Below are 57,671 nucleotides of genomic sequence, written 5' to 3' on the forward strand. Positions count from 1 at the left end.
GACCATAGAGCATTGGAACCACCTGATCCCATCCCGAACTCAGCAGTGAAACGATGCATCGCCGATGGTAGTGTGGGGTTTCCCCATGTGAGAGTAGGTCATCGTCAAGATTAAATTCCGAAACCCCAATTGCGAAAGCAGTTGGGGTTTTGTTTGTCCTTGAAAAAAGCATCCTGAGACTGGTGCGGAAGTTGACCGTCAACCACGTTAGAGTAGGTCCATGGTGGCCATGGAATCAGCCATGCGGTAGCCCATCGCTTTGTAACCCGCCTGGCGCTTATCCCACATTCTCAGCAGCGCGACATTTCCCCCGTCAACGAAGTCAATCACTCGCACGTCGGCCTTATCGGCATGCGATCGATGCAACCGCCCCGCATATTGCTGAAGGATTCCCTTCCATGAGATGGGCATTGCCAGTACCAGTGTGTCCAGCGGCGGGTGATCGAAACCTTCACCTACTAGTTTTCCTGTTGCCAACAGCACCCGTGGAGCATCAGGGGGAAGGGACTCAAATTTTTCTACCCTCGCTGTACGCCAACTCAATCTCCGAAACGATTTTGGCTGTCCGCTCAGAGTTGTCGGCTAGATGCCGAAAAACGTCCTGAATCCCAAAGCCGTCGGGGACCACTATTGGTTTTGACAGCAATCGAGGCACGACAGATAGGTCATGGGGCGCACTCGCTGGTCGAGCAGCAGAATGTCGGATCGGTCCGCACTGCATGAAAATAATGGGCTGCTGCCCATCTCGGCGCACTGGGGTTGCGGTGAGTCCCAGTACGTACCGCGCGGTCGCGCTCCTCAGTAGTCCCTCGAATGACACGGTTGATAGGTGATGACACTCATCAACGATGATCTGGCCGTAGTTTTTTACCTGATCGCAGATCTCGCCTTTTCGCGATAGCGACTGCATTACGGCAATGTCGATGATGCCGGTAAGCTTCGCTTCCCCCCCCAAGGGTACCAACGACACCATTCTCGACTCCCAGGAGCGCCTGCAAGCGCTCTTGCCACTGCCTTAACAGTTCCGTCCGATGCACAAGCACCAACGTGTTAATGCCACGAGCGGCAATCAACGCAGCAGCACTCACCGTTTTACCGAAAGCTGTCGGTGCGCAGAGGATGCCGGTGTCATGACTTAGCATTGCGCTGACAGCAGCCTCTTGGTCAGAACGCAGGGTCCCGAGAAAACTCACGTCGATGGGGTCGCCCACGAAGCGGTCGTCTTTAAAAATAGGGGTAACCCCGTTTTCCTCTAAAAGCTCCAGCGCAGCATCCAAACAGCCACGCGGTAACGCAATATGTTTGGGGGAGTTCTGGGCACAGCCGATAATCCTTGGCTTGTTCCACACTGACATGCGCATGGCCTGAGCTTTGTAGAACTCAGGATTTTGAAAAGCAGCGAGCCGGACAAGCTGGTTTGCCAATGGCTGTGGCAATTCCGACTTTTCAAAGTAAATTAAGTTGGCCAGCGTGATGTTGACAGCAGCAGGTAGCGGGCATGTCAATTTGCGTGATCTCGATTCACGATCTTTCCAGGGTTCTGCATCACCTTCGTCATCGACGTAGGCGACCCCTAGAGGGTCTCGATTACCCATCGCCTGGACAATAACGGGCTGGATATCTTCTGGACTCATGCGCTGAATCGATGCCAGGAAGGCCCATTGATCAGGATGAGGCTCAAGCGTGTCGTCTACAAAAACGCTGTTGTTTTGGGCCCTGGCCCGCTTTTGCAAAGGGAGCGCGATGAGATTTCCAAAGCCGCCTTTGGGCATATAGTCCTGGTTTGGAAACAGTCGATCATAGGAGCTGAGCGCCAACTGGCGGGTGCGCTCACAGGCATGACTGATGATTGCGGCACCGGGACGTTCAGCCCATGGCATGACTGCACAAAAGCTTTGAGTCATCACGCCATTCGGCCTCATCGAAGTCGACAGCCAAAAAATAACAGGTGTCATCAGGAAGCATGGGGTAGATACCAATAACCACTTCACCTGCTAGATGGCGATAGATCACCTCATCGATCAGTGGAAGAAACTGACGGTTGCCGCAGTCGCCACATTTGATTCGGGGGTTCTCACAAACGTCAGGCCTCCATTCGTTTGCGCAAGCGGGTGCGTATCCTGATTTGCCTGCCTTGCTTTCCCAGCGGATGGGGTAAACGTCCGTTCTGCCACGAAACAAGCTTCGGAATAGGGCAAGCTTTCCTTCAGTATCGAGTTGCTGTGATTGCTCTGTTTGGACAATCGCAATCTTGACCGGCTCAGCAGGCGGGCGCCAATCGATGCCATGAGCATCCAGCAAGGCAACCAATCTTGCATTCTCAGCCCTTAGCTGCGCCGCCAGACTAGTGTCTATCACCGCCTTCAGCCTCTGCGTCTCAGGTGAAGCCTGTAGCCTCGAGCTCCAACCCTCAGTCCATCAGTAAAACATAGAGGTTATCAAACAACAGGGGTCCCCCCTGCCTTCATTCATTGAATATCTTTCAGATAATCCTTGAGCGCAACGAGCGGCGCATCTAGCTGCCTCATCGCCTGAATCCCGGCAAACTCACCCGCCAACCTCCGCAACTCCCGCCCCAACGGCCTATCCACACCCCCAACAGCCTCCAACGCCAACCCCACACACTCACCCACCTTCACCTGAATCCCCTCAACATCCCCCCGCCGCACCAGCAACTCAAACACATCCCGCTGGTAATCCCCCATCACCAGATCATCCCGCAAAATCGGGCTTTGACCTTCCGATTCATAAGCCAGTTTGAGGGAGAAGAGGGCGACGGTTTCCAGGTGCAATTCCATGGGGGAATCCTTGTGAAATGTTCTTCCGGCGAGGAGGGCAGAAGAGAGGCAAGATCAAAAGATCTCAGCCTTCGGCAGCTCCTACAGGTTGGTGCGTTGTTCGCGGGGTGTCAGGGGTGGCTTTTCTTTGGGCGAAAAAAAAGGCCTTGCTAAGCAAGACCTTTCTTAATTTTGGTGCCCCGAGGGAGACTCGAACTCCCACTCCTTTCGAAAACGGATTTTGAATCCGCCGCGTCTACCAATTCCGCCATCAGGGCTCAATGGCGGCGAAGTATAGAGATGAGATAACCGCTGGTCAATCAGGTACATGGAGAATTTTTGATAATTCCGCTAGACTTCCCGGCCCTGCTAGACGAACCCCATCATGCGCGTTGCTGACTTTACTTTCGAGCTCCCTGATTCGCTGATTGCCCGCCATCCTTTGGCCGAGCGTCGCAATAGTCGTCTGTTGACCCTGGATGGGGTCAGCGGCGCCCTGGCACACCGTCAATTCACTGATTTGCTGGAGCATTTGCGCCCTGGCGATTTGATGGTGTTCAACAATACCCGGGTGATTCCGGCGCGGCTGTTTGGCCAGAAGGCTTCCGGCGGCAAGCTGGAAATCCTGGTGGAGCGGGTGCTCGACAGTCATCGCGTGCTGGCCCATGTGCGTTCCAGCAAGTCGCCCAAGCCTGGGTCAAAGATTTTCATCGACGGCGGTGGCGAGGCCGAGATGCTGGCGCGGCACGATGCGTTGTTCGAGCTGGGGTTCACTGAGGAGGTGTTGCCGCTGCTCGACCGTGTCGGGCACATGCCGTTGCCTCCTTATATTGACCGCCCGGATGAAGGCGCCGACCGCGAGCGTTACCAGACCGTCTACGCCGAGCGTTTGGGCGCGGTGGCGGCGCCGACGGCGGGGCTGCATTTTGATCAGGTGCTGATGGAGGCGATTGCCGCCAAGGGCGTCGAGACGGCGTTCGTGACCTTGCACGTTGGCGCGGGTACGTTCCAGCCGGTGCGGGTCGAGAAGATCGAAGACCACAACATGCACAGCGAATGGCTGGAAGTCGGCCAGGACGTGGTGGATGCCGTTGCCGCCTGCCGCGCGCGCGGTGGTCGTGTGGTGGCCGTGGGGACCACCAGCGTGCGCTCGCTGGAAAGTGCGGCGCGCGATGGCGTGCTCAAGCCGTTCAGCGGCGATACAGACATTTTCATTTACCCTGGCCGGCCGTTTCATGTGGTCGATGCCCTGGTCACCAATTTCCATTTGCCCGAATCCACGCTGTTGATGCTGGTTTCGGCGTTTGCCGGTTATCCGGAAACCATGGCTGCCTACAAAGCCGCGGTCGACAACGGTTACCGCTTTTTCAGCTACGGTGATGCGATGTTCATCACCCGTAATCCCGCTCCAAGCGGCCCAGAGGAAACAGTATGAGTCGCACCTGTCGTATGTCTTTCGAGCTGCTGGCCACTGATGGCAAGGCTCGTCGCGGTCGTTTGACCTTCCCGCGCGGTACCGTCGAGACCCCGGCCTTCATGCCGGTGGGCACCTACGGCACGGTCAAGGGCATGCTGCCACGGGATATCGAGGCGACTGGCGCTGAAATCATTCTGGGCAACACCTTCCACCTGTGGCTGCGCCCGGGCATGGAAGTGATCAAGAAGCACGGCGATCTGCACGATTTCATGCAGTGGAAAGGCCCGATTCTGACCGACTCCGGCGGTTTCCAGGTGTTCAGCCTGGGCGCCATGCGCAAGATCAAGGAGGAGGGCGTGACCTTCGCCTCGCCGGTCGACGGCGCCAAGGTGTTCATGGGCCCGGAAGAGTCGATGCAGGTTCAGCGTGACCTGGGCTCCGACATTGTGATGATTTTCGACGAATGCACGCCGTACCCAGCGGATGAAGACGTCGCGCGTATTTCCATGGAATTGTCCCTGCGTTGGGCCAAGCGTTCGAAAGAAGCCCATGGCGACAACACCGCGGCGCTGTTCGGTATCGTTCAGGGCGGCATGCACCAGGACCTGCGCATGCGCTCCCTGGAAGGCCTGGACAAGATCGGCTTCGACGGCCTGGCCATCGGCGGCCTGTCGGTGGGCGAGCCCAAGCATGAGATGATCAAGGTGCTGGATTACCTGCCGGGCATGATGCCGGCTGACAAACCTCGTTACCTTATGGGCGTTGGCAAACCGGAAGACTTGGTTGAGGGTGTGCGCCGCGGTGTGGACATGTTCGATTGCGTGATGCCAACCCGTAATGCCCGCAATGGGCATCTGTTCATCGATACCGGCGTGCTGAAGATCCGAAACGCGTTCCATCGCCATGATGATTCGCCGCTCGATCCGACCTGCGATTGCTATACCTGCCAGAACTTCTCCCGCGCTTATCTGCATCACCTGGACAAGTGCGGCGAAATGCTGGGAAGCATGCTCAATACCATCCATAACTTGCGTCATTATCAAGTGCTTATGGCTGGTTTGCGCGAGGCTATTCAACAGGGTACATTGGCCGCCTTTGTCGATGCCTTCTACGCCAAACGCGGGTTACCTGTTCCGCCTTTGGACTGAGTTTCCTGACCCCAAGATTCAACATTTGCAACTGGAGTGCTAAATGAGCTTTTTTATCTCTAATGCCATGGCAGACGCTGCAGCCCCTGCGGCAGCCCCTATGGGCGGCGGTTTCGAGTGGATTTTCCTGGTCGGCTTCCTGGTCATCTTCTACCTGATGATCTGGCGTCCACAGGCCAAGCGCGCCAAAGAGCAGAAAAACCTGCTGAGCAGCCTGCAGAAAGGTGACGAAGTTGTGACCACCGGCGGCATCGCCGGCAAGATCACTAAAGTGGCCGACGATTTCGTCGTTCTGGAAGTTTCCGACACCGTCGAAATGAAATTCCAGAAAGGCGCCATCGCCGCGACGCTGCCAAAAGGCACGCTCAAAGCGATCTAAGTTTCAACTTCATTTTCAATCGACGGGGCGCGCAAGGCGCCCCGCGTCATAAACGGGCGGCGTGATGCTGAACAAATATCCTCTGTGGAAATACATTCTGATCCTGGCGGTGCTGGCGGTCGGTCTGATTTATTCCGCTCCCAATCTTTATCCTGATGACCCGGCCATTCAGGTCAGCGGTGCAAGCACTGCACTGCAGGTCAATCAGGCTGATCTGGATCGCGTGAGCGCTGCGCTCAAGGAATCCGGGATCAACGTCAAGGCTGCCACGCTGGCAGAGGGCGGCAAGGGTGGTCTGATTCGCCTGACCAAGGCTGAAGACCAGTTGCCGGCCAAGGACGTTGTACGCAAGGCGTTGGGTGATGACTACGTCGTTGCATTGAACCTGGCGCAAACCACCCCGCAATGGCTGCGCAACCTCGCTGCGCACCCGATGAAGCTGGGTCTGGACTTGTCCGGTGGTGTGCACTTCCTGCTGGAAGTGGACATGGACAAAGCCCTCGATGCACGCCTGAAAGTCTACGAAGGCGACGTCAAGAGCCTGCTGCGTAAAGAAAAGCTGCGCTATCGCAGCCTGCCGCAACTCAATGGTGCCATCCAGCTGGGCTTCGCTGATGAAGACAGCCGTGAACAGGCCCGTGTGCTGATCCGCAAGAACTTCAACGATTTCGACATTGTTCCGGCCGACCTCAATGGTCAACCGGTGCTGCGTCTGGCGATGACCCCGGCCAAGCTGGCGGAAATCCGCGAATACTCCATCAAGCAGAACTTGACCACGGTACGTAACCGCGTCAATGAGCTGGGTGTTGCCGAACCGATCGTCCAGCGCCAGGGCGCCAACCGCATCGTGGTTGAGCTGCCGGGCGTGCAGGACACCGCCGAAGCCAAGCGTATCCTCGGCAAGACGGCCAACCTCGAGTTCCGTCTGGCGGCAGAGCCTGGTGCTTCGAAAGCCACTTCCGAATCCTTCGAGTTCCGTGAAGGTGGCCGTCCTCCAGCGCTGATCGAACGCGGCCTGATCATCACCGGTGACCAGGTGACTGACGCCAAGGCCGGCTTCGACGAGCACGGCAGGCCAGAAGTGAATATCCGTCTGGATGGCCACGGCGGCGAGCTGATGAACCGTGCGACCCGTTCGAACGTCGGTCGCAGCATGGCGGTGATCTTCATCGAGCAGCGTCCGGTTACCACGTATACCAAGCAAGTGGTCAACGGCGTCGAAAAAGACGTTCCGGTTCAGAGCTTCAAGGAAGAGAAGAAGATCATCAGCCTGGCGACCATCCAGTCGCCGCTGGGTGCCCAGTTCCGTATTACCGGCCTGAACGGCCAGGGCGAGTCGTCCGAGCTGGCGCTGCTGCTGCGTGCCGGTGGTCTGGCTGCACCGATGTACTTCGCTGAAGAACGCACCATTGGTCCAAGCCTGGGTGCCGACAACATCACCAAGGGTATCGATGCGTCGCTGTGGGGCATGCTGTTCGTCTCGCTGTTCATCATGGCCATCTACCGCTTCTTCGGCCTCATCGCCACCGTTGCTCTGGCGGTGAACATGGTGATGCTGCTGGCGCTGATGTCGCTGCTGGGTGCAACGCTGACCCTGCCGGGCATCGCCGGTATCGTATTGACCATGGGTATGGCGGTCGACGCCAACGTGCTGATCTTCTCGCGGATCCGTGAAGAGATCGCTGCCGGTATGACCGTGCAGCGTGCAATCAACGAAGGCTTCGGCCGGGCATTCACCGCGATTCTCGACGCCAACCTGACCACCTTGCTGGTCGGCGGCATCCTCTTTGCCATGGGCACCGGCCCGGTCAAGGGCTTCGCAGTGACCATGTCCCTCGGGATCTTTACCTCGATGTTCACGGCCATCATGGTGACCCGCGCGATGGTCAACCTGATCTTCGGCGGTCGTGACTTCAAGAAGTTGTGGATTTAAGGGGCTGCCATGTTACGTACAATCAACTTCATGGGCGTTCGCAACTTCGCGTTCGGCGTCACATTGTTCCTTACTGCGCTGGCCTTGTTCAGCGTCGCCACCAAGGGCATGAACTGGGGTCTGGACTTCACCGGCGGTACGCTCATCGAGCTGACCTACGAGCGTCCGGCCGATGTCACCAAGGTGCGTGAGCAGCTGGCGACCGCGGGTTATCAAGAAGCCATCGTGCAGAACTTCGGTGCAACCACCGACCTGCTGGTGCGCATGCCGGGCGAAGACCCGCAACTGGGTCACCAGGTGGCCGAGGCCTTGCAGAAGGTCGGCGGCGAGAACCCGGCGTCGGTCAAGCGCGTCGAGTTCGTCGGCCCGCAGGTGGGTGAAGAGCTGCGCGACCAGGGCGGCCTCGGCATGCTGATGGCGCTGGGCGGCATCCTCATCTACCTGGCGTTCCGCTTTCAGTGGAAGTTTGCGGTCGGTGCGATCGTGTCCCTGATCCACGACGTGATCGTGACCATCGGTATCCTGTCGTTCTTCCAGATCACCTTCGACCTGACGGTGCTGGCGGCGGTACTGGCGATCATCGGTTACTCGCTCAACGACACCATCGTGGTATTCGACCGGGTTCGTGAGAACTTCCGTGTACTGCGCAAGGCCAGCCTGATCGAGAACATCAACATCTCGACCACGCAAACCCTGCTGCGGACCATGGCGACGTCGATCTCCACCTTGCTGGCGATCGCGGCCCTGCTGTTCTTCGGCGGCGACAACCTGTTCGGTTTCTCCATCGCCCTGTTCATCGGTGTTCTGGCGGGTACCTACTCGTCGATCTACATCGCGAACGTGGTGCTGATCTGGCTGAACCTGAGCACGGAAGACCTGATTCCTCCTGCCAATACCGAGAAGGAAGTCGACGACCGTCCTTGAAGGATAATTCTTCTGGCGGTGTAGTCCAAAAAAGGCGCGAGTTGAACTCGCGCCTTTTTTTGTGCTCCAAGGCTGGGAGAAGCGCGGACATGTTCCGCATGTGATGGTCCAGGAGGTTCATGTGAACAAGTCGATGCTGGTTGGTGCTGTACTGGGTGCTGTCGGTGTGACTGCCGGGGGCGCTGTGGCCACCTACAGCCTGGTTAAAAGCGGTCCTGAGTTCGCACAAGTACTCGCCGTTGAGCCGGTCAAGACACAAATCAAGACTCCACGTGAAGTGTGCAAGGATGTAACTGTCACCCGGCAGGCGCCGGTGAAAGATCAACATCAGATCGCCGGTACGGTGGTCGGTGCATTGGCAGGTGGTTTGCTGGGTAACCAGGTTGGTGGCGGCACCGGCAAGAAGATCGCCACGGTCGCGGGTGCTGTCGGTGGTGGTTATGCCGGCAACAAGGTGCAGGAAGGCATGCAGGAGCGTGATACCTACACCACGACCCAGACCCGCTGCAACACGGTCAACGACATCAGTGACAAGGTTGTAGGTTACGACGTGCGGTATTCGCTGGACGGCAAGGAAGGCAAGGTGCGCATGGATCGTGATCCAGGCAACCAGATTCCGGTGGATAAGGAAGGCAAGTTGATCCTGTCGGAGAATCAGCAGGGTCAGTGATCTGCTGAAGCTGGATAAAAAAGAAGCACCCTGCGGGGTGCTTTTTTTGTGCCCGGGATTTATGCGCCACCACTAATCCCCTGTGGGAGCGGGCTTGCTCGCGAATGCGGTCTAACATCAAACATTGGTGCTGGCTGACCCACCGCTTTCGCGAGCAAGCCCGCTCCCACATTGGGTTTGTGGTGTGTTGGGGATCGAATTCCAGGCATAAAAAAGCACCCCGAAGGGTGCTTTTTTCTGTCGCGGGAAGCTTAGCGCTTCAGCGAGGCCGGCAGGTGCGGCTGGATCGCCGTCAAAACCGCCTTGAAGCATTTGGTGTTGCCGGCAACGACGTGGCCTTTCTCGAGGAAGTCGTGACCGCCGGTGAAGTCGCTCACCAGGCCGCCTGCTTCCTGGATCAGCAGGGCGCCAGCGGCCATGTCCCACTCGGACAGGCCCGACTCCCAGAAGGCGTCGAAACGGCCGGCAGCCACGTAGGCCAGGTCCAGGCTCGCGGAACCGGCGCGGCGGATGCCGGCAGTCTGGCCAACCAGGGCGCGGAACATGCCCAGGTAGTTGTCGAGGTTGTCCATCTGCTCGTCACGGAACGGGAAGCCGGTACCCAGCAGGGCGCCGTCCAGGCTGGTGCGACCGCTGACGCGCAGGCGACGACCGTTCAGTTGAGCGCCGCGACCACGGCTGGCGGTGAATTCTTCCTGGCGAACCGGGTCCAGAACAACAGCGTGCTCCAGGCGACCGCGGTATTTGCAGGCAATGCTGACAGCGAAGTGAGGGATGCCGCGCAGGAAGTTGGTGGTGCCGTCCAGTGGATCGATGATCCACAGGTACTCTTCGCCTTCGATGCCGGTGCCGGCGTGCATGCCGGTCTCTTCACCCAGGATCGAGTGATTCGGGTACGCCTTGCGCAGGGCGTCGATGATTTTCTGTTCGGCGGCGCGATCCACCTCGGATACGTAATCCTTGGCGTCTTTTTCGTCGACCTTGATGGTATCCAGGCGCTCGATGGAGCGGAAGATCAATTCACTGGCGCTGCGGGCGGCGCGCAGCGCGATATTCAGCATGGGCTGCATGGATGTGTCACCTAAGGTTGTTAAAGAAAGCCGGGCATTCTATCAGAAAGTTTCTACAGGAGAAGGACGACGTTCGCTTTCATGGCTTAACGGTAGCTTCAGCTGTAAGATTCCGCTCCCGATTATCGTGTTCGAGAGCGCCTCCCTTGCTGCATAACATTCGTGTCGTCCTGGTCAATACCAGCCATCCGGGCAATATCGGCGGGGCTGCGCGTGCCATGAAGAACATGGGCTTGTCGCGGCTGGTGCTGGTCGAGCCTCGTCTGTTCCCGCATCACGAAGCCGACGCCCGTGCTTCCGGTGCCGGTGACATCCTTGAAAACGCGCAAGTCGTCGCCACCTTGGAAGATGCCCTGGTCGGCTGCAATCTGGTGCTGGGTACCAGTGCCCGCGACCGGCGCATTCCCTGGCCGCTGCTCGATCCCCGCGAATGCGGAACGAAGGTGGTCGAGGAAGCCGGTCAGGGCGCGGAAATCGCTCTGGTGTTCGGTCGTGAAGATTCCGGCCTGACCAACGAAGAGCTGCAGCGATGTCATTATCACGTGCACATCCCATCCGACCCTGAGTTCAGTTCGCTGAACCTTGGGGCGGCGGTGCAGGTGTTGAGCTATGAAGTGCGCATGTCCTGGCTGGCCGCCCAAGGTCAGCCAAGCAAGGTCGAGAAGGAAGAGGTGGCTTCGGTCAAAAGCGCTGAGCTGGCGACCATGGACGAACTGGAGCGATTCTATGAGCACCTGGAGCAAACCCTGGTGGCCATCGAATTCCTCGATCCGGAAAAACCGCGGCACTTGATGGCGCGCCTGCGCCGGTTGTACGGACGCAGCTCGGTCAGCCGGGCGGAAATGAATATTTTGCGTGGCATCCTCACGGAAACCCAGAAAGCGGCCCGTGGTGAGCTTCTAAAGCGGAAGGATTAATGATGTTTGAGCGTTTGCGTGAAGATATTCAGAGCGTATTCCATCGAGACCCGGCGGCGCGTAACGCTTTTGAAGTCCTGACCTGCTACCCCGGCATGCACGCCATCTGGATTCACCGTTTGTCGGCGATGCTGTGGCGCGCGGACCTGAAGTGGCTGGCGCGCCTGGTGTCGAACTTCGGTCGCTGGCTGACCGGGATCGAGATCCATCCGGGGGCCAAGGTCGGTCGACGTTTCTTCATCGACCATGGCATGGGCATCGTCATCGGTGAAACCGCGGAGATCGGCGACGACGTCACTATTTATCAGGGCGTGACCCTGGGTGGCACCAGCTGGAACAAGGGCAAGCGTCACCCGACCTTGGGTGACGGCGTCGTGGTCGGGGCGGGCGCGAAAGTGCTCGGCCCGTTCACTGTCGGTGCCGGTGCCAAGGTGGGTTCCAATGCTGTCGTGACCAAGGAAGTGCCGCCGGGTGCGACCGTGGTCGGGATTCCGGGGCGAATCATCGTCAAATCCGACGAAGAGCAGGATGCCAAGCGCAAGGCCATGGCCGAGAAGATCGGTTTTGATGCCTACGGCGTGACTGAAGACATGCCTGACCCGGTGGCTCGCGCCATCAATCAGTTGCTCGATCACCTGCAGGCGGTCGATGGTCGTCTGGAGGGGATGTGCGGGGCGTTGAAGGATCTGGGCAGTAATTACTGTGCGAAAGACCTGCCTGAGCTGCGCGAAGAAGATTTCGCCTGTGTGAAGGACAAGGATCAGAGTCAGGCCAGCTAGACCGCGTCGCTCCCTTCGCGAGCAAGCCCGCTTCCACAGGATGTTCATCGTCCCTGTGGGAGCGGGCTTGCTCGCGAAGAACGATGGCGCGCATTTACTGGTGATACACGCTCAGCCTTTGCTATGATGCGCCCGCTCTTTTGCGGGTAATCCTGACTAAAGTACTAGGTCTTATAGTTGACTTAAATACTCGGGAATTGCATACTCGCCTCATTCCGAACTCCGTGGTAATTGTCCATGCGACTGACTACAAAAGGCCGATACGCCGTGACCGCCATGCTTGACCTGGCGTTGCACGCGCAGCACGGGCCCGTGTCCCTGGCCGATATCTCCGAGCGCCAAGGCATCTCCCTGTCCTACCTCGAACAGCTTTTTGCCAAATTGCGCCGCAGCAATCTGGTGTCCAGCGTGCGTGGTCCGGGCGGTGGCTACCAATTGTCCCGCGACATGCAGGGCATCCAGGTCGCCCAGGTGATCGATGCGGTGAACGAATCGGTCGATGCCACCAAATGCCAGGGCCAAGGTGATTGCCATCAAGGTGACACTTGTCTGACCCACCACTTGTGGTGCGACCTGAGCCTGCAGATTCACGAATTTCTGAGCGGTATCAGCTTGGCTGACCTTGTAACTCGCCGTGAGGTGCAAGAAGTAGCCCAGCGTCAGGACCAGCGCCGTTGCAACAGCAAGGTGCCACGCCTGGACAAGATTGAAGCGTCCGCCGTCGAATGACAGCCAAAGAGCTAGCGGCACGCCAGCCAGCCTGATTTAGGAGATAGTCCATGAAATTGCCGATTTACCTTGATTACTCTGCGACCACCCCGGTTGATCCGCGTGTCGCGCAAAAGATGAGTGAATGCCTGCTGGTCGACGGAAACTTCGGTAACCCGGCGTCCCGTTCCCACGTGTTCGGCTGGAAAGCTGAAGAGTCCGTTGAAAACGCCCGTCGTCAGGTGGCCGACCTGGTCAACGCCGACCCGCGCGAAATCGTCTGGACCTCCGGTGCCACCGAATCCGACAACCTGGCAATCAAGGGTGCGGCACATTTCTACGCCACCAAAGGCAAGCACCTGATCACCACCAAGATCGAGCACAAGGCTGTCCTGGACACCATGCGCCAACTGGAGCGTGAAGGTTTCGAAGTGACCTACATCGAGCCTCGCACCGATGGTCTGGTAACGCCTGAGATGATCGAAGCCGAACTGCGCGACGACACCATCCTGGTGTCGGTCATGCACGTGAACAACGAAATCGGCACCATCAACGATATCGCAGCGATCGGCGAACTGCTCCGTTCCAAGGGCATCCTGTTCCACGTCGACGCCGCTCAGTCCACTGGCAAGGTCGAGATCGACCTGCAGAAGCTGAAAGTCGACATGATGTCGTTCTCCGCCCACAAGACCTACGGTCCTAAAGGCATCGGCGCCCTGTACGTCAGCCGCAAGCCGCGCGTACGTATCGAAGCGACCATGCACGGTGGCGGCCACGAGCGCGGCATGCGTTCCGGCACCCTGGCGACCCACCAGATCGTCGGCATGGGTGAAGCTTTCCGCGTAGCCAAGGAAGACATGGCTGCCGAAAACGCACGCATCAAGGCGTTGAGCGACCGTTTCTACAAGCAGGTCGAGCACCTGGAAGAGCTGTACGTCAACGGCAGCCTGACCGCCCGCGTTCCGCACAACCTGAACCTGAGCTTCAACTACGTTGAAGGCGAGTCGCTGATCATGGCGCTCAAGGATCTGGCGGTTTCGTCCGGTTCGGCCTGCACCTCGGCATCCCTTGAGCCTTCGTACGTACTGCGCGCCCTGGGCCGCAACGACGAACTGGCTCACAGCTCGATCCGCTTCACCTTCGGTCGTTTCACCACCGAAGAAGAAATCGACTACGCCGCGCAGAAAGTCTGCGAGGCCGTAACCAAGCTGCGCGCTCTGTCGCCGCTGTGGGACATGTACAAAGACGGCGTCGATATCTCGAAGATCGAGTGGGCGGCACACTAACTATAGAAGCCGCCGGATACAGGTCCTGTAGCGGCGCGGCGGTAAATGCAGCGCAACTACAGGGTCTCAAGAGCGGCCCTGATGAGTGAGGATTGAGAATCATGGCTTACAGCGAAAAGGTCATCGACCACTACGAAAACCCGCGCAACGTCGGCAAGATGGACGCGGAAGACCCTGATGTCGGCACCGGCATGGTCGGCGCTCCGGCGTGTGGCGACGTGATGCGCCTGCAGATCAAGGTCAACGACGCCGGCATCATCGAAGATGCCAAGTTCAAGACCTACGGCTGCGGTTCGGCTATCGCTTCCAGCTCCCTCGCCACCGAGTGGATGAAGGGCAAGACCCTGGACGAAGCGGAAACCATCAAGAACACCCAGCTGGCTGAAGAACTGGCCCTGCCGCCAGTGAAAATCCACTGCTCGGTACTCGCTGAAGACGCCATCAAGGCGGCTGTTCGCGACTACAAGCAGAAGAAAGGCTTGATCTAAGCATTTGGCGACGAGTAAGGAGTCAACGATGGCTATCAGCATGACAGAAGCGGCGGCCAAGCACGTGCGACGCTCCCTCGACGGGCGCGGCAAGGGTGAAGGGATTCGTCTGGGTGTTCGCACCACGGGCTGTTCCGGCCTTGCCTACGTGCTGGAGTTTGTCGACGAGGTGGTTGCTGAGGACCAGGTGTTCGAAAGTCACGGCGAAAAAGTGATTATCGACCCGAAAAGCCTGGCTTACCTGGACGGCACCGAGCTCGATTTCGTCAAGGAAGGGTTGAACGAAGGCTTCAAGTTCAACAACCCCAACGTGCGCGGTGAATGTGGCTGCGGCGAAAGCTTCAACATCTGAGGCTTGTCGTGGGTACTCCTTGTCATTTCGCTTTATTCGAGCTGCAACCGAGTTTCGATCTGGATCTCGATCAGCTGGCTACGCGCTACCGTGAGTTGGCGCGCGGCGTTCATCCGGACCGCTTTGCAGACGCTTCCGAGCGCGAGCAGCGGCTGGCGCTGGAGCAATCCGCGAGCCTCAACGAGGCCTATCAGACGCTCAAGAGTCCACCCAAGCGCGCGCGTTACCTGCTCGCCTTGAATGGTGGCGAGCTGCCGCTGGAGGTCACGGTGCATGATCCGGAGTTTCTTCTGCAGCAGATGGAGCTGCGTGAAGAGCTCGAAGACCTGCAGGACAGCGCGGACCTCAATGGCGTTGCCGTCTTCAAGCGTCGCCTGAAGGCTGCCCAGGATGAACTGAACCAAAGCTTCGCAGCTTGCTGGAACGATGCCGCGCAACGTGAACGGGCCGAACGCCTGATGCGGCGCATGCAGTTCCTCGACAAGCTCACCTACGAAGTGCGCCAGTTAGAAGAGCGCCTCGACGACTAACCCAGTGCCGCTCCGGTCGCACGCCTGATATACAGATAAGTCCTGATAACGATGGCCCTACTGCAGATCGCCGAACCCGGCCAAAGTCCTCAACCGCACCAGCGTCGTCTGGCTGTGGGGATCGACTTGGGCACTACCAATTCGCTGGTCGCTGCATTGCGCAGTGGACTTTCCGAGCCTCTGGCTGACGTGCAAGGGCGGGTCATCCTGCCGTCTGCCGTACGCTATCACGCTGATCGGGTCGAGGTTGGCGAATCCGCCAAGCTGGCTGCCGCCACCGATCCCTTGAACACCGTGCTGTCGGTCAAGCGCTTGATGGGTCGTGGCCTGTCCGACGTCAAGCAGTTGGGCGAGCAACTGCCCTACCGCTTTGTCGGCGGCGAGTCGCACATGCCGTTCATCGACACGATCCAGGGCCCGAAAAGCCCGGTCGAAGTGTCCGCCGATATCCTCAAGGTCCTGCGCCAGCGTGCCGAGGAGACCCTGGGTGGTGAGCTGGTGGGTGCGGTGATCACCGTTCCGGCCTATTTCGATGACGCTCAACGTCAAGCCACCAAGGATGCGGCCAAGCTGGCCGGCCTGAATGTGCTGCGTTTGCTCAATGAGCCGACTGCTGCCGCTGTGGCTTATGGCCTGGACCAGCATGCCGAAGGCCTGGTCGCCATTTACGACCTGGGCGGCGGTACCTTCGATATTTCGATTCTGCGCCTGACCGGCGGTGTCTTCGAAGTCCTGGCCACCGGCGGCGACAGCGCCCTGGGCGGCGATGACTTCGACCACGCGATCGCGGGCTGGATCATCGAGAGCGCCGGTCTGTCCGCCGACCTCGATCCCGGTGCGCAGCGCAACCTGCTGCAAACCGCCTGTGCGGCCAAGGAAGCCCTGACCAATGCGCCTGCCGTTGAAGTGGCCTATGGCGACTGGAAGGCCGAGCTGACCCGTGAAGCCTTCAATGCGCTGATCGAGCCGATGGTCGCGCGCAGCCTCAAAGCCTGCCGTCGTGCGGTGCGTGATTCCGGTATCGAGTTGGAAGACGTGCACGCCGTGGTCATGGTCGGTGGTTCGACTCGCGTACCTCGCGTTCGCGAAGCTGTCGCTGAAGCCTTCGGTCGCCAGCCCCTGACTGAAATCGACCCGGATCAAGTGGTCGCCATCGGTGCTGCGATCCAGGCTGATACCCTGGCCGGTAACAAGCGCGATGGTGGCGAACTGCTGCTGCTCGACGTGATTCCGTTGTCCCTGGGCCTGGAAACCATGGGCGGCCTGATGGAGAAGGTGATTCCGCGCAACACCACCATCCCCGTCGCTCGCGCCCAGGACTTCACCACCTATAAAGACGGCCAGTCGGCCATGGCGATCCACGTGTTGCAGGGCGAGCGCGAGCTGATCAGCGACTGCCGCTCCCTGGCGCGCTTCGAACTGCGCGGTATCCCGGCAATGGTGGCGGGTGCGGCGAAGATTCGCGTGACCTTCCAGGTCGATGCCGACGGTCTGCTCAGTGTTTCTGCTCGCGAACTGGGTTCGGGCGTCGAAGCCAGCATTCAGGTCAAGCCGTCCTACGGCCTGACCGATGGCGAAATCGCCAAAATGCTCAAGGACTCGTTCCAGCACGCCAATGACGACAAGGTTGCCCGTGTGCTGCGCGAGCAACAGGTCGACGCCCAGCGCCTGATCGAAGCCGTGCAGGCCGCTCTGGAGGCCGATGGCGAGCGCTTGCTCGACGCCGAGGAGCGCCTGGTCATCGATGCGCAGGTGCAGGAACTGACCGAACTGATGAAAGGTACCGATGGTTACGCCATCGAGCAGCAGACCAAGCGTCTGTCGCAAGTGACCGACGCCTTTGCTGCCCGCCGCCTGGACTCGACGGTGAAAGCCGCGCTGGCGGGGCGCAACCTGAATGAGATTGAGGAATAACGATGCCGCAGGTCATTTTTCTGCCACACGAGAAGTTTTGCCCCGAAGGCATGGTTGTTGAGGCTGAGACGGGGGTTTCCATCCTCGAACTGGCCCATGAGCACCACATCGAGATGGAAAGCGCCTGTGGCGGCGTCTGCGCCTGCACTACCTGCCACTGCATCATCCGCGAGGGTTTCGACTCGCTGGAAGAGGCCGACGAGCTGGAAGAGGACTACCTTGATAAGGCCTGGGGCCTTGAGCGCGAGTCCCGCCTGGGCTGCCAGGCCAAGGTCGGTACCGAAGACCTGACGGTCGAAATTCCGAAGTACTCGCTCAACCACGCCGCCGAAGCGCCGCACTGATTCAAGGAATTGTCATGAAACTCAAGTGGACTGATGTGCTGGAGATCGCGATCCAGCTGGCCGAAAGCAAGCCCGACGTGGACCCTATGTCGGTCAACTTCGTCGATCTGCGCAAATGGGTAATGGAATTACCCGATTTCGACGACATGCCTGAGCATTGTGGCGAAAAGATCCTGGAGGCCATTCAGGCCCACTGGATCGAAGAACGCGACTGAGCCACGCCGCAGGTTAGGCAATACCCAAGAACCCGCGTATAATTCGCGGGTTTAATTTTTCGTAAATTACCGTTTCTGGAGTTACACCATGGCTGTTCAACGTACTTTCTCCATCATCAAGCCTGACGCCGTTGCTAAAAACGTGATCGGCGAGATCACCACTCGTTTCGAAAAAGCCGGCCTGCGCGTTGTAGCTTCGAAACTGAAGCAACTGTCCAAAGCCGAAGCCGAAGGCTTCTACGCTGAGCACAGCGCTCGTGGTTTCTTCAACGACCTGGTTGCTTTCATGATCTCCGGTCCGGTTGTCGTTCAGGTTCTGGAAGGCGAAAACGCTATCGCTCTGAACCGTGAGCTGATGGGCGCTACCAACCCTAAAGAAGCTGCTGCCGGCACCATCCGTGCTGACTTCGCTGACTCCATCGACGCCAACGCCGTACACGGTTCGGACTCCGAAGCCGCTGCCGCTCGCGAAATCTCGTACTTCTTCGCAGCTACTGAAGTAACCACTCGCTAAGCATTGGCTTAAGAGTGAAGGTGAATCCATGACTACATCGACTGTAAAAACTAACCTGCTGGGTCTGACTCAACAGGAAATGGAAAAATTCTTCGACTCAATCGGGGAGAAGCGTTTCCGTGCCGGTCAGGTAATGAAATGGATTCACCACTTTGGTGTCGATGATTTCGATGCCATGACGAACGTCAGCAAGGCCTTGCGCGAAAAGCTCAAGGCTGTTGCTGAGGTCCGTGGTCCGGAAGTGGTCAGCGAGGACATCTCCAGCGACGGCACCCGCAAGTGGGTGGTGCGCGTGGCGTCCGGCAGCTGCGTCGAGACCGTGTACATTCCCCAGGGCAAACGCGGCACCTTGTGCGTTTCGTCCCAGGCAGGCTGTGCCCTGGATTGCAGTTTCTGCTCCACCGGCAAGCAAGGCTTCAACAGCAACCTCACCGCCGCCGAAGTCATCGGCCAGGTGTGGATTGCCAACAAATCCTTTGGCAGCGTCCCGGCAACCGTCGACCGTGCCATCACCAACGTGGTGATGATGGGCATGGGTGAGCCGCTGCTGAACTTCGACAACGTCGTCGCGGCCATGCATCTGATGATGGACGACCTGGGCTACGGCATTTCCAAGCGCCGCGTGACCCTGTCGACCTCCGGCGTGGTACCGATGATCGATGAGCTGTCCAAGCACATCGACGTCTCCCTGGCGTTGTCCCTGCACGCACCGAATGACGCATTGCGTAACCAATTGGTGCCGATCAACAAGAAGTATCCGCTTAAGATGCTGCTCGAGTCGTGCCAGCGCTACATGTCGTCCCTGGGCGAAAAGCGTGTGCTGACCATCGAGTACACCTTGCTCAAGGACGTCAACGACAAGCTTGAGCACGCCGTGGAAATGATCGAGCTGCTCAAGAACATCCCGTGCAAGATCAACCTGATCCCGTTCAACCCGTTCCCGCATTCCGGGTACGAGCGTCCGAGCAACAACGCCATTCGTCGTTTCCAGGATCAGCTTCATCATGCCGGTTTCAACGTCACCGTCCGCACCACCCGTGGTGAAGACATCGACGCCGCCTGTGGTCAATTGGTAGGGCAGGTGCTGGATCGCACCCGTCGCAGCGAACGTTATATCGCCGTGCGTGAATTGAACGCCGACAGCGATGTTGCTTCGAGCACTGCGAACAACAATTAAGAGAGGATCTCTATGTCCCTGCGCTTTGCGCTGCTTTTGCTGTTGGCCAGCCTGTGTGCTGGCTGCGTGCTTTCGGGTGATTACAACCCGATGAAGACCAGCAAGGGCCGTGATGAAGCGCGTGAGGCGTATGTGCAGCTCGGTATCGGGTATTTGCAACAAGGCATGACCGAGCGCGCCAAGGTTCCGCTGAGAAAAGCCCTGGAACTCGATGGCTCCGACCCGGATGCCAACGCGGCGCTGGGGCTGGTGTTCCAGGCCGAGATGGAGCCGGAGCTGGCCGACGAGCATTTTCGCAAGGCGCTGTCTTCCCGTCCGGGCGACGCACGAATTCTCAATAATTACGGCAGTTTTCTTTTCGAGCAGAAACGTTACAAGGAAGCCTACGAGCGCTTTGAACAAGCCGCTGCCGATACGCTGTATCCTGAGCGTTCGCGGGTGTTCGAGAACCTGGGCATGACCGCTGCGATGCTCGGTCAGCGTGATCTGGCCCAGCAGCAACTGGAAAAAGCCCTGCGCCTGAACCGGCAACAACCTCGTGCATTGCTGGAAATGGCTGAGTTGTCTTACGAAGACAGGCATTATGTGCCCGCGCGAGATTATTACGACCGTTTCAGCCAGCTCTCCGAGCAAAATGCACGTAGTCTATTGCTCGGCGTTCGGCTGGCAAACGTGTTCGAAGATCGCGACAAGGCTGCAAGTAAAGGCCTGCAACTAAAAAGACTCTATCCCGGTACGCCGGAATATCAGCAATACCTGTCGGAGCAATGATGAAAGCGGCGCATCCCGAAGTTGTAGCAGCGAATCGCGTTAACCCCGGTGAGACTTTGCGCCAGGCCCGCGAAAGCAATGGCTGGTCGCTGGCCGAAGTGGCCCTCAAGCTCAACCTCACCACCACTTCCTTGAGCAATCTGGAAGCCGGCGCTTTCGACAAGCTGCCCGGGCATACCTTTGCCCGTGGTTACATTCGTGCTTATGCCAAGTTGCTCGGCATGGACCAGGCCGTTCTGGTCCAGCAATTCGATCAATCCACCGGTACCGATTCCCAGGGCAGCAATGTTCACAGCCTGGGTCGTATTGAAGAGCCGGTCCGGGTTTCCCACACCATTTTGCGAATCGTCAGCCTGCTGTTGCTGGTAGCGGTGATCGGTGGCGGTTTCGTCTGGTGGCAGGATCAGACCTCGATGCGCACCAAGGACCTGATCGGTCTGGCACCAGAGCACGTAGAAGTCGAAGGCGCCGACGGTACCACTCAGATTCATCCGCTGGACGAGCCGGAAGACCAGGCCGTCGTGGAAGGTCAGACCGAAGGCGGTACCGCTCTCGCGCTGCCACAGGCCGAGGCTCCGGCTGAAGCACCGGAGCAGGCTCAAGTGACTGCGCCAGTTGCCCCCGCAGCGCCGACCACGCCAGCTGCACCCGCGCACACTACCGCGCCCGTTGTCGCAGCGCCGGTGACCCCGGCAGCTCCGGCTCCGGTAGCGCCTGCCGCCGCGGTCCCTGCGGTGACTGCACCGGTAGCCGCTGCGGCTCCTGCTCAAGCGCCAGCCGCACCGGTGGCCGGTCAAGGCCAGGTTCAGGTGCAGTTCACCTCCGATTGCTGGACACAAGTGACCGACGGTAGCGGCAAGGTGCTGTTCAGCGGTCTCAAACGCAAAGGCGACAGCCTGGCAGTCAATGGCAAACCACCGTTTTCCGTACGCCTGGGCTTTGCCCGTGGCGCTCAGGTCAGCTACAACGGCCAGCCAGTCGATGTCGCTCCGTTCACCAGTGGCGAGACTGCTCGCCTGAAGTTGGGTCAATAAGTCATGCACGGCGAATCTCCAATCAAACGTCGCGAATCCCGTAAGATCTGGGTCGGTAACGTGCCTGTTGGCGGCGATGCGCCTATCGCTGTGCAGAGCATGACCAACAGCGACACCAATGATGTCGCGGCCACGGTTGCGCAAATCAATCGCCTGGAAGCGGCCGGCGTCGATATCGTGCGGGTTTCCGTACCGGACATGGACGCCGCCGAAGCCTTCGGCAAGATCAAGCAACTGGTCAAAGTCCCCTTGGTCGCCGACATCCACTTCGACTACCGCATCGCGTTGCGCGTCGCCGAGCTGGGGGTCGATTGCCTGCGGATCAACCCGGGCAACATCGGTCGCGAAGACCGCGTGCGCGCGGTGGTCGATGCCGCCCGTGACCGCGGGATCCCGATCCGTATCGGCGTGAACGCCGGCTCCCTGGAAAAAGACCTGCAGAAGAAATACGGCGAGCCCACGCCTGCTGCGCTGGTCGAATCTGCCTTGCGCCACGTCGAGCACCTTGAGCGTCTGAACTTCCAGGACTTCAAGGTCAGCGTGAAAGCCTCCGACGTGTTCATGGCCGTCGAAGCGTACCGCCTGCTGGCCAAGGAAATCGTCCAGCCACTGCACCTGGGCATCACCGAAGCCGGTGGTTTGCGTTCAGGCACGGTGAAATCTGCCGTGGGCCTCGGTATGCTGCTCGCCGAAGGGATTGGCGATACTATCCGCATCTCGTTGGCCGCCGACCCGGTCGAGGAAGTGAAAGTCGGCTACGACATTCTCAAATCCCTGCACCTGCGTTCCCGTGGCATCAACTTCATCGCCTGCCCGAGCTGCTCGCGGCAGAACTTCGATGTGGTCAAGACCATGAACGAGCTGGAAGGGCGCCTCGAGGATTTGCTGGTGCCGCTGGATGTCGCGGTCATCGGTTGCGTGGTCAACGGCCCCGGCGAAGCCAAGGAAGCCCATATCGGCTTGACCGGCGGCACGCCGAACCTGATTTACATCGACGGCAAGCCGTCGCAGAAACTGACGAATGACAATCTGGTGGATGAGCTTGAACGCTTGATCCGTCAGAAAGCGGCCGAAAAGGTCGAAGCTGACGCTGCCGTAATTGCGCGTGGCTGATCGAACGAATTAAGGAATTTAAGTGAGCAAGTCTCTGCAAGCCATTCGTGGCATGAACGACATCCTGCCCGAACAGACCCCCCTGTGGCGTCATTTCGAGGGCACCGTTTCGCGCCTGCTGGATAACTACGGTTACAAGCAGATCCGCATGCCGATCGTCGAGTTCACCGAGCTGTTCAAACGCTCCATCGGTGAAGTGACCGACATCGTCGAAAAAGAGATGTACACCTTCGACGACCGCAACGGCGACTCCCTGACCCTGCGCCCTGAAGGCACGGCGGCCTGTGTGCGCGCGGTGCTGGAGCATGGCATCACCGGCGGTGGCCAGGTTCAGAAACTCTGGTACATCGGCCCGATGTTCCGCCACGAACGCCCGCAGAAAGGTCGTTATCGCCAGTTCCACCAGATCGGTGTCGAAGTGTTCAACCTCGACGGTCCGGACATCGACGCCGAGCTGATCGTGCTGACCTGGCGCCTGTGGGGCGAACTGGGCATCCGCGATGCGGTAAAACTCGAGCTCAACAGCCTGGGTACCAGCGAATCCCGTGGTCGTTATCGCGAAGCACTGGTCGAATACCTCTCGGCGCACATGGACAAGCTCGACGAAGACAGCCAGCGTCGCCTGAAAACCAACCCGCTGCGGGTTCTTGATACCAAGAACGCCGACACCCAGGCGGTATTGGTCGATGCGCCGAAGATGGCCGACTACCTCGACGAAGAATCCCGCGTGCACTTCGAGGGCCTCAAGGCTCGCCTGGATGCCGCTGGCATTCCTTACGTGATCAACCCGAAGCTGGTTCGCGGGCTGGATTACTACAGCAAGACCGTTTTCGAATGGGTCACCGACAAACTCGGCGCCCAGGGCACCGTGTGTGCCGGTGGTCGTTACGACGGCCTGGTAGAGCAAATGGGCGGCAAGCCGACCGCCGGCGTTGGCTTTGCCATGGGCATCGAACGCCTGGTGCTGTTGCTGGAAACCCTGGAGCAGATTCCGGAGGAAATCTCCCGTCAGGTTGACGTCTACCTCTGCGCCTTCGGTGAAGCCGCCGAACTCGCCGGGCTGACCCTGGCGGAGCGCGTCCGTGACCAGTTACCCAACCTGCGCCTGCAAGTGAATGCCGGCGCCGGCAGTTTCAAAAGCCAGTTCAAGAAGGCCGACAAGAGCGGTGCGTTGTACGCGCTGATCCTCGGTGACGACGAAATGGCCCAGCAAGTGGTAGGTTTCAAACCCCTGCGTGGCCAGGGCGAACAACAAAGCATTGCCTGGGATGCGCTTGCAGCGCACCTGGCCACCTGCGTCGTGCAGGGTTGAAGCTGTCTAAACAGCCGAATTAGCGATTAAGGAGTATTGGGGTGTCGAGTACCGAAGACGAACATTTGATGGAACTGAAGGAATGGTGGTCACGCAACGGTAAGCCCCTGGTCACTGGCGGCCTGTTGGCGTTGGTCATCGTGTTCGGCTGGCAGGCGTTCCAAAAGTATCAGAGCAATCAGTCGCAAGGCGCCTCGATTCTCTATCAGCAATTGCTCGAAACCACGCTGACGCCTGACGGCAAGCCTGATGCGGCCCGTGTTTCGGACCTGGCCGGCAAGCTTAACAGCGAGTACGGCGGCAGCGCCTACGCGCAGTACGGTAGCCTGTTCGTGGCCAAGGTCGCGGTCGACAGCGGCAAGCTGGACGACGCGGCCACCGAGCTCAAGGCCATTGTCGCCAAACCGGCCAACCCGGCGCTGGGCGAAATCGCCCGTCAGCGTCTGGCCCAGGTACTCGGCGCGCAGAACAAGGCCGACGAAGCCCTGAAGCTGCTCGAAGGCGATGCCGACAAGGCATTCCTGGCCACTCGCGAAGAACTCAAGGGCGATCTGCTGGTGCAGTTGGGTCGTACCGACGAGGCGAGCGCGGCGTATCAAAAAGCCAAGGCGGCACTGTCGGATGAAGCGGCGGTCGGTGGCCTGCAAATCAAGCTGGACGACCTGGCCAAAGGGGATGCGTGACGTGATTCGTTGGAAACATGCAGCATTGCTGGCCCTGGCCATTTTGGCCGCGGGTTGCAGCAGCAACAGCAAAAAAGAACTGCCTCCGGCCGAACTGGTCGACTTCAAGGAAGAAGTGGTTCTGCAAAAGCAGTGGAGTCGTTCGATCGGTGACGGTCAGGGCGAAACCTACAACATGCTGGTTCCGGCCATCGATGGCGATACCATCTATGCCGCCGACGTCACTGGCGTGTTGATGGCGATGGATCGCCACACGGGCGACGTCAAATGGAAGAAAGATCTCGAGCTGCCTGTTTCCGGCGCTGTCGGCGTTGGTTACGGTCTGGTCACCATCGGTACGATCAAGGGTGAAATCGTTGCCCTGGACGCGATCAACGGTGAAGAAAAGTGGCGCGCTCGCGTGTCCAGCGAAGTGCTGGCACCACCAGCCAACAACGGTGACGTTGTGGTGGTTCAGACTCAGGACGATCGCCTGATCGGCCTGGATGCCTCCACCGGTAATCGTCGCTGGATCTATGACAGCACGCCTGCGGTTCTGACCCTGCGGGGCACCAGTGCGCCGATCGTGACCAACCGCCTGGCGGTGGCTGGCCTGTCGACCGGTAAAGTGGTTGCCGTGGACATCTCCAACGGCGTACCAGTGTGGGAACAGCGTGTAGCGATCCCGCAAGGTCGTTCGGAGCTGGAGCGTGTGGTCGATATCGACGGTGGCTTGCTGCTGTCGGGCGAGACGCTGTATGTCGCCAGCTATCAAGGGCGCGTTGCCGCTCTGGACCTGCAAAGCGGCCGTCAGCTCTGGCAGCGTGATGCTTCCAGCTATGCCGGTGTCGCCCAAGGCTTTGGCACCGTTTATGTAAGCCTGTCTTCGGGTACCGTTGAAGGCGTCGACGAGCGTTCCACCACAGCCTTGTGGAGCAACGATTCGCTGGCCCGTCGTCAACTGTCGGCCCCGGAAGTGTTCTCCAGCTACGTTGCAGTCGGTGACCTGGAAGGTTACCTGCACCTGCTGAGTCAGGTGGACGGTCGATTCGTCGGCCGCGAGCGCATCGACAGCGACGGCCTGCGTGCCCGTCCGCTGGTGGTGGGTGACACGATTTATGTGTATGGCAACAGCGGCAAACTGGAAGCCCTGACCATCAAGTAACGACTATGCTTGGGTTTTAACCCCCAAGCGGCTTCACCGTTTGTAGGACTGTAGGAGCGAGCTTGCTCGCGATGGACGTTAACGATGACGTTGGCGGCCTGAATAAACGCGGTGTCTTGGCGTTTTTCGCGAGCAAGCTCGCTCCTACAAATGACAACGTGATTGCCCCGAGCACCAGCCGCTGCCTCGCAGCGGCTTTTGTATTTTCTGAAATAACGAAGTGGAGAGCCGCATGGTTCCCGTAATCGCCCTGGTGGGCCGACCGAACGTCGGCAAGTCCACCTTGTTCAACCGCCTGACCAGGACTCGTGACGCCATCGTCGGCGACTTGTCCGGTCTGACCCGTGATCGCCAGTACGGTGAGGCCAAGTGGCAAGGGCGTTCCTACATTCTGATCGACACCGGCGGTATCTCCGGTGACGAGCACGGTATGGACGAAAAGATGGCCGAGCAGTCGCTGTTGGCCATCGAAGAAGCCGATGTCGTTCTGTTCCTGGTAGATGCCAAGGCCGGTTTTACCGCCGCCGACCAGATGATCGCCGAGCATTTGCGCAAACGTAACAAGCGTTCCCACGTGGTCGCCAACAAGGTCGACAACATCGACCCGGAAATGGCCCGCGCCGAATTCGCCCCGTTGGGCATGGGCCATGCGATCCCGATCGCCGGTGCCCACGGCCGTGGTATCACCCAGTTGCTGGAAGCGGCACTGAGTGAATTCCCGCGTGACGAAGACGAGCCGCAGGAAGGCGAAGAGGAAGAGGTCGTCGCCGAAGGCGAGGAAGCCAAGCGCATTCCTGGCCCAAGCGAAAAAGACGGGATCAAGATCGCGATCATCGGCCGTCCGAACGTCGGCAAGTCGACCCTGGTCAACCGCATGCTCGGTGAAGACCGGGTCATCGTCTACGACCAGCCCGGCACCACCCGCGACAGTATCTACATCCCGTTCGAACGTAACGACGAGAAGTACACGCTGATCGACACGGCCGGTGTGCGCAAGCGCGGCAAGATCCACGAAGAAGTCGAAAAGTTCTCCGTGGTCAAAACCCTGCAGGCGATCAAAGACGCCAACGTGGTGATCTTCGTGATGGACGCCCGCGAAGGTGTGGTCGATCACGACCTCAACCTGTTGGGCTTCGCCATTGAATCGGGTCGTGCGCTGGTCATCGCGATCAACAAGTGGGACGGCATGACGCCGAGCGAGCGCGACTTCGTGAAGGTCGAGTTGCAACGTCGGCTGTTCTTCGTTGACTACGCCGATATCCACTTCATCTCGGCCTTGCACGGCACCGGCGTGGGCAACCTCTACGCGTCGGTACAGAACTCGTTCAAGTCTGCGGTTACCCGTTGGCCGACCAGCCGCCTGACCCAGATCCTCGAAGATGCGGTCAGCGAGCACCAGCCGCCAATGGTCAACAGCCGTCGGATCAAGCTGCGTTATGCCCACCTCGGTGGTGCAAACCCGCCAATCATCGTGATCCACGGCAACCAGATCGAGAAGGTACCGAAGTCCTACGTGCGCTACCTGGAAAACACTTACCGCCGTGTCCTGAAGCTGGTCGGTACGCCGATCCGCATCGAGTTCAAGGGTGGCGAGAACCCGTACGAAGGCAACAAGAACACGCTCACCGACCGTCAGGTCAACAAGAAGCGTCGTTTGATGTCGCACCACAAGAAGGCCGACAAGAAGCGTCGCGATAAGCGATAAAAGCAGCTGCAAGCTTCAAGTCAAAGCAAAAAGGGGCCTTTCCAAGGCCCTTTTTTGCGTCTGGAGGTTTGGCGCTTGACCACTTGCAGCTTGCAGCTTGAAACTTGCAGCTCACCTGCAAGGGGTTATCGATGATCACCAGCAAGCTGCCGAATGTCGGCATCACCATCTTCACGCAGATGTCTCAGCTCGCGGCACAGACCGGCGCGCTCAATCTGTCCCAGGGCTTTCCCGATTTCGCGGCCCCGCAGGCCCTGTGCGATGCGGTCGGCCGGCATATCGCCAGTGGCCACAACCAGTATTCGCCGATGACCGGCCTGCCGGTGTTGCGTCAGCAGATTGCGGTGAAGATCGCCCGCAGCTATGGCACGCAGGTGGATGCGGATACTGAAGTGACGGTCACCCCAGGCGCGACCGAGGCGATTTTCTGTGCCATTCAGGCGGTTATCCACAGCGGCGACGAAGTCATCGTGTTTGACCCGGCCTACGACAGCTACGAGCCCTCGGTAGAGCTGGCCGGCGGTCGTTGCGTGCACGTACAACTGGGCTTGAACGATTTCAGTATCGACTTCGAGAAGCTTGCCCAGGCACTGAGCCCGCGCACGCGGATGATCATTCTCAACTCCCCGCACAACCCCAGTGGCGCATTGATCAGCCGTGCCGAACTCGATCAGTTGGCCGCCATGATCCGCGATCGCGACATTTATGTGATCAGCGACGAAGTCTACGAACACCTGGTGTACGACGGTGTACCCCATGTCAGCGTGCTGGCCCATGAAGAGTTGTATCAGCGTGCTTTCGTGGTCAGTTCGTTCGGCAAGACCTACCACGTCACCGGCTGGAAAACCGGCTACGTGGTCGCACCGCCGGCCCTGACGGCGGAGTTGCGCAAGGTGCACCAGTACGTCAATTTCTGTGGTGTGACGCCGCTGCAATATGCCTTGGCCGACTTCATGGCCGAACACCCGGAGCACGTCGAAGAGCTGCCGGACTTCTATCAGGCCAAGCGTGATCTGTTCTGCGATCTGCTGGTGCCGTCGCGTTTCAGTTTCACCCGGGTGACCGGCACCTATTTCCAGTTAGTCGACTATTCGCAGATCCGCCCGGACCTCAATGATGTCGAGATGGCCCTGTGGATGACTCGCGAGCATGGTGTGGCAAGTATCCCGATTTCGGTGTTCTACCAGACACCGCCTGAAGGGCAGCGTCTGGTGCGGCTGTGCTTTGCCAAGCGTGAGGAGACCCTGCGTGAGGCGGCGGAAAAGCTATGCGTGATCTGAGTGCATTGCCGAACCTGACCGTGGCGCTGATCCAGACATCCCTGGCCTGGCACGACCGTCAGGCCAACCTGGAGCATTTCGAGTCATTGCTGGAGCAGTCTCGTGGCGCTGACCTGATCATACTGCCGGAGATGTTCACCACCGGTTTTTCCATGGAGTCCGAGACCCTCGCGGAATCGGAAAACGGCCCCACCAGCAAGTGGTTGCGGGCTCAGGCGGCAAGACTTGATGCCGTGATTACCGGCAGCGTGATCATCCAGGCCGCCGACGGCAGTCATCGCAATCGCCTGTTATGGGCACGCCCGGATGGCGAGGTGTTGCATTACGACAAGCGTCACCTGTTCCGCATGGCCGGTGAGCATAACCACTACACCCCGGGCGAGCGCCAGGTGCAGTTCGAGTTAAAGGGCTGGCGCGTGCGGCCGCTGATTTGCTACGACTTGCGCTTCCCGGTGTGGAGTCGTGACGCTCAGGACACGGATCTGCTGCTGTACACCGCGAACTGGCCGGGTGCGCGACGCCAGCATTGGAACCGTCTGCTGCCGGCGCGGGCGATCGAGAACCTGTGCTACGTGGCGGCGGTGAATCGTATTGGTTCAGATGGCAAGGGCTTTGCCTATACCGGTGACAGCCAGGTGCTGGATTTCCAGGGTGAGACGTTGCTGAGCGCAGGAGAGGCGGATGGGGTGTTTCAGGTCGTTCTGAATGCCGCAGACCTTCAAGCTTATCGCACACGGTTTCCGGCGAATCTGGATGCCGATACCTTCGAGTTCACCTGAGATTTTCGCTGCCTGACAGGGCCTCTTCGCGGGCAAGCCCGCTCCCACAGTTGACCGTTGCGAACACAAATTTTGTGTACGCCCACATACCCTGTGGGAGCGGGCTTGCCCGCGAAGGGGCCAGTTCAGACAACACAAAACAAGCAGGCAAAAAAAGGCCCCGAGGTTCACACCCCGGGGCCTTTTGCGTTTCAGCGGTGACTTACGCCGCTTTCGCTTCCGGCTGGCTCAGCGAACGGTTCAGCGCGCTGAACAGGGCCTTGAAGCTGGCGGTGGTGATGTTTTCATCGATGCCGACGCCGTGCACCGCACGTTCACCGTTCACGCGCAGTTCAATGTAGGCCGCGGCCTTGGCATTGGTGCCCGCGCCAATGGCGTGCTCGTTGTAGTCCATGATTTCCACCGGGATCGGCAGACCGGCCACCAGCGCTTCCAGGGCACCGTTGCCCTTGCCGCGCCAGTGCAGGTTGGTCTCGCCCTGGCCTTTACTGGCCACTTCCACTTCGACGGCGCTGTGACCGTTTTCTTCCTGCAGGCGATGGCTGACCAGCGCGTACGGGGTGTTGGCCTGCAAGTACTCGCTGTGCAGCAGCGCGTGGATTTGCTGGGCGGTCATCTCAAGGCCCAGGCGGTCGGTTTCACGTTGTACGACCTGGCTGAATTCGATCTGCATGCGACGTGGCAGGCTGATGCCGTATTCCTGCTCCAGGAGGTAGGCGATGCCACCCTTGCCCGACTGGCTGTTGACGCGGATGACCGCCTCGTAGCTGCGGCCGATGTCAGCCGGGTCGATCGGCAGGTACGGCACTTCCCACAAGGCATCGGATTTCTGCTGGGCGAAGCCCTTGCGGATCGCATCCTGGTGCGAGCCGGAGAACGCGGTATGCACCAGGTCACCGACGTATGGGTGACGCGGGTGTACCTGGATCTGGTTGCACTCTTCGACGACTTTGCGCACGCCGTCGATGTCGGAGAAGTCCAGCTCAGGGTTCACGCCCTGGGTGTAGAGGTTCAGGGCCACGGTCACCAGGTCGACGTTGCCGGTACGCTCGCCGTTGCCGAACAGGCAGCCTTCAACACGGTCGGCGCCAGCCATCAGGCCCAGTTCGGTGGCGGCAACGCCGGTGCCACGGTCGTTGTGGGTGTGCAGGCTGATGATCACGCTGTCACGACGGTTGATGTGACGGCCGAACCATTCGATCTGGTCGGCATAGATGTTCGGGGTCGCGCATTCGACGGTGGCCGGCAGGTTGAGGATCATCTTGTGCTCAGGCGTCGGGTTCCAGACTTCGATGACCGCGTCGCAGACTTCCTTGGCGAACTCCAGCTCGGTGGCGCTGAAGGTCTCCGGCGAGTATTCGAAGGTCCACTCGGTGTCCGGCTGCATGGCTGCGTATTTGACGAACAGCTTGGCGGCGTTCACGGCGATGGCCTTGACCCCGTCCTTGTCCTGGTTGAAGACAATGCGGCGGAAGGAAGGGGAGGTCGCGTTGTACAGGTGAACGATGGCTTTCTTCGCGCCGCGCAGGGATTCGAAGGTGCGTTCGATCAGGTCTTCACGGCCCTGGGTCAGCACCTGGATGGTGGTGTCGTCCGGGATGTGGTTGCCTTCGATCAGGGTACGGACGAAATCGAAGTCGGTTTGCGAAGCGGCCGGGAACGACGCTTCGATTTCCTTCACGCCGACCTGCACCAGGGTTTTCCAGAAGCGCAGCTTCTTGACGGCGTCCATCGGCTCGATCAGCGACTGGTTGCCGTCGCGCAGGTCGGAACTGCACCAGATCGGCGCGGCGGTGATGGTTTTCGATGGCCAGGTGCGGTCCGGAATATCGATGGTCGGGAACGCGCGGTATTTCGAAGACGGGTCTTTGAGCATGCTCATCGGGAAATCCTTATTGTGTGGGCCGAAAAAAGGCGGCCTGCCGGTGGATCAAAAGTTCTTGGACTGACGCTTGGGGCGAGGCACCACGATTCAGCCCGGCAGTCGTGCGCTGACAAGGCACAGGCTGCGGTGCTGGCGGAGCTGAATGAGGGTGTGAGAGGTTTTCATGCCTTCAACCCTAACCTTGGGGGGGAAGGATGGCAAGCAGTCGAAAAAAATTGAGAGGAATACTCGTGGGTGAGTGTTTATCGAGATTTTATTGCTGTGATTGGTAATGATTGTTCTGTTGTTTGCGCGAGGTTTGAGTGGTGCGCAATTGGAGGGAACGGCAACCTTGGATCTTCTGGTGACTGGAATGCCGCCTTCGCGGGCAAGCCCGCTCCCACAGGTACAGAGCAATCCCTGTGGGAGCGGGCTTGCCCGCGAAGAGGCCATCAGCCTCGGCGAAGATTCAGGGCTGAAACGCACCAATGAAGATAGCCGGATCCACCCGCGCATCGTTCAGGCTGATGTTCCAGTGCATGTGCGGCCCTGTCGCCCGGCCGGTCGCGCCGACCTTGCCGACCACACCACCCCGGGCCAGTTGCTGCCCCACCTTCACGTCGATTTTCGACATATGGCAGAACATGCTGATGAAGCCCTGACCATGGTCGACGAACACCGTATTGCCATTGAAGAAGTAGTTGCCGATCAGGATCACCTTGCCCGCGGCCGGGGTCTTGATCGGCGTGCCGGCGCCCACGGCGAAATCCAGGCCCGAATGAGGGTTACGCTCCTCACCGTTGAAGAAGCGCCGCACGCCAAACTTGCTCGACAGCGGACCGTTCACCGGTTTGTCCAGCAGCAGGTTGCTTGGCGTATTGGGGCTGAACGTGCGGTAAGCGGCAATCTGCTCGGCCAGTTCACGCTCGATGCGCTTGAGGTTTTCCGGGTCCGGATTGACCTGCTGGGTGTTTTTCAGGGTGATGCGTTGTTCCGGGTATTTCTTGTCGCCAACCGTAAAACTCAGATTGCGACCACCGCTGTTGATCGATTGGGGCCCCGGCTTGACCGTCAGAGGCACACCGACTATGGCCAGCCAGTTGTTCTGCTCCTTCACGACCAGCACGGGTTTGCCTTGATAACTGGCTTTTGGCGCCTGGGCGGACGGGCCCAGATCCACCACCGCCACGCCGCCCGGTACCGGTTTGTTCAACAGGCGGGTGATGTAGCTGTCGGCGTGGGCGTTGAAGGTCAGGAGCAGCAACAGCAATGGAGCCAGGAAACGCGGCATGGATCAGTCCAGTAAAGAAAGGGTGACAGGCGTCAGGTGGTTGTCTTCGACCCGCACTTGCAGTTCGCCTTCGCCCAGCTTGGCTTTCAGGCGCTGGCCGGTGTGGGTTTGCGCGGCGTTGCGGATCGCGTTGCCGCGCTCGTCCAGCAAGATGCTGTAGCCACGGCCGAGGGTCGCCAGCGGGCTGACCACATGCAGGGTCTGCATCTGGCTGTGCAATTGCAGACGCCGGTTCTTCAGCCCTTCGCGGATGGCGCGCGGCAGGCGTTCGGCCAGGCTGTCGAGGCGCTGGCGCAACATTGCCAGTTGCCGGCCAGGATGCTGTGCGGCCAGACGGGTTTCCAGACGGATCAAGCGTTCGCGACGGGTGTTGAGGCTACGCTCGAACGCGCGGCGCATGCGCATGTCCAGGTCATCCAGGCGTTGCGCTTGCTGGCGCAGGCGCTCGCCGGGATGGCGCAGGCGGCGAGAGATACCTTCCAGGCGCAGGCGGTCGCGCATCAAACGGTCACGCATGCGCATCACCAGACGGCGGTGCAGGCTCTCGACCCGACGCACCAGGTCACTGGAGTCCGGAGCCAGCAATTCGGCGGCAGCGGAAGGGGTGGGCGCGCGAACATCGGCGACGAAGTCGCTGATCGACACGTCGGTTTCATGACCGACTGCGCTGACAATCGGCGTCACGCAAGCGTCCACGGCACGGGCCACGGCTTCTTCGTTGAAGCACCAGAGGTCTTCCAGCGAACCGCCACCCCGGGCCAGGATCAGGGCGTCGAAACCCCGGGCATCCGCCAGTTTCAGCGCACGGACAATCTGTGCGGTGGCTTCGCGGCCCTGTACGGCGGTGGGGATCAGCGTCAACTGCACCTGCGGTGCGCGACGGCGGAACACGCTGATGATGTCGCGGATCACTGCCCCGGTGGGCGAACTGATGATGCCGATGCGTTGCGGATGCGCCGGTAGCGGGACCTTGCGCTCGGCACTGAACAGGCCTTCGGCGCTGAGCTTTTCCTTGAGTGCATCGAAAGCCAGGCGCAAGGCGCCATCGCCGGCCGGCTCCACGGTGTCGAGGATCAGTTGATAATCCCCGCGCCCCTCGAACAACGAGACCTTGCCGCGCACTTTGACCGCCAGCCCGTCCTTCAAGGCCTGGCGAACCCGGGCCGCGTTCTGCCGGAACAGCGCGCAACGCACCTGGGCGCCGCTGTCCTTGAGGGTGAAATACACGTGGCCGGACGCCGGGCGGGCGAGATTGGAGATTTCGCCCTCTACCCAGATGTTGCTGAACACGTCTTCGAGCAACACCCGCGCGCGGCCGTTGAGCTGGCTGACGGTCAGGACTTCGCGGTCCAGGCCGAGTCTTGCAAAGGGATCTTTAATCATGGGGCGCAGTTTAAAGGCATTCTTCAAGTGAATGCACGACCCCTATATGACCAAATGCTCGAGGAACTGTTGAACCAGTGCTGTGGGGTGTTTGCGGTACGCCAGAGCGACGCAGCTATGGCTTCCGGGGTCTGCCAAAGGCAGGAAACGAACGTTGGGCGGCGCAATGTCTCGCATCGATTCCGGCAAGAGGGCGATACCAAATCCCGCCTGGATCAGTTGCAGTTGCGTGGTTTTACGCGAAATTACCCGAGCTGCTTTGGGAAAGAAGCCTTGGCGCATGCACAACTCGGCAGAAAGGTAGCTTAGACCGCCTCGCTGGGGATGAGGGATGGAAATAAACGCTTCGTCGCGTAGCTGCCCCAGGTTGATCTTCTGCCCGGATTTGTCCCTCGCCAGCCAGTGATCGGGCGGGACTGCCACCAGCAAAGGTTCGTCGTACAGCGGGTCGATTTGCACCTCTTCACACTGACGCAGCACTGGCAGGCGCAATAGGCCGATGTCCAGTCGGCCGTCTGCCAACTCTTGCAGCTGCGCCTCGGAAGACAACTGAGCGATGTCCATGGACACGCCGGGATGATGTTCGAGATAACGGCCGACGCTGCGCAGCAGTCGGCCGCTCATGGGCACAGTGCTGGAATGGCTCAAGCGCAAGGTGCCGTGTTGACCTTTGCCGATCCTGGTGGCCGTCTCGCTGGCTTTGATCAGCTCGCTCAACAGGTTTTTGGCACGGGGTAAGAAAGCCTCACCCGCTGGAGTGAGCTGGGGCCGCCGCGCAGTACGTTCGAAAAGTGGGGTTTGCAGGTGGACTTCCATGTCCTTGATTTGCCGGCTCAGGGCCGATTGGGCGATGAACAGGCGCTCGGCTGCGGCGCCGAAGCTGCCGCATTCAGCGATTTCAACGAAGTAACGCAGTTGCCGGGTTGAAAGCACAAGGCATGCCTTTTTGAGATGGGTTGGTGGCTTTGATGATATTAGTCGCAACGCTCAGCGATGGCTAAAGTCAGCGAACTTAAAGTAGAGGAACGCTGCAATGAGCGTATTGACGTTGTTGAACCAATGGCCTTTCAGCGCCATGGACTGGCTGGTCATCGGCGCGGGTATCGCCCTGGCCTACATTGTGTTCGGCATCGCCGGGTTCGGTACGGCGTTGATCGCGGGGCCGATTCTGATTCTGTTCATGCCGCTGTCGAAGATCGTGCCGTTGCTGGTGTTGCTCGATTTCGTCGCGGCATTCGGCAACCTGTTGCCTTCGCGGCGGGATGTCGCCCGGCCGGAGCTATTGCGGCTGCTGCCGTGCATGGCGGTGGGCTGCACGCTGGGGGTGATTTTCCTGCTGAACCTCAAGTCCGATCTGTTGCTGCTGTTGATGGGGCTGTTTATCAGTGCCTATGCGATCTACAGCCTGTGGGTCAAAACCCGCCCGACGCAGTTGTCTGCCGTGTGGGCTCTGCCGATGGGCACTGTGGGCGGGATGTTTGGCGCGTTGTTTGGCAGCGGCGGCTTTCTCTATGCGATCTATCTGAACAGTCGGTTGCCCAAGGAGGCGGCCCGGGCCACCCAGAGCGCACTGATCAGTTGCAGTACGGTGGTGCGATTGAGTCTGTTTGCAATCGCCGGTGTGTATGCCGATCTGCCATTGCTGGTGCTGGCGGTGTGTCTGTTGCCGGCGATGGTGCTGGGGCTGTGGATTGGGCGGCGCCTGACCATGCGGATGTCCCGCGAGGGGTTCGTGCGTCTGGTGACGTGGCTGGTGCTGGCCAGCGGGATTGCGTTGATCGGGCGCTATCTCAGCACCTGAAGATTCAACCTGTTGCAGGGGGCTTTTTGTGGGAGCGAGCTTGCTCGCGATAGCGGTCGAACAGACACATCAATGTTGAATATGACGCCCTCATCGCGAGCAAGCTCGCTCCCACAGAAGAGCCCTCACCGCAAGTTGTTCAATCGTTGTACTGGCTCAACAACCGCTCCAGTCGTGCACTGAGGCGGCGTTTGATTTCGGTCTCGATGTGCGGGGCGAAATCGTCGATCACGTCTTGCATGATCAACTGCGCGGCGGCGCGCAGTTCGTTGTCCAGGTGCAACAGGTCATCCGGGTTCTTGCTGGCGGTAGGCGCCGGCGCAGCCGCGATGACCGGTTCTACGATCGGGGCGGAGGTTGTCGGTTCGACGGGCGGCGAAGGCTCGCTGACTGCGTCGAACAACATGGGAATCTGTTCCTGATCGCCTTCCTCGACCGTGTCGGTCAGCAGGGGCGGTTGCAGGTTGTCATCGCCGAGCAATTGGCGGATCGACTCAAGGTCGTCCAGCAGGTGCGCGGACTGTTGCAGCGGTTTTGGAGTGTCCATTGGAAGGCTCAGAGTCGCTGTAAACGGTGATCTTGCAGAGGATAGCCCTGTTCGCGGTAGAAACGGAAACTCTCCCGCGCGGCCTGGCGAATCGTCGGGTCTTCCACCACCACTTCCGCCACGCGGGCGAAACGCTGGGCGAAGGCCGGGACTTTCAGGTCGAGGTTGACCAGCAAGTCCTGATGCTGACCGCAATCGTCACCCAGACCCAGGACAATCAAGCCATCCGGTTCGTTTTCGGCGGGGCCGTGGGGAACGAAGCTTTCACCCTTGAACGTCCAGAGGCGTGCGTCGAGATCGTTGCGTTGGGCCGCGTCACTGCAATGCAGGTAGACACGGTGCCCCATGCGCCAGGCCTTTTCGGTGAGCTTGCAAGCGAAATCCAGGCGTGCCGAAGGATCGGCGCTGGGCAGGATATAGAAGTCGACTTTGGTCATTGCGGTTCCTGAGCCCTTGGGGGCACTGCCCGAAAGCAATGCCCCCCAGGGTCATTGGTTTCAGGCTTTGGCGCGGTCCAGCAGGTATTGGGTCAGCAGAGGAACCGGACGGCCAGTGGCGCCCTTGTCCTTGCCGCCGCTGGTCCAGGCGGTGCCGGCGATGTCCAGGTGCGCCCAGTTCAGGTTCTTGGTGAAGCGCGACAGGAAGCAGGCGGCGGTGATGGTGCCGGCTTTCGGGCCGCCGATGTTGGCGATATCGGCGAACGGGCTGTCCAGCTGTTCCTGATACTCATCGAACAGCGGCAGTTGCCAGGCGCGGTCGTCGGCAGCCTTGCCGGCGCTCAGCAGTTGGCCGATCAGTTCGTCGTTGTTGCCCAGCAGGCCCGACGTGTGGGAACCCAGAGCGACCACGCAGGCACCGGTCAGGGTCGCGATGTCGATGACCGCTTGCGGCTTGAAGCGCTCGGAGTAGGTCAGGGCGTCGCACAGCACCAGACGGCCTTCGGCGTCGGTGTTGAGGATTTCCACGGTCTGGCCGCTCATGGTGGTGACAATGTCGCCAGGGCGAGAAGCGTTGCCGCTCGGCATGTTCTCGGCACAGGCCAGGATGCACACCAGGTTGATCGGCAGCTTCAGTTCCAGCACGGCACGCAGGGTGCCGAACACGCTGGCGGCACCGCCCATGTCGTACTTCATTTCATCCATGCCGGCGCCTGGCTTGAGGCTGATGCCGCCGGTGTCGAAGGTGATGCCTTTGCCGACCAGCGCATACGGCTTCTCGGATTTCTTGCCGCCGTTGTATTGCATGACGATCAGGCGTGGCGGCTGGGCGCTGCCCTGGCCTACGGCGTAGAACGAACCCATGCCCAGGGCCTTGATCTTCTTCTCGTCGAGGACTTCGACTTTCAGATCCTTGAATTCCTTGCCGAGGTCTTTCGCCTGCTCACCGAGGAAGGTCGGGTGGCAGATGTTGGGTGGCAGGTTGCCCAGGTTACGGGTGAAGGCCATGCCGTTGGCGATGGCAGTGGCGTGAGTCACGGCGCGCTGCACTTCAGCCTGGGCGGCCTTGATGGTCAGCAGGGTGATTTTCTTCAGGGCGCGGGGTTCGGCTTTCTGGCTCTTGAACTGCTCGAAGCTGTACTCGCCGTCCACCAGGGTTTCGGCCAGCAGGCGGGTCTTGCCATAGCTGTCGCGGCCCTTGACCACGACTTCGTCGAGGGCCAGTACCGCGTCGCTGCCGCCCAGGCCCTTCAGGGTGTTGAGGATGCCGGCAATGATTTTGCGGAACGGGCGGTCACCCAGTTCGTCGTCCTTGCCAGTGCCCACCAGCAGCACACGCTCGGCCTTGAGGTTCGGCAGGCTGTGCAGCAACAGGCTCTGGCCAACCTTGCCGGCCAGGTCGCCGCGCTTGAGCACTGCGCTGATCGCGCCGCCGCTCAGTTCGTCGAGTTGTCTGGCAGCGGCGCCGAGCTTGCGGCCTTCGCCGACGGAGACCACGAGAGTGGCGGTCTTCAACGTTTCCGGGTTGACGCTTTTTACAACCAGTTCCATGTCCGGGTCCCTGAATTGATGGTTATCACGCATGCGCCCGACACCTTATGTGCGTCGATTGCTTATAAAAGAAAGGCGCCAGGATCGACCGGCGACAAAGGCCGCAGTTTGAACCTCGCTACCGGCGGCTGACAACCCTCGGTTGTACGATCTTCACGGAATTGACGACCCAGTAGGAGCGAGCCTGCTCGCGAAGAACCCGAGACCACCGCGGGGCTTCAGGCTCCCCGCGTTATCATTGACGACCATCGTCGGAACGCCGCCCGGAGCAAGCTCGCTCCTACACCTGCCCAATGCATTGCGCAGTGACAGGCGCACCCAATCACAGGATAATGCGCCATCTTTTTTCGGCGGCTCTGTCTTGCGGGCCGCCCGATACGTTTGCTTGTTTGGCCGCCTTAGCCTGACAACCCTGGAGTGTCTGGTTTGATCGTCTTCCGTTATCTGTCCCGCGAAGTCCTGTTGACCTTGAGCGCCGTCAGCGCCGTGCTGCTGGTCATCATCATGAGCGGTCGCTTCATCAAATACCTCGCCCAGGCCGCCTCGGGCCTGCTGGATCCGGGCTCGCTGTTCCTGATCATGGGCTTTCGCATGCCGGGGTTCCTCCAGTTGATCCTGCCGCTGGGGCTGTTTCTCGGGATCCTGTTGTCCTACGGGCGGATGTACCTCGAAAGCGAAATGACCGTGCTCTCGGCCACCGGCATGAGCCAGCAGCGGCTGGTCTGGATGACGATGTTTCCGGCCACCCTGGTTGCACTCATCGTCGCGTGGCTGAGCCTGAGCCTGGCGCCACAGGGAGCCAATCAGTTTCAGTTGCTGCTGAACAGGCAGGATGCCCTTACCGAATTCGATACCCTGGAGCCGGGGCGCTTCCAGTCCCTGCGTGACGGCACCCGGGTCACCTACACCGAGCGCATGTCGGATGATCGCGTGAACCTGGGTGGCGTGTTCATCTCGCAGAAGAACATCAGTTCCAACAACAAGGATCGCGGAATTTCCGTGCTGGTGGCGGAAAAGGGGCGTCAGGAAATTCGCCCGGACGGCAACCGCTACCTGATCCTGGATAACGGCTATCGCTATGACGGTAGTCCGGGTCAGGCCGACTACCGGGCGATCAAGTACGACGAGTACGGTGTGTTGCTGCCAAAACCGGAAGTCAGCGACGAAGTCACCGACCGCGATGCGATGCCGACCCGTACGTTGATCGGGAGTGAAGACATTCGCATGCGTGCCGAATTGCAATGGCGCATCTCGCTGCCATTGCTGGTGTTCATCGTGACCTTGATGGCGGTGCCGCTGGCGCGGGTCAACCCGCGTCAGGGCCGATTCCTCAAATTATTGCCAGCGATTCTTCTTTATATGGCTTACCTGAGCATTCTGATTGCCGCCCGCGGTGCCCTTGATAAAGGCAAGATCCCCGCAGTGGTGGGCTTGTGGTGGGTGCACGGGATTTTCCTGACCATTGGCCTGGGCCTGCTTTATTGGGAGCCTTTGCGTTTGAAGCGGGCGAGTCGCCGCAGCGCGCTGGAGGTGGCCCGTGGTTAAGCTGGATCGCTACATTGGTAGCAGCGTGTTCATGGCGATTCTCGCGGTGCTCGGGATCATTCTTGGTCTGGCGACGCTGTTTGCCTTCATCGACGAGATGGGTGAAGTCAGCGATACCTACACCCTGGTCGATGTGCTGGGCTATGTGACGCTGACGGCACCGCGCCGGATGTACGAAATGCTGCCGATGGCCGCGCTGATCGGTTGCCTGATCGGCCTGGGCACTCTGGCCAGCAACAGTGAATTGACGATTATGCGCGCCGCCGGTGTGTCGATCGGCCGGATCGTTTGGGCGGTCATGAAACCGATGCTGGTGTTGATGCTGGCTGGCTTGCTGATTGGCGAGTACGTCGCTCCGCCCGCTGAAACCGCCGCGCAGGCCAATCGCTCGCTGGCCCAGGGCAGCGGCGATGCTCAAAGCGCCAAGCACGGCTTGTGGCACCGCCAGGGCGATGAGTTCATTCACGTCAACTCGGTGCAGCCTAATGGCATCCTGTACGGCGTGACTCGCTATCGTATCGACAGCGAGCGGCACATGCTGTCGGCGAGTTTCGCCAAGCGTGCCGAGTTCGACACGGATCACTGGCAGTTGACGGACGTCACGACCACGGTGTTCCACGAGCGCAGCACTGAAGTGGTGTCGACCCCGGTCGAGCGTTGGAACGTGGCCTTGAGTCCGCAACTGTTGAGCACCGTGGTCATGGTGCCAGAGTCGCTGTCGATCAGCGGTCTGTGGGGTTATATCCACTACCTGGCGGACCAGGGGTTGAACAACAGCCGTTACTGGCTGGCATTTTGGGTCAAGGTGTTGCAGCCGCTGGTGACTGCCGCCCTGGTGTTGATGGCGATCTCCTTCATCTTTGGTCCGCTGCGTTCGGTGACCCTGGGTCAACGGGTGTTCACAGGCGTGCTGGTGGGCTTCACCTTCCGCATCGTTCAGGATCTGCTGGGCCCTTCGAGCCAGGTGTTCGGCTTCCCACCGTTGCTTTCGGTGCTGGTGCCGGCGGGTATTTGTGCCGTGGCCGGGCTCTGGCTGTTGCGCCGGGCCGGTTGATGGCGGGCTTTTTCCGAGCGCTTTGACGATCAAAAACGCCCTTGTCGCAAGACCGGGGCGTTTTTGTAGGTGCCGTCTGACCTGCGAACGTGACGCTAGTGCCGTGGATCAGGTACAATTCCCGGCTATTTTTCGGCGGGCTATGCCTGCAGCCTTTTTGAGTGTTGATCCGTGAGTGATTTGAGTCATATCCGCAATTTCTCCATCATCGCCCACATTGACCATGGCAAGTCGACGCTGGCCGATCGCTTCATCCAGATGTGTGGCGGCTTGGCCGAGCGCGAAATGGAAGCCCAGGTCCTGGACTCCATGGACCTCGAGCGCGAGCGCGGGATCACCATCAAGGCGCACAGCGTTACTCTGTATTACAAAGCCAAAGACGGTATCAACTACCAGCTGAACTTCATTGACACCCCCGGCCACGTCGACTTCACCTACGAAGTCAGCCGTTCGCTGGCGGCCTGTGAAGGCGCGCTGCTGGTGGTCGACGCCGGTCAAGGCGTTGAAGCGCAGTCGGTTGCCAACTGCTACACGGCGATCGAACAGGGCCTGGAAGTGATGCCGGTGCTGAACAAGATCGACCTGCCACAGGCCGATCCTGAGCGCGTCAAGGAAGAAATCGAAAAAATCATCGGCATCGATGCCACCGACGCGGTCACTTGCTCTGCCAAGACCGGTCTGGGCGTCGATGAAGTACTCGAGCGCCTGGTGACCACCATTCCTGCGCCGACCGGCAACATCGAAGATCCGCTGCAAGCGTTGATCATCGACTCCTGGTTCGACAACTACCTGGGCGTTGTCTCTCTGGTTCGCGTGCGCCACGGCCGCGTGAAGAAGGGCGACAAGATCCTGGTCAAGTCCACCGGCAAGATCCACCTGGTGGACAGCGTCGGTGTATTCAACCCGAAACACACCCCGACCGTTGACCTGAAGGCCGGCGAAGTGGGCTTCATCATTGCCAGCATCAAGGACATTCACGGTGCGCCAGTGGGCGATACCCTGACCTTGAGCTCGACGCCGGACGTCGACGTGCTGCCAGGCTTCAAGCGCATTCAGCCGCAGGTGTACGCCGGCCTGTTCCCGGTCAGCTCCGACGACTTCGAAGACTTCCGCGAGGCGCTGCAAAAGCTCACCCTCAACGATTCTTCGCTGCAATACACGCCGGAAAGCTCCGACGCCCTGGGCTTCGGCTTCCGTTGCGGCTTCCTCGGCATGCTGCACATGGAAATCATCCAGGAGCGCCTGGAGCGCGAGTACAACCTGGACCTGATCACCACGGCGCCTACGGTAATCTTCGAGCTGCTGCTCAAGACCGGCGAGACGATCTACGTCGATAACCCGTCGAAGCTGCCGGACCTGTCTGCCATCGAAGACATGCGCGAGCCGATCGTGCGCGCCAATATTCTTGTGCCGCAAGAGCACCTGGGCAACGTCATTACCCTGTGCATCGAAAAACGCGGTGTACAGGTCGACATGCTGTTCCTCGGCTCTCAGGTACAGGTGACCTACGACTTGCCGATGAACGAAGTGGTGCTGGACTTCTTCGATCGTCTGAAATCCACCAGTCGCGGCTATGCTTCTCTGGACTACCATTTCGATCGTTACCAATCGGCCAGCCTGGTGAAACTGGACGTGCTGATCAACGGTGACAAGGTCGACGCCCTGGCGCTGATCGTGCACCGTGACAATTCGCACTACAAAGGTCGCCAGCTGACCGAGAAGATGAAGGATCTGATTCCTCGGCAGATGTTCGACGTGGCAATCCAGGCCGCCATTGGCGGGCAGATTGTGGCGCGGACAACCGTCAAGGCGCTCAGAAAGAACGTATTGGCCAAATGCTACGGTGGTGACGTCAGCCGTAAGAAAAAGCTGCTGGAAAAGCAAAAGGCCGGTAAGAAACGCATGAAGCAGGTCGGCAACGTGGAAATTCCACAGGAAGCCTTCCTTGCAGTGCTCAGGTTGGATAGTTAGGTCCTATGTCACTAAATTTCCCGCTGTTGCTGGTCATCGCCGTATTTGTCTGCGGCCTGTTGGCGTTGCTCGATCTGTTGATCCTGGCCCCGCGTCGGCGTGCCGCCATCGCGTCCTATCAGGGCAGCGTCAGCCAGCCTGACATGGTCGTGGTCGAGCAGCTGAACAAAGAGCCGCTGCTGGTCGAATACGGTAAGTCGTTCTTCCCGGTGTTGTTCATCGTGCTGGTGCTGCGTTCGTTCCTGGTGGAACCGTTCCAGATTCCTTCCGGTTCGATGAAGCCAACCCTGGATGTCGGCGACTTCATCCTGGTGAGCAAGTTTTCCTACGGGATCCGCTTGCCGGTGATCGACAAGAAAGTCATCGAAGTCGGTGATCCGCAGCGCGGCGATGTGATGGTATTCCGTTACCCGAGCGATCCGAACGTCAACTACATCAAGCGTGTGGTTGGCTTGCCGGGCGACACGGTTCGCTACACCGCCGACAAGCGTCTGTTCGTCAACGGTCAGTCGATTGCCGAGCAACTGGTCGGCTCCGAGCCGGGCACGCTGGGCAGCGCCGAGCTCTACAAGGAAAAACTCGGCGTCGCCGAGCACATGATCCGTAAAGAGATGAGTCGCTACCGCGCCATGCCGGACCATTCGTGGACCGTGCCAGCCGGGCACTACTTCATGATGGGCGACAACCGCGACAACTCGAACGACAGTCGCTACTGGGATGATCCGAGCATTCCCAAGGATCTGCTGGGCATGGTTCCCGACAAGAATATCGTCGGCAAGGCCTTCGCGGTCTGGATGAGCTGGCCGGAACCCAAACTCAGTCACCTGCCGAATTTCTCGCGGGTTGGCCTGATCAAGTAATCAAACACGGCGCTGTTGAACACAGCGCCGAATGCATTTCTGGAACCTGAAGAAGGTGACGGAAAAAGCATGAAGCCAATGATATTCAGGACGTTATTTTTGAACACAGCGTTAATTGTCCCAAGCCTGCGCCGCCTCACGGCGATGGCAGTGCAATCGAACCACGAACTCAGCGTGGGTAAACCGTGAGCGTCTCCTTAAGCCGTCTAGAGCGTCAGCTCGGCTACACCTTCAAGGATCAGGAACTGATGGTCCTGGCCCTGACTCACCGCAGTTTTGCCGGGCGTAACAACGAGCGCCTGGAATTCCTCGGTGACGCCATCCTCAACTTCGTCGCCGGCGAGGCGTTGTTCGAGCGTTTCCCGCTGGCCCGCGAAGGCCAGTTGTCGCGTTTGCGTGCACGCCTGGTGAAAGGTGAGACCCTGGCCGTACTGGCCCGTGGTTTCGATCTGGGCGAGTACCTTCGACTGGGCTCGGGCGAGTTGAAAAGCGGTGGTTTCCGTCGCGAGTCGATTCTGGCCGATGCCCTCGAAGCGCTGATCGGTGCGATCTACCTCGATGCCGGCATGGAAGTGGCCCGCGAGCGTGTGCTCGCCTGGCTGGCCGGAGAGTTCGAAGGCCTGACGCTGGTCGACACCAACAAAGATCCGAAGACCCGCCTGCAAGAGTTCCTGCAGTCCCGTGGTTGTGAGCTGCCGCGTTACGAAGTGGTGGATATCCAGGGTGAGCCGCATTGCCGGACGTTCTTCGTCGAATGCGAAATCATCTTACTGAATGAGAAAAGCCGAGGTCAGGGTGTGAGCCGTCGTATTGCCGAACAGGTAGCGGCCGCCGCAGCACTGATTGCCCTGGGTGTGGAGAATGGCAATGACTGATACAAACGCAACGCGCTGTGGCTATGTTGCCATCGTCGGCCGTCCGAACGTGGGCAAGTCCACGCTGCTGAACCACATCCTGGGTCAGAAGCTGGCAATCACCTCGCGCAAGCCGCAAACCACCCGCCACAACATGCTCGGTATCAAGACCGAGGGCGACGTGCAGGCGATCTACGTCGACACCCCCGGTATGCACAAAGGTGGCGAGAAGGCCCTGAACCGCTACATGAACAAGACCGCTTCGGCGGCGTTGAAAGACGTCGACGTGGTGATCTTCGTGGTCGACCGCACCAAGTGGACCGAAGAGGACCAGATGGTGCTCGAGCGCGTCCAGTACGTGACCGGCCCGCTGATCGTGGCGCTGAACAAGACCGATCGCATCGAAGACAAGGCCGAGCTGATGCCGCACCTGAGCTGGTTGCAGGAGCAGCTGCCGAATGCGCAGATCATCCCGATTTCCGCGCAGCACGGGCACAACCTCGATGCACTGGAGCGGGTGATTGCCGAGCACTTGCCGGAAAATGATCACTTCTTCCCGGAAGACCAGATCACCGACCGCAGCAGCCGCTTCCTCGCCGCGGAGCTTGTGCGCGAGAAAATCATGCGCCAGATGGGCGCCGAACTGCCATACCAGATCACCGTTGAAATCGAAGAGTTCAAGCAGCAGGGCAAGACCCTGCACATCCACGCCTTGATCCTCGTCGAGCGCGATGGCCAGAAGAAAATCATCATTGGCGACAAGGGCGAGCGCATCAAGCGAATCGGCACCGAAGCGCGCAAGGACATGGAGCTGCTGTTCGACTCCAAGATCATGCTCAACCTGTGGGTCAAGGTTAAGGGCGGCTGGTCCGATGACGAGCGTGCGCTGCGTTCGCTGGGTTACGGCGACCTGTAATACCCCGAAAGCCCCCCTGTAGGAGCGAGCTTGCTCGCGATGGACTTGAGAGCGCCGCGTTCATTCAGAAAGCCCGCGTTATCGTTATCCACCATCGCGAGCAAGCTCGCTCCTACAGTATGTGAGACTTGATGTCCTCAACCCCGCCCATCGCCCAACCCGCCTACGTCCTGCATTCGCGCGCCTACCGTGAAAACAGTGCGCTGGTGGATTTCCTGACGCCGCAAGGCCGGCTGCGGGCGGTGTTGCGCAGTGCGCGGGGCAAGGCCGGGACGCTGGCGCGGCCATTCGTGGCATTGGAAGTCGAGTTTCGGGGCAAGGGCGAGCTGAAGAACGTCGGGCGCATGGAAAGTGCCGGTGTTTCCACCTGGCTCAATGGCGAGGCGCTGTTCAGCGGTCTTTACCTCAATGAGCTGCTGATTCGCCTGTTGCCTGCCGAAGATCCCCATCCCGCCGTATTCGAACATTACGCCGCGACCCTGCTTGCTCTGGCCGAAGGTCGGGCGCTGGAGCCGTTGCTGCGTTCGTTCGAATGGCGCTTGCTCGATGATCTTGGCTACGGATTCTCACTGACTGCGGATATCCACGATGAGGCCATCGCCCCCGACGGTCTCTACCGTTTGCAAGTGGATGCCGGGCTGGAGCGGGTCTACCTGCTGCAACCGGGTCTGTTCAACGGCACCGAACTGCTGGCGATGGCCGATGCAGACTGGAGCGCACCGGGTGCGCTGTCGGCGGCCAAGCGTTTGATGCGTCAGGCATTGGCCGTGCATCTGGGTGGACGCCCACTGGTTTCCCGCGAGTTGTTTCGAAAGCCGTAATTTCCCCGTGTATGCTGTGCACCGAACTTTCTCTTCTTCTGGAGCGCTTTCCGTGACCACCAGCACCCGTATTCTTCTTGGCGTGAACATCGACCACGTTGCCACCCTGCGTCAGGCCCGGGGCACCCGTTATCCGGACCCGGTCAAGGCAGCGCTGGACGCGGAAGAGGCGGGCGCTGACGGCATCACCGTGCACCTGCGCGAAGACCGCCGGCACATTCAGGAGCGCGACGTTCTGGTGCTCAAGGATGTGCTGCAAACCCGCATGAACTTCGAAATGGGCATCACCGAAGAAATGATGCAGTTCGCCGAACGCATCCGCCCGGCGCATATCTGCCTGGTGCCCGAAACCCGTCAGGAGCTGACCACCGAAGGCGGACTGGACGTGGTGGGACAGGAAGCGCGCATCAAGGCGGCGGTCGAACGCCTGTCGAAGATCGGCTCCGAAGTGTCGCTGTTCATCGACGCCGATGAGCGTCAGATCGAAGCCTCGCGCCGTGTTGGCGCCCCGGCCATCGAACTGCACACCGGGCGTTATGCCGATGCCGAGACACCGACCGAAGTCGCCGAAGAACTCAAGCGTGTCGCCGATGGCGTGGCCTTCGGCCTGGCCCAGGGCCTGATCGTGAATGCCGGGCATGGCCTGCATTATCACAACGTTGAAGCCGTGGCCGCGATCAAGGGCATCAACGAGCTGAACATCGGGCATGCGCTGGTGGCCCATGCGTTGTTCGTTGGCTTCAAGTCGGCTGTGTCGGAGATGAAGGCGCTGATTCTGGCGGCTGCCGCCAAATCTTAAAGCCAACAGATTACCAATGTGGGAGCGGGCTTGCTCGCGAAAGCGGTTTATCAGTGAACATCTCTGTTAGCTGACACTCCGTCTTCGCGAGCAAGCCCGCTCCCACATTTGATCTCGGTTGTTCTGTCAGAGTGGCGCAGGCTCCTGCGCCGGCTTGCTCTTGTCGATCCCCGGAACCAGCAGTTTGCCCTCGGCGACCTGGTCGCCTTCAAGCTGTGGCTGGGTTACCCAGGTCAGGATGTCGTAGTAGCGACGGATGTTCGCCACGAAATGCACCGGTTCGCCGCCGCGGGCGTAGCCGTAGCGGGTCTTGCTGTACCACTTCTTCTCGGACAGGCGCGGCAGGATCTTCTTCACGTCCAGCCATTTGTCCGGGTTCAATCCTTCCTTGGCCGCCAGTTTGCGCGCGTCGTCCAGATGGCCGCTGCCGACGTTGTAGGCCGCCAGGGCAAACCAGGTACGGTCCGGTTCCTGGATCGAGTCGTCGAGCTGGTCTTTCATGTAGGCCAGGTACTTGGCGCCGCCCATGATGCTTTGTTTCGGATCGAGGCGGTTGGACACGCCCATGGCCTGCGCGGTGTTCTGGGTCAGCATCATCAGGCCGCGAACACCGGTCTTGGACGTGACGGCCGGTTGCCACAGGGATTCCTGGTAGCCGATGGCCGCCAGCAGGCGCCAGTCGACTTTCTCTTTCTTGGCGTAGGACTTGAAGTGCTGTTCGTACTTGGGCAGGCGTTGCTGCAAGTGTTGGGCAAAGGTGGTGGCGCCCATGTAGCCGAGCACGTCGACGTGCCCGTAGTAACGATCCTTGAGGCGTTGCAGGGTGCCGTTTTTCTTGACCTTGTCGAGGTAGTCGTTGATTTCGTTGAGCAGGCTGTTGTCCTCGCCCAGCCCGACGGCCCAGCTCTGGTTGCTGGCGTCACCGAGGTCGAAGGCGACCCGGATGTTGGTGAAGTACACCTGGTTCATCGCGACTTCGTTGGAGTCGACCAGCGTCAGGTCGATCTGACCTTCGTCGACCATGCGCAGGAGATCGACGACCTCGACTGCGTCAGACTCTTCGTATTCGATGCCGGGAAATTTCTGTTTCAGCTTTGCCAGTTGTTCGGCGTGGGTGCTGCCCTTGAGCACCATGATCTTCTTGCCCACCAGATCCTTGGCGTCGGTCGGCCGTGACTGGCCGTTGCGGTAGATGACCTGCGGGGTGACTTCCAGATAGGAGTGCGAGAAGCGCACCTGCTTCTTGCGTTCTTCGCTGCTGACCAGGCCGGCCGCCGCCAGCACCGGGCCGTTGGGCTTGCCGACCTGGTTGAACAGGTCATCGAGGTTGTCGGCGGTCTCGATCTTGAGCTCGACCCCCAGATCGTCGGCGAAGCGCTTCACCAGCTCGTATTCGAAGCCGGTTTCACCGTTGCGATCCTGAAAGTAGGTGGCAGGGCTGTTTCGGGTAACCACCCGCAGCACGCCATCCTCCTTTACGCGCTCGAGCGTGTTGGGTTTATCAACACAGGCACCGAGCATCAGGAAGAGTCCGGTTGCGATCAGCCATTTGGCGTACCGCGGACGCAAAGCCATTGGGAAAAACATCTGCGCAGTATACGCAAAGGACCACGGGCGCCATATCTCGACAGTGAAGGGCGAGTCTGCTAGAGATCACAAAACCGGCCGAAACCCCGCAGGAACGGGCCTTGTCTGCATTTTGTGACAGTAAAAATAAGCTGTCGTCACACGCCCGGTTAACCTGACTTTCGGGGCAGAAACACAGATCGACACCCGAGTGCAACCGTGCGTAGCGTTTCGGGTGATGTCGCGGGCGGTTTAGGCTAGAATGCACGGCCTCAAAGCACACCCCTTCCCGAGGCTGTCCCGAAGATGTTGATCCTGCGCGGCGCTCCTGCCCTTTCCGCCTTTCGCCACAGCAAGCTCCTTGAGCAACTGAGCCAGAAGGTTCCGGCTGTCAGCGGCCTGTATGCTGAATTCGCTCACTTCGCCGAAGTTACCGGCGTCCTGACCGGCGACGAACAGCAGGTGCTTGCGCGCCTTCTGAAGTACGGTCCAAGCGTTCCGGTACAAGAGCCGACCGGTCGTCTGTTCCTGGTACTGCCGCGTTTCGGCACCATCTCGCCGTGGTCGAGCAAGGCCAGCGACATCGCCCGCAACTGCGGCCTGGCGAAAATCCAGCGCCTGGAGCGCGGCATCGCGTTCTACGTGGCCGGCCAGTTCAGCGATGCTGAAGCCCGGTTGATCGCTGACGGTCTGCACGACCGCATGACCCAGATCGTGCTGGGCAACCTCGAACAGGCCGCCGGTCTGTTCAGCCACGCCGAACCGAAACCCCTGACCGCCATCGACGTGCTGGGTGGCGGCCGCGCCGCGCTGGAAAAAGCCAACACCGAGCTGGGCCTGGCCCTGGCCGAAGACGAGATCGACTACCTGGTCAACGCCTTCGTGGGCCTTTCGCGCAACCCGCATGACATCGAACTGATGATGTTCGCCCAGGCGAACTCCGAGCACTGCCGTCACAAGATCTTCAACGCCAGTTGGGACATCGACGGCCAAAGCCAGGATAAAAGCCTGTTCGGCATGATCAAGAACACCTACCAGATGCACAACGAAGGCGTCCTGTCGGCTTATAAGGACAACGCTTCGGTGATCGTCGGTTCCGTGGCCGGTCGTTTCTTCCCGGACCCTGAAACCCGCCAGTACGGCGCGGTGCAGGAACCGGTGCACATCCTGATGAAGGTCGAGACCCACAACCACCCGACCGCGATTGCCCCGTTCCCGGGCGCATCCACTGGTTCCGGTGGCGAAATCCGTGACGAAGGCGCCACCGGTCGCGGTGCCAAGCCGAAAGCCGGCCTGACCGGTTTCACCGTGTCCAACCTGCAGATCCCGGGCTTCGAACAGCCGTGGGAAGTGCCGTACGGCAAGCCTGAGCGCATCGTTACCGCGCTGGACATCATGATTGAAGGCCCATTGGGCGGTGCTGCGTTCAACAATGAATTCGGCCGTCCGGCCCTGACCGGCTACTTCCGTACCTTCGAACAGTCGATCACCACCCCGCACGGTGACGAAGTTCGCGGCTACCACAAGCCGATCATGCTGGCAGGCGGCATGGGCAACATCCGCGAAGAACACGTCAAGAAAGGCGAGATCGTCGTTGGCTCCAAGCTGATCGTGCTCGGCGGCCCGGCGATGCTGATCGGCCTGGGCGGCGGCGCGGCTTCCTCCATGGCCACCGGCACCAGCTCGGCGGACCTGGACTTCGCTTCGGTACAGCGCGAAAACCCGGAAATGGAACGTCGCTGCCAGGAAGTCATCGACCGTTGCTGGCAACTGGGCGACAAGAACCCGATCAGCTTCATCCACGACGTGGGTGCGGGCGGTCTGTCCAACGCCTTCCCGGAACTGGTCAACGACGGCGACCGCGGTGGCCGTTTCGAACTGCGCAACATTCCAAACGACGAGCCGGGCATGGCCCCGCACGAAATCTGGTCCAACGAATCCCAGGAACGCTACGTTCTGGCGGTCGGCCCGGCTGACTTCGAGCGTTTCAAGGCGATCTGCGAACGTGAGCGTTGCCCGTTTGCCGTGGTCGGCGAAGCCACTGCCGAACCCCAGCTGACCGTCACCGACAGCCATTTCGGCAACAGCCCGGTGGACATGCCACTGGAAGTGTTGCTGGGCAAGGCGCCACGCATGCACCGTTCGGTGGTACGTGAAGCCGAGCTGGGCGACGACTTCGATCCGTCGACCCTGAACATTGCCGACTGCGTCGAGCGTGTCCTGCATCACCCGGCCGTGGCGAGCAAGAGCTTCCTGATCACCATCGGCGACCGCACCATCACCGGCCTCGTGGCCCGTGACCAGATGGTCGGCCCGTGGCAGGTGCCGGTGGCCGACGTTGCCGTCACCGCCACCAGCTTCGACGTCTACACCGGTGAAGCCATGGCCATGGGCGAGCGGACTCCGCTGGCACTGCTGGACGCTCCGGCGTCGGGCCGCATGGCCATCGGCGAAACCCTGACCAACATCGCGGCCTCGCGCATCGGCAAGATCTCCGACATCAAGCTGTCGGCGAACTGGATGTCCGCTGCCGGCCACCCGGGTGAAGACGCGCGTCTGTACGACACCGTGAAAGCGGTCGGCATGGAACTGTGCCCTGAGCTGGGCATCACCATTCCGGTGGGCAAGGACTCGATGTCCATGGCCACGCGCTGGAACGATGAAGGCGTCGACAAGTCCGTCACGTCGCCGATGTCCCTGATCGTGACCGGTTTTGCACCAGTGACTGACATCCGTCAGACCCTGACCCCGCAACTGCGCATGGACAAGGGCACCACTGACCTGATCCTGATCGACCTGGGTCGGGGCCAGAACCGCATGGGCGCTTCGATCCTCGCGCAGGTCCACGGCAAGCTCGGCAAGCAGGCTCCGGACGTCGACGACGCCGAAGACCTGAAGGCCTTCTTCGCCGTGATCCAGGGCCTCAACGCCGACGGTCACCTGCTGGCTTACCACGACCGTTCCGACGGTGGTCTGCTGACCTCCGTGGTTGAAATGGCCTTCGCCGGTCACTGCGGCCTGAGCCTGAACCTCGACAGCCTGGCGGATTCCTCCGCCGACATCGCCGCGATCCTGTTCAACGAAGAACTGGGTGCGGTGATCCAGGTTCGCCAGGACGCCACCCCGGACATCCTCGCGCAGTTCAGCGCTGCCGGCCTGGGCGATTGCGTGTCGGTGATCGGTCAGCCAATCAACAATGGCGAGATCGGCATCACCTTCAACGGTGACACCGTGTTCGAAGGCCAGCGTCGTCTGCTGCAACGCCAGTGGGCCGAGACCAGCTACCAGATCCAGCGCCTGCGTGACAACGCCGATTGCGCCGAGCAAGAGTTCGACGTGCTGCTGGAAGAAGACAACCCGGGCCTGAGCGTCAAGCTGAGCTACGACATCAACCAGGACATCGCCGCGCCTTACATCAAGAAAGGCATCCGCCCACAGGTTGCCGTGCTGCGTGAGCAGGGCGTCAACGGTCAGGTGGAAATGGCGGCGGCGTTCGACCGCGCCGGTTTCAACGCGATCGACGTGCACATGAGCGACATTCTGGCCGGTCGTGTCGACCTGAACGAGTTCAAGGGCATGGTCGCTTGCGGCGGCTTCTCCTACGGCGACGTATTGGGTGCCGGTGAAGGCTGGGCGAAATCCGCGCTGTTCAACAGCCGCGCCCGCGATGCGTTCCAGGGCTTCTTCGAGCGCAACGACAGCTTCACCCTCGGCGTGTGCAACGGTTGCCAGATGATGTCCAACCTGCACGAGCTGATCCCGGGCAGCGAGTTCTGGCCGCACTTCGTGCGCAACCGTTCCGAACAGTTCGAAGCCCGTGTTGCCATGGTGCAGATCCAGGAGTCGAACTCGATCTTCCTGCAGGGTATGGCCGGTTCGCGCATGCCGATCGCCATCGCCCACGGCGAAGGTCATGCCGAGTTCGCCAGCGAAGAAGCACTGCTGGAAGCCGATCTGTCCGGTTGCGTGGCGATGCGTTTTGTCGACAACCACGGCAAGGTCACCGAAAGCTACCCGGCCAACCCGAACGGCTCGCCGCGCGGGATCACCGGTTTGACCAGCCGTGACGGTCGCGTGACCATCATGATGCCGCACCCGGAACGTGTGTTCCGCGCCGTGCAGAACTCGTGGCGTTCGGATGACTGGAACGAAGATGCACCGCTGATGCGCATGTTCCGTAATGCTCGGGTCTGGGTGAACTAAGAACGGGTGAATTAAGCGCCGTGTACAAGCTCAGCTTCTTTGTTCCAACCAGTCACGTCGAAGACGTGAAAAGTGCCGTATTCGCCGCCGGTGGCGGACGGATCGGTGCTTACGATCACTGTGCATGGCAAGTGTTGGGCCTGGGCCAGTTTCGTCCACTGGACGGCAGTCAGCCGTTCATTGGCGAGGCAGGGCAGGTCGAACAGGTCGAGGAATGGAAAGTCGAGCTGGTAGTGACTGATGAGTTGATTCACGCGGTGGTGGCGGCTCTGAAACAGAGCCATCCCTACGAGACACCGGCTTATGAAGTGTGGCGCCTGGAGGATTTCTGATTCTCGTGCCGCTGAAATGAAAAACCCGCTGAAAGAGATTTCAGCGGGTTTTTTGTTGGTTGCGATTCAAAGGATGTACTCCGATCCAGTGTGGGAGCGGGCTTGCTCGCGAAGGCGGTCTAACCGGCAACATTGATGCTGAATGTGATGGCCTCTTCGCGAGCAAGCCCGCTCCCACACTGGTTCGGTGTGTTTCCAAAACCTAAACCTTGGCACTGACCTCACTGCGATTGACCAACGCTTCCAGCGCATCACTCAAACTCGGCGCCTTGTCGCCAACCAGCAGATGCCAGATCCCGCCGTCCAGCTGACTCACACCCTGGCAACCCAGCGCTTTCAAATCACACTCCGACAACGCCTTGCCATTGGCCAGTTGCAGGCGGATGCGCGTCATGGCGATGCAGTCGAGTTGCAAAACATTGTCGCCACCCCCCAGCGCATTGAGCCATTGCTGCGCTTCAGGTGTCGCCACGGCGGCCGGTGCAGGCGCATCGATTTCCGCTGCCGGTGACGACACCATGGCACGACCCAGCGCCGGCATCGCCAGGCGAATTTCATCGGCAATCGCATCGGCCATCGGCCCCACCACTACCTGCAGACTCCCGCCCTTGCCCGGACGTACCACGGCCATGGCGCCGAGCGCTTTCAGATCGGTATCCGAGGCCTTGTTGCGATCCACCATGTCCAGGCGCAACCGCGTGGTGCAGGCGCCAACGGTGATCAGGTTTTCGGCGCCGCCCAAGGCCTTGATGTAAGCCCCGGCGCGTTCATTGTCGGCCACCGCCACTTGCGGGGCGGCAGCGCTGGTTTCGCGGCCCGGTGTCTTCAGGTCGAAACGACGGATGCAGTAATCGAACACCACGTAATAGATCACGGCGTACGCCAGGCCCACCGGGATCACCAGCCAGCCGTTGGTGGACTTGCCCCAGCCCAGCACCATGTCGATGAAGCCGCCGGAGAAGGTGAAGCCCAGGTGAATGTTCAGCGCATTGGTGATGGCCATCGACAGACCGGTCAGCAACGCATGCAGCAGAAACAGCAGTGGCGCGAGGAACATGAAGGCGAATTCGATCGGCTCGGTCACGCCGGTCAGGAATGCGGTCAATGCCATCGACAAGAAAATCCCGCCCATCACCTTGCGCCGTTCCGGCAAGGCGTTGCGGTACATCGCCAGGCACGCGGCGGGCAGGCCGAAGATCATCATCGGGAACATCCCGGTCATGAACTGGCCGCCTTTCGGGTCGCCGGCGAAGTAGCGCGACAGGTCGCCGGTGACCAGCGCACCGGTGGTGGGGTCGGTGAAATTGCCGAACACGAACCACGCCATGTTGTTGAGGATGTGGTGCAGGCCGGTGACGATCAGCAGGCGGTTGAACACGCCGAAGACGAACGCACCAATGCTGCCACTCTCCATCATCAGCGTGCCGAAGCTGTTGATGCCGTGCTGGATCGGCGGCCAGATATAGCCGAACACCACGCCCAGGCCCACGGCGGCGAACCCGGTGACAATCGGCACGAACCGCCGGCCACCGAAGAAGGCCAGGTATTCCGGCAGCTTGATGTCCTTGAAGCGGTTGTATAGCGCGCCGGCCATCAGGCCGCTGACGATCCCGGCGAGCATGCCCATGTTGATGCTCGGGTCGAGGACCTTGAGGGTGGCGATCATCACCAGGTAACCGATTACCCCGGCAAGCCCCGCCGTACCGTTGTTGTCCTTGGCGAAACCGACCGCGATGCCAATGGCGAAGATCATCGCCAGGTTGGCAAAGATCACCTGGCCGGCGTCGTGGATGATCGCGATGTTGAGCAGGTCGGTGTCGCCCAGGCGCAGCAGCAGACCGGCAATCGGCAGGATCGCGATTGGCAGCATCAGTGCGCGACCGAGGCGCTGCAGGCCTTCAATGAAAAGTTGGTACATGGCGGATCTCCCTGGATTTTTGTTCTTCTTTTGTAAAGAGCTAGCTCAGAGGCCAGTGCTGGTGACAGGCATGACGCACGGCGCTGGCGCTGCTCAGCTTGAGCAGGTCATGGCTGATGCGCCGGCATTCGCTGGCGTCGAGATGACGCACGCGGTCCTTGATTTCACCGATCTGTACCGGGCTCACCGACAGCTCGCTGACTCCCAGGCCGATCAGCACCGGCGTGGCCAGCGGATCGGACGCCAGTGCACCGCACACACCGACCCAACGCTTGTGCTGTGCCGCACCAGCGCAGGTCTGGGCGATCAACCGCAGCAGGGCCGGGTGCAACGCATCGACGCGTGCGGCGAGCCCTGCGTGGTCGCGGTCCATGGCCAGGGTGTATTGCGACAGGTCATTGGTGCCGATGGACAGGAAGTCCGCGTGTTCGGCCAGTTGCTCGGCCAGCAGCGCGGCGGCCGGCACTTCAATCATCACCCCCAGCTCCGGGCGCTGCGCCAGACCCAGTTCGGTACACAAGGCATCGAGGCGTTGGCGGATGTGCAGCAGTTCATCGACCTCAGTGATCATCGGCAGCAGGATCCGGCAGCGTGACAACGGGCGCAGGTGCAGCAGCGCGCGCAGTTGCTGGTCGAGCAGTTCCGGGCGAACCTGAGCCAGGCGAATGCCGCGCAGGCCGAGCACCGGGTTGGCCTCGGCGGGCAGTGGCAGGTAATCGAGTTGCTTGTCGCCACCGACGTCGATGGTGCGGATGATCACCGGCTTGTCGCCCATGGCATCGAGCACGGCTTGATAGGCCTGGTGTTGTTCCTGTTCGTCCGGGGCCGTCTGGCGGTCGACGAAGAGAAATTCGGTGCGCAGCAAGCCGACGCCGTCGGCGCCATTGGCCAATGCGTCTGCCGCTTCCGTGCTGGACGCCACGTTGGCGGCGACTTCGATGCACAGGCCATCGGTGGTCAGCGCCGGTGTGTGCGCCTGGGCCTGTTGTTCGGCCCGGCGTTGTTGCTGTTGCTGTTGCAGCTGGCGCACGTCGGCCAGGCGCTGTGTGCCGGGGGTCAGTTCGAGGCGGCCGCCGTCGGCGTCCAGCACCACCGGTTGCCCCTGTTGTTGATCGAGCAGCGTCGAGCCCAGTGCGACCATGCACGGCAGGCCTTTGCCCCGGGCCAGAATCGCTACGTGGGAAGTCGCACCGCCCTCGGCCATGCACAGCCCGGCGACACCTTGCTGGCTCAGTTGCAGCAGATCGGACGGAGTCAGTTCATGGGCCGCGACGATGGCGCCGGCCGGCACGTCGTAATGCCAGGTATCGCCGAGCAATACGCGCAGCACCCGTTGCTTGAGGTCGCGCAGGTCGTTGGCGCGTTCGGCGAGCAATGTACTGCCGGTTTGCTGGAGCACTTCGCATTGCGCGTCGGTGGCCTGGCTCCAGGCGTGGGTCGCAGCTGTGCCCTGGGCGACGGATTGGCTGGCAGCGTCGAGCAAGGCCGGATCTTCGAGCAGCGCCAGGTGTGCGGCGAAAATGGCCTCTTCAGCGCTGTCCTTGTGTTTTTTTGCCAGGGTCAGGGTGTGGTCGATTTCGCTGCGCACCTGGCTCAGTGCCGCGTCCAGAACCTGGCGTTGCTGTTGCGGATCATGCTGGCCGGCATCCACTGGCAGGCTGATCGCATTCAGACGAAACAGCGGCCCGCCGACCAGGCCGGGCGCTGCGCAGACGCCGTGCAACACACCGGCTTCGACGGGGCGATTGCGTTGGGCGATCGTCGGTGGCGCGGCGGCGTGACTGTCTTCGGCCAGGGCTGTGGATAAGGCGGTGAGCAAGGCTTGCAATGCAGCTTCGGCGTCCGGGCCCTGGCAACTGACCTGGACTTCTGCCTGCTCGCCGATGGCCAACCCCATCAGGCCGATCAGGCTGTCGCAGGTGGCCGACTTGCCGGCGAAGTGCAGTTGCGATTTGCTTTTGAAACCTTGTGCGGTCTGACGGATCAACGCCGCCGGCCGCGCGTGCAGGCCGCCACGGTGCGCAATGCGTACGAGGCCGACAATCTCTGCGCCGGCAAACTCGACATCGACCTCTGCGGTCGATGTCTGTCGACGAATGATGTGCAGCAGCGGCTCACCGACTTTCACCGATTTGAGGGTGATGGGCCGCGCCTGAAAGTCCTGGCTGTTGGTGAGGATCAGCAGGCTGACCAGGCTTTTGCACTGTTGCGCGACCTTGTCCAGGTCGTAGCGCAGCAGGGGTTGGCCATTGGCGACGCGGGCGCCTTCCTTGACCAGCATCGAGAAGCCCAGGCCCTGCAACTCGACCGTGTCGAGGCCCAGGTGCAGGAGTAATTCCGCGCCGTTGTCGGCACGCAAGGTCAGTGCGTGGCCGGTGCGCGCGACATGCACCACCACACCCGAGCAGGGGGCGTGGAGCGTGTCGTTGAGCGGATCGATGGCGATGCCGTCGCCCATGGCGCCGCTGGCAAACACCGGGTCCGGGACTTTGGCGAGCGTGAGCACCGGGCCGCTGAGCGGGGCGCTTAAAGTCAGCTCTTTATTGTTGTTATGCATGGCTCGGTCTCATAAAAAGTTCAGATCAGCTCGCCACC

At 60.3% G+C, this 57,671-nt stretch carries 50 protein-coding genes, 1 tRNA gene, 1 rRNA gene and 1 pseudogene; 39 read left to right on the plus strand and 14 right to left on the minus strand.

Annotated features, from left to right (window positions below):
- Positions 1-110: ribosomal RNA gene (rrf, locus tag BSF40_RS08675) — 5S ribosomal RNA — on the plus strand; the annotation flags it as partial.
- 97 nt (positions 111-207) lie between these two features.
- Here the strand turns inward: rrf and BSF40_RS32685 are convergent.
- The 3 genes and pseudogenes from BSF40_RS32685 to BSF40_RS08695 form a co-directional block, all read right to left on the minus strand.
- Positions 208-2,358: pseudogene (locus BSF40_RS32685) on the minus strand (DEAD/DEAH box helicase family protein).
- A 110-nt stretch (positions 2,359-2,468) separates the two neighbouring features.
- On the minus strand, positions 2,469-2,798 hold the full coding sequence (locus BSF40_RS08690; protein ID WP_095964818.1) for a hypothetical protein: 330 nt from the start codon (positions 2,796-2,798) through the stop codon (positions 2,469-2,471).
- Between the two features lie 172 nt (positions 2,799-2,970).
- Positions 2,971-3,055 (minus strand) — tRNA-Leu (locus BSF40_RS08695).
- A gap of 107 nt (positions 3,056-3,162) precedes the next feature.
- Here BSF40_RS08695 and queA point away from each other — a divergent pair.
- The 6 genes from queA to BSF40_RS08725 all read left to right on the plus strand — a co-directional run bounded on the left by queA (position 3,163) and on the right by BSF40_RS08725 (position 9,248).
- A complete protein-coding gene (gene queA / locus BSF40_RS08700) occupies positions 3,163-4,212 on the plus strand; it encodes a tRNA preQ1(34) S-adenosylmethionine ribosyltransferase-isomerase QueA (RefSeq protein ID WP_095964819.1) in 1,050 nt (349 codons plus the stop codon).
- A gap of 14 nt (positions 4,213-4,226) precedes the next feature.
- Positions 4,227-5,342 carry a tRNA guanosine(34) transglycosylase Tgt gene (gene tgt / locus BSF40_RS08705; RefSeq protein ID WP_172435689.1) on the plus strand — a complete coding sequence of 372 codons (1,116 nt, stop codon included), beginning with the start codon at positions 4,227-4,229 and terminating at the stop codon, positions 5,340-5,342.
- A gap of 43 nt (positions 5,343-5,385) precedes the next feature.
- Positions 5,386-5,721, plus strand: a complete 336-nt coding sequence (yajC, locus tag BSF40_RS08710) for a preprotein translocase subunit YajC (RefSeq protein ID WP_007956696.1) — start codon at positions 5,386-5,388, stop codon at positions 5,719-5,721.
- A 64-nt stretch (positions 5,722-5,785) separates the two neighbouring features.
- Positions 5,786-7,654 carry a protein translocase subunit SecD gene (gene secD / locus BSF40_RS08715; RefSeq protein WP_015093620.1) on the plus strand — a complete coding sequence of 623 codons (1,869 nt, stop codon included), beginning with the start codon at positions 5,786-5,788 and terminating at the stop codon, positions 7,652-7,654.
- A gap of 9 nt (positions 7,655-7,663) precedes the next feature.
- Positions 7,664-8,578: a protein translocase subunit SecF gene (secF, locus tag BSF40_RS08720; protein ID WP_095964821.1), complete on the plus strand. Its 915-nt coding sequence runs from the start codon at positions 7,664-7,666 to the stop codon at positions 8,576-8,578.
- Positions 8,579-8,699: 121 nt separating this feature from the next.
- Positions 8,700-9,248, plus strand: coding sequence for a glycine zipper 2TM domain-containing protein (locus tag BSF40_RS08725; RefSeq protein ID WP_015093622.1), 549 nt, complete (start codon positions 8,700-8,702; stop codon positions 9,246-9,248).
- Positions 9,249-9,499: 251 nt separating this feature from the next.
- Here BSF40_RS08725 and suhB read toward each other — a convergent pair whose 3' ends face one another.
- Complete coding sequence (gene suhB, locus BSF40_RS08730) at positions 9,500-10,318, minus strand: inositol-phosphate phosphatase (protein WP_007974015.1); 819 nt, start codon at positions 10,316-10,318, stop codon at positions 9,500-9,502.
- 146 nt (positions 10,319-10,464) lie between these two features.
- Here suhB and trmJ point away from each other — a divergent pair, with 146 nt between their 5' ends.
- The 21 genes from trmJ (at position 10,465) to BSF40_RS08835 (ending at position 29,363) form a co-directional block, all read left to right on the plus strand.
- Positions 10,465-11,235 carry a tRNA (cytosine(32)/uridine(32)-2'-O)-methyltransferase TrmJ gene (trmJ, locus tag BSF40_RS08735; protein ID WP_008045111.1) on the plus strand — a complete coding sequence of 257 codons (771 nt, stop codon included), beginning with the start codon at positions 10,465-10,467 and terminating at the stop codon, positions 11,233-11,235.
- A gap of 2 nt (positions 11,236-11,237) precedes the next feature.
- Positions 11,238-12,014, plus strand: a complete 777-nt coding sequence (cysE, locus tag BSF40_RS08740; protein WP_007982740.1) for a serine O-acetyltransferase — start codon at positions 11,238-11,240, stop codon at positions 12,012-12,014.
- A 237-nt stretch (positions 12,015-12,251) separates the two neighbouring features.
- On the plus strand, positions 12,252-12,743 hold the full coding sequence (iscR, locus tag BSF40_RS08745; RefSeq protein ID WP_007974010.1) for a Fe-S cluster assembly transcriptional regulator IscR: 492 nt from the start codon (positions 12,252-12,254) through the stop codon (positions 12,741-12,743).
- Between the two features lie 50 nt (positions 12,744-12,793).
- Positions 12,794-14,008 carry an IscS subfamily cysteine desulfurase gene (locus BSF40_RS08750; RefSeq protein WP_007974008.1) on the plus strand — a complete coding sequence of 405 codons (1,215 nt, stop codon included), beginning with the start codon at positions 12,794-12,796 and terminating at the stop codon, positions 14,006-14,008.
- Positions 14,009-14,109: 101 nt separating this feature from the next.
- A complete protein-coding gene (iscU, locus tag BSF40_RS08755; protein ID WP_007974006.1) occupies positions 14,110-14,496 on the plus strand; it encodes a Fe-S cluster assembly scaffold IscU in 387 nt (128 codons plus the stop codon).
- 28 nt (positions 14,497-14,524) lie between these two features.
- Positions 14,525-14,848: an iron-sulfur cluster assembly protein IscA gene (gene iscA, locus BSF40_RS08760; RefSeq protein ID WP_007974004.1), complete on the plus strand. Its 324-nt coding sequence runs from the start codon at positions 14,525-14,527 to the stop codon at positions 14,846-14,848.
- A gap of 8 nt (positions 14,849-14,856) precedes the next feature.
- Entirely contained in the window at positions 14,857-15,378 is a 522-nt protein-coding gene (gene hscB, locus BSF40_RS08765; protein ID WP_007974002.1) for a co-chaperone HscB, read from the plus strand.
- Positions 15,379-15,429: 51 nt separating this feature from the next.
- Complete coding sequence (gene hscA, locus BSF40_RS08770; protein ID WP_095964822.1) at positions 15,430-17,292, plus strand: Fe-S protein assembly chaperone HscA; 1,863 nt, start codon at positions 15,430-15,432, stop codon at positions 17,290-17,292.
- Positions 17,293-17,294: 2 nt separating this feature from the next.
- On the plus strand, positions 17,295-17,636 hold the full coding sequence (gene fdx, locus BSF40_RS08775) for an ISC system 2Fe-2S type ferredoxin (RefSeq protein WP_015093626.1): 342 nt from the start codon (positions 17,295-17,297) through the stop codon (positions 17,634-17,636).
- Positions 17,637-17,650: 14 nt separating this feature from the next.
- A complete protein-coding gene (gene iscX, locus BSF40_RS08780; protein WP_007973999.1) occupies positions 17,651-17,851 on the plus strand; it encodes a Fe-S cluster assembly protein IscX in 201 nt (66 codons plus the stop codon).
- Between the two features lie 88 nt (positions 17,852-17,939).
- Positions 17,940-18,365 carry a nucleoside-diphosphate kinase gene (gene ndk / locus BSF40_RS08785; protein WP_007903599.1) on the plus strand — a complete coding sequence of 142 codons (426 nt, stop codon included), beginning with the start codon at positions 17,940-17,942 and terminating at the stop codon, positions 18,363-18,365.
- Between the two features lie 28 nt (positions 18,366-18,393).
- Entirely contained in the window at positions 18,394-19,542 is a 1,149-nt protein-coding gene (gene rlmN, locus BSF40_RS08790) for a 23S rRNA (adenine(2503)-C(2))-methyltransferase RlmN (protein ID WP_015093627.1), read from the plus strand.
- Positions 19,543-19,554: 12 nt separating this feature from the next.
- Complete coding sequence (gene pilW, locus BSF40_RS08795; protein ID WP_015093628.1) at positions 19,555-20,313, plus strand: type IV pilus biogenesis/stability protein PilW; 759 nt, start codon at positions 19,555-19,557, stop codon at positions 20,311-20,313.
- Complete coding sequence (locus tag BSF40_RS08800) at positions 20,313-21,347, plus strand: RodZ family helix-turn-helix domain-containing protein (protein WP_095964823.1); 1,035 nt, start codon at positions 20,313-20,315, stop codon at positions 21,345-21,347. The genes pilW and BSF40_RS08800 overlap by 1 nt, the downstream gene beginning before the upstream one ends.
- Before the next feature lie 3 nt (positions 21,348-21,350).
- A complete protein-coding gene (gene ispG, locus BSF40_RS08805) occupies positions 21,351-22,460 on the plus strand; it encodes a flavodoxin-dependent (E)-4-hydroxy-3-methylbut-2-enyl-diphosphate synthase (protein WP_003185136.1) in 1,110 nt (369 codons plus the stop codon).
- 22 nt (positions 22,461-22,482) lie between these two features.
- The gene (hisS, locus tag BSF40_RS08810; RefSeq protein WP_007973994.1) at positions 22,483-23,772 is read left to right on the plus strand and encodes a histidine--tRNA ligase; all 1,290 of its coding nucleotides are present in this window, start codon (positions 22,483-22,485) and stop codon (positions 23,770-23,772) included.
- Between the two features lie 41 nt (positions 23,773-23,813).
- Complete coding sequence (locus BSF40_RS08815; RefSeq protein ID WP_095964824.1) at positions 23,814-24,455, plus strand: tetratricopeptide repeat protein; 642 nt, start codon at positions 23,814-23,816, stop codon at positions 24,453-24,455.
- Entirely contained in the window at positions 24,448-25,599 is a 1,152-nt protein-coding gene (gene bamB / locus BSF40_RS08820; RefSeq protein WP_095964825.1) for an outer membrane protein assembly factor BamB, read from the plus strand. Before BSF40_RS08815 ends, bamB begins: the two co-directional genes overlap by 8 nt.
- A 232-nt stretch (positions 25,600-25,831) precedes the next feature.
- A complete protein-coding gene (gene der / locus BSF40_RS08825; protein ID WP_007973987.1) occupies positions 25,832-27,304 on the plus strand; it encodes a ribosome biogenesis GTPase Der in 1,473 nt (490 codons plus the stop codon).
- A 131-nt stretch (positions 27,305-27,435) separates the two neighbouring features.
- Entirely contained in the window at positions 27,436-28,584 is a 1,149-nt protein-coding gene (locus tag BSF40_RS08830; RefSeq protein ID WP_095964826.1) for a pyridoxal phosphate-dependent aminotransferase, read from the plus strand.
- The gene (locus BSF40_RS08835) at positions 28,572-29,363 is read left to right on the plus strand and encodes an amidohydrolase (RefSeq protein ID WP_095965126.1); all 792 of its coding nucleotides are present in this window, start codon (positions 28,572-28,574) and stop codon (positions 29,361-29,363) included. The genes BSF40_RS08830 and BSF40_RS08835 overlap by 13 nt, the downstream gene beginning before the upstream one ends.
- Before the next feature lie 202 nt (positions 29,364-29,565).
- On the opposite strand, the gene leuA is transcribed toward BSF40_RS08835, so the two are convergent.
- The 4 genes from leuA to BSF40_RS08855 all read right to left on the minus strand — a co-directional run bounded on the left by leuA (position 29,566) and on the right by BSF40_RS08855 (position 34,834).
- Positions 29,566-31,245, minus strand: coding sequence for a 2-isopropylmalate synthase (gene leuA, locus BSF40_RS08840; RefSeq protein WP_095964827.1), 1,680 nt, complete (start codon positions 31,243-31,245; stop codon positions 29,566-29,568).
- 451 nt (positions 31,246-31,696) lie between these two features.
- Entirely contained in the window at positions 31,697-32,518 is an 822-nt protein-coding gene (locus BSF40_RS08845; RefSeq protein WP_095964828.1) for a M23 family metallopeptidase, read from the minus strand.
- A 3-nt stretch (positions 32,519-32,521) separates the two neighbouring features.
- Positions 32,522-33,901 (minus strand): exodeoxyribonuclease VII large subunit, encoded by a 1,380-nt coding sequence (gene xseA / locus BSF40_RS08850; RefSeq protein ID WP_008053235.1) that lies wholly within the window; start codon positions 33,899-33,901, stop codon positions 32,522-32,524.
- Positions 33,902-33,943: 42 nt separating this feature from the next.
- On the minus strand, positions 33,944-34,834 hold the full coding sequence (locus tag BSF40_RS08855; RefSeq protein ID WP_095964829.1) for a LysR family transcriptional regulator: 891 nt from the start codon (positions 34,832-34,834) through the stop codon (positions 33,944-33,946).
- Positions 34,835-34,934: 100 nt separating this feature from the next.
- Between BSF40_RS08855 and BSF40_RS08860 the strand changes: the two genes are divergently transcribed.
- Positions 34,935-35,702: a sulfite exporter TauE/SafE family protein gene (locus BSF40_RS08860; RefSeq protein ID WP_095964830.1), complete on the plus strand. Its 768-nt coding sequence runs from the start codon at positions 34,935-34,937 to the stop codon at positions 35,700-35,702.
- Between the two features lie 139 nt (positions 35,703-35,841).
- Here the strand turns inward: BSF40_RS08860 and BSF40_RS08865 are convergent, their stop codons facing one another.
- The 3 genes from BSF40_RS08865 to BSF40_RS08875 are packed head-to-tail and all read right to left on the minus strand — an operon-like array spanning position 35,842 to position 38,237.
- On the minus strand, positions 35,842-36,249 hold the full coding sequence (locus BSF40_RS08865) for a DNA polymerase III subunit chi (RefSeq protein ID WP_095964831.1): 408 nt from the start codon (positions 36,247-36,249) through the stop codon (positions 35,842-35,844).
- A gap of 8 nt (positions 36,250-36,257) precedes the next feature.
- Positions 36,258-36,686 carry a DNA polymerase III subunit chi gene (locus tag BSF40_RS08870; protein WP_015093639.1) on the minus strand — a complete coding sequence of 143 codons (429 nt, stop codon included), beginning with the start codon at positions 36,684-36,686 and terminating at the stop codon, positions 36,258-36,260.
- A 60-nt stretch (positions 36,687-36,746) separates the two neighbouring features.
- Complete coding sequence (locus BSF40_RS08875) at positions 36,747-38,237, minus strand: leucyl aminopeptidase (RefSeq protein ID WP_095965127.1); 1,491 nt, start codon at positions 38,235-38,237, stop codon at positions 36,747-36,749.
- 426 nt (positions 38,238-38,663) lie between these two features.
- Here BSF40_RS08875 and lptF point away from each other — a divergent pair, with 426 nt between their 5' ends.
- The 8 genes from lptF to pdxJ all read left to right on the plus strand — a co-directional run bounded on the left by lptF (position 38,664) and on the right by pdxJ (position 47,057).
- Positions 38,664-39,782 (plus strand): LPS export ABC transporter permease LptF, encoded by a 1,119-nt coding sequence (gene lptF / locus BSF40_RS08880; protein WP_095964832.1) that lies wholly within the window; start codon positions 38,664-38,666, stop codon positions 39,780-39,782.
- On the plus strand, positions 39,775-40,836 hold the full coding sequence (gene lptG, locus BSF40_RS08885; protein ID WP_095964833.1) for an LPS export ABC transporter permease LptG: 1,062 nt from the start codon (positions 39,775-39,777) through the stop codon (positions 40,834-40,836). The genes lptF and lptG overlap by 8 nt, the downstream gene beginning before the upstream one ends.
- A gap of 171 nt (positions 40,837-41,007) precedes the next feature.
- Positions 41,008-42,807, plus strand: coding sequence for a translation elongation factor 4 (gene lepA, locus BSF40_RS08890; RefSeq protein ID WP_007973962.1), 1,800 nt, complete (start codon positions 41,008-41,010; stop codon positions 42,805-42,807).
- 5 nt (positions 42,808-42,812) lie between these two features.
- Positions 42,813-43,667 carry a signal peptidase I gene (gene lepB / locus BSF40_RS08895; protein WP_095964834.1) on the plus strand — a complete coding sequence of 285 codons (855 nt, stop codon included), beginning with the start codon at positions 42,813-42,815 and terminating at the stop codon, positions 43,665-43,667.
- 185 nt (positions 43,668-43,852) lie between these two features.
- On the plus strand, positions 43,853-44,542 hold the full coding sequence (gene rnc / locus BSF40_RS08900) for a ribonuclease III (RefSeq protein ID WP_007973960.1): 690 nt from the start codon (positions 43,853-43,855) through the stop codon (positions 44,540-44,542).
- Entirely contained in the window at positions 44,535-45,437 is a 903-nt protein-coding gene (gene era, locus BSF40_RS08905) for a GTPase Era (protein WP_007973959.1), read from the plus strand. Before rnc ends, era begins: the two co-directional genes overlap by 8 nt.
- Positions 45,438-45,568: 131 nt before the next feature.
- Positions 45,569-46,258 carry a DNA repair protein RecO gene (recO, locus tag BSF40_RS08910; RefSeq protein ID WP_095964835.1) on the plus strand — a complete coding sequence of 230 codons (690 nt, stop codon included), beginning with the start codon at positions 45,569-45,571 and terminating at the stop codon, positions 46,256-46,258.
- Positions 46,259-46,310: 52 nt separating this feature from the next.
- Positions 46,311-47,057 carry a pyridoxine 5'-phosphate synthase gene (gene pdxJ / locus BSF40_RS08915; RefSeq protein ID WP_095964836.1) on the plus strand — a complete coding sequence of 249 codons (747 nt, stop codon included), beginning with the start codon at positions 46,311-46,313 and terminating at the stop codon, positions 47,055-47,057.
- Between the two features lie 126 nt (positions 47,058-47,183).
- Here the strand turns inward: pdxJ and mltF are convergent, their stop codons facing one another.
- Complete coding sequence (gene mltF / locus BSF40_RS08920; RefSeq protein ID WP_095964837.1) at positions 47,184-48,644, minus strand: membrane-bound lytic murein transglycosylase MltF; 1,461 nt, start codon at positions 48,642-48,644, stop codon at positions 47,184-47,186.
- Between the two features lie 285 nt (positions 48,645-48,929).
- On the opposite strand from mltF, the gene purL reads away from it, so the two are divergent.
- On the plus strand, positions 48,930-52,826 hold the full coding sequence (gene purL, locus BSF40_RS08925; protein ID WP_095964838.1) for a phosphoribosylformylglycinamidine synthase: 3,897 nt from the start codon (positions 48,930-48,932) through the stop codon (positions 52,824-52,826).
- A gap of 20 nt (positions 52,827-52,846) precedes the next feature.
- The gene (cutA, locus tag BSF40_RS08930) at positions 52,847-53,158 is read left to right on the plus strand and encodes a YqfO family protein (protein ID WP_095964839.1); all 312 of its coding nucleotides are present in this window, start codon (positions 52,847-52,849) and stop codon (positions 53,156-53,158) included.
- A 202-nt stretch (positions 53,159-53,360) separates the two neighbouring features.
- On the opposite strand, the gene nagE is transcribed toward cutA, so the two are convergent.
- Both nagE and ptsP read right to left on the minus strand, forming a co-directional pair.
- Complete coding sequence (gene nagE / locus BSF40_RS08935) at positions 53,361-55,076, minus strand: N-acetylglucosamine-specific PTS transporter subunit IIBC (protein ID WP_095964840.1); 1,716 nt, start codon at positions 55,074-55,076, stop codon at positions 53,361-53,363.
- 40 nt (positions 55,077-55,116) lie between these two features.
- Positions 55,117-57,633 (minus strand): phosphoenolpyruvate--protein phosphotransferase, encoded by a 2,517-nt coding sequence (ptsP, locus tag BSF40_RS08940; RefSeq protein ID WP_095964841.1) that lies wholly within the window; start codon positions 57,631-57,633, stop codon positions 55,117-55,119.
- Positions 57,634-57,671: the final 38 nt, after the last annotated feature.

The organism is Pseudomonas sp. ACN5, from assembly GCF_002303975.1.
Lineage (GTDB): Bacteria > Pseudomonadota > Gammaproteobacteria > Pseudomonadales > Pseudomonadaceae > Aquipseudomonas > Aquipseudomonas laurylsulfatiphila.

Coding starts and splice junctions, on each gene's coding strand:
- BSF40_RS08690 (WP_095964818.1), bottom strand. CDS start 2,798: ATGGAATTGCACCTGGAAACCGTCGCCCTCTTCTCCCTCAAACTGGCT.
- queA (WP_095964819.1), top strand. CDS start 3,163: ATGCGCGTTGCTGACTTTACTTTCGAGCTCCCTGATTCGCTGATTGCC.
- tgt (WP_172435689.1), top strand. CDS start 4,227: ATGTCTTTCGAGCTGCTGGCCACTGATGGCAAGGCTCGTCGCGGTCGT.
- yajC (WP_007956696.1), top strand. CDS start 5,386: ATGAGCTTTTTTATCTCTAATGCCATGGCAGACGCTGCAGCCCCTGCG.
- secD (WP_015093620.1), top strand. CDS start 5,786: ATGCTGAACAAATATCCTCTGTGGAAATACATTCTGATCCTGGCGGTG.
- secF (WP_095964821.1), top strand. CDS start 7,664: ATGTTACGTACAATCAACTTCATGGGCGTTCGCAACTTCGCGTTCGGC.
- suhB (WP_007974015.1), bottom strand. CDS start 10,318: ATGCAGCCCATGCTGAATATCGCGCTGCGCGCCGCCCGCAGCGCCAGT.
- cysE (WP_007982740.1), top strand. CDS start 11,238: ATGTTTGAGCGTTTGCGTGAAGATATTCAGAGCGTATTCCATCGAGAC.
- iscR (WP_007974010.1), top strand. CDS start 12,252: ATGCGACTGACTACAAAAGGCCGATACGCCGTGACCGCCATGCTTGAC.
- BSF40_RS08750 (WP_007974008.1), top strand. CDS start 12,794: ATGAAATTGCCGATTTACCTTGATTACTCTGCGACCACCCCGGTTGAT.
- iscU (WP_007974006.1), top strand. CDS start 14,110: ATGGCTTACAGCGAAAAGGTCATCGACCACTACGAAAACCCGCGCAAC.
- iscA (WP_007974004.1), top strand. CDS start 14,525: ATGGCTATCAGCATGACAGAAGCGGCGGCCAAGCACGTGCGACGCTCC.
- hscA (WP_095964822.1), top strand. CDS start 15,430: ATGGCCCTACTGCAGATCGCCGAACCCGGCCAAAGTCCTCAACCGCAC.
- fdx (WP_015093626.1), top strand. CDS start 17,295: ATGCCGCAGGTCATTTTTCTGCCACACGAGAAGTTTTGCCCCGAAGGC.
- iscX (WP_007973999.1), top strand. CDS start 17,651: ATGAAACTCAAGTGGACTGATGTGCTGGAGATCGCGATCCAGCTGGCC.
- ndk (WP_007903599.1), top strand. CDS start 17,940: ATGGCTGTTCAACGTACTTTCTCCATCATCAAGCCTGACGCCGTTGCT.
- rlmN (WP_015093627.1), top strand. CDS start 18,394: ATGACTACATCGACTGTAAAAACTAACCTGCTGGGTCTGACTCAACAG.
- pilW (WP_015093628.1), top strand. CDS start 19,555: ATGTCCCTGCGCTTTGCGCTGCTTTTGCTGTTGGCCAGCCTGTGTGCT.
- BSF40_RS08800 (WP_095964823.1), top strand. CDS start 20,313: ATGAAAGCGGCGCATCCCGAAGTTGTAGCAGCGAATCGCGTTAACCCC.
- ispG (WP_003185136.1), top strand. CDS start 21,351: ATGCACGGCGAATCTCCAATCAAACGTCGCGAATCCCGTAAGATCTGG.
- bamB (WP_095964825.1), top strand. CDS start 24,448: ATGCGTGACGTGATTCGTTGGAAACATGCAGCATTGCTGGCCCTGGCC.
- der (WP_007973987.1), top strand. CDS start 25,832: ATGGTTCCCGTAATCGCCCTGGTGGGCCGACCGAACGTCGGCAAGTCC.
- BSF40_RS08830 (WP_095964826.1), top strand. CDS start 27,436: ATGATCACCAGCAAGCTGCCGAATGTCGGCATCACCATCTTCACGCAG.
- BSF40_RS08835 (WP_095965126.1), top strand. CDS start 28,572: ATGCGTGATCTGAGTGCATTGCCGAACCTGACCGTGGCGCTGATCCAG.
- leuA (WP_095964827.1), bottom strand. CDS start 31,245: ATGAGCATGCTCAAAGACCCGTCTTCGAAATACCGCGCGTTCCCGACC.
- BSF40_RS08845 (WP_095964828.1), bottom strand. CDS start 32,518: ATGCCGCGTTTCCTGGCTCCATTGCTGTTGCTGCTCCTGACCTTCAAC.
- xseA (WP_008053235.1), bottom strand. CDS start 33,901: ATGATTAAAGATCCCTTTGCAAGACTCGGCCTGGACCGCGAAGTCCTG.
- BSF40_RS08860 (WP_095964830.1), top strand. CDS start 34,935: ATGAGCGTATTGACGTTGTTGAACCAATGGCCTTTCAGCGCCATGGAC.
- BSF40_RS08865 (WP_095964831.1), bottom strand. CDS start 36,249: ATGGACACTCCAAAACCGCTGCAACAGTCCGCGCACCTGCTGGACGAC.
- BSF40_RS08870 (WP_015093639.1), bottom strand. CDS start 36,686: ATGACCAAAGTCGACTTCTATATCCTGCCCAGCGCCGATCCTTCGGCA.
- BSF40_RS08875 (WP_095965127.1), bottom strand. CDS start 38,237: ATGGAACTGGTTGTAAAAAGCGTCAACCCGGAAACGTTGAAGACCGCC.
- lepB (WP_095964834.1), top strand. CDS start 42,813: ATGTCACTAAATTTCCCGCTGTTGCTGGTCATCGCCGTATTTGTCTGC.
- era (WP_007973959.1), top strand. CDS start 44,535: ATGACTGATACAAACGCAACGCGCTGTGGCTATGTTGCCATCGTCGGC.
- recO (WP_095964835.1), top strand. CDS start 45,569: ATGTCCTCAACCCCGCCCATCGCCCAACCCGCCTACGTCCTGCATTCG.
- mltF (WP_095964837.1), bottom strand. CDS start 48,644: ATGTTTTTCCCAATGGCTTTGCGTCCGCGGTACGCCAAATGGCTGATC.
- purL (WP_095964838.1), top strand. CDS start 48,930: ATGTTGATCCTGCGCGGCGCTCCTGCCCTTTCCGCCTTTCGCCACAGC.
- nagE (WP_095964840.1), bottom strand. CDS start 55,076: ATGTACCAACTTTTCATTGAAGGCCTGCAGCGCCTCGGTCGCGCACTG.
- ptsP (WP_095964841.1), bottom strand. CDS start 57,633: ATGCATAACAACAATAAAGAGCTGACTTTAAGCGCCCCGCTCAGCGGC.